General features: G+C 42.7%; 52 protein-coding genes, 2 pseudogenes and 2 other annotated features (1 of these 56 running past the window's edge). Of the genes and pseudogenes, 46 read left to right on the top strand and 8 right to left on the bottom strand.

Annotation, left to right across the window (positions count from 1 at the left end; all coding sequences use genetic code 11):
- From JOC78_RS03390 to trpA, 8 genes are all read left to right on the top strand, one after another.
- A protein-coding gene (locus JOC78_RS03390) for a carbon-nitrogen hydrolase family protein (RefSeq protein WP_204553012.1) crosses the window boundary here: on the top strand, positions 1-439 show its 3' portion. The gene continues 419 nt to the left of window position 1, outside the view; the window shows 439 of its 858 coding nt (coding positions 420-858); its start codon lies off the left edge, out of view; the stop codon is at positions 437-439.
- Between the two features lie 22 nt (positions 440-461).
- The gene (locus JOC78_RS03385) at positions 462-1121 is read left to right on the top strand and encodes a GNAT family N-acetyltransferase (RefSeq protein ID WP_204553010.1); all 660 of its coding nucleotides are present in this window, start codon (positions 462-464) and stop codon (positions 1119-1121) included.
- 88 nt (positions 1122-1209) lie between these two features.
- Positions 1210-1457 (top strand) — a binding site (T-box leader).
- A gap of 34 nt (positions 1458-1491) precedes the next feature.
- Positions 1492-1729, top strand: a binding site (T-box leader).
- Between the two features lie 43 nt (positions 1730-1772).
- Positions 1773-3191 carry an anthranilate synthase component I gene (gene trpE, locus JOC78_RS03380; RefSeq protein ID WP_239586993.1) on the top strand — a complete coding sequence of 473 codons (1419 nt, stop codon included), beginning with the start codon at positions 1773-1775 and terminating at the stop codon, positions 3189-3191.
- On the top strand, positions 3188-4801 hold the full coding sequence (locus JOC78_RS03375) for a bifunctional anthranilate synthase component II/anthranilate phosphoribosyltransferase (RefSeq protein WP_204553008.1): 1614 nt from the start codon (positions 3188-3190) through the stop codon (positions 4799-4801). The genes trpE and JOC78_RS03375 overlap by 4 nt, the downstream gene beginning before the upstream one ends.
- Complete coding sequence (trpC, locus tag JOC78_RS03370; RefSeq protein WP_204553006.1) at positions 4798-5577, top strand: indole-3-glycerol phosphate synthase TrpC; 780 nt, start codon at positions 4798-4800, stop codon at positions 5575-5577. The genes JOC78_RS03375 and trpC overlap by 4 nt, the downstream gene beginning before the upstream one ends.
- 10 nt (positions 5578-5587) lie before the next feature.
- Positions 5588-6199: a phosphoribosylanthranilate isomerase gene (locus JOC78_RS03365; RefSeq protein WP_204553004.1), complete on the top strand. Its 612-nt coding sequence runs from the start codon at positions 5588-5590 to the stop codon at positions 6197-6199.
- A complete protein-coding gene (trpB, locus tag JOC78_RS03360; RefSeq protein ID WP_204553429.1) occupies positions 6199-7392 on the top strand; it encodes a tryptophan synthase subunit beta in 1194 nt (397 codons plus the stop codon). The genes JOC78_RS03365 and trpB overlap by 1 nt, the downstream gene beginning before the upstream one ends.
- 1 nt (position 7393) lies before the next feature.
- Positions 7394-8188, top strand: coding sequence for a tryptophan synthase subunit alpha (trpA, locus tag JOC78_RS03355; RefSeq protein ID WP_204553002.1), 795 nt, complete (start codon positions 7394-7396; stop codon positions 8186-8188).
- Between the two features lie 93 nt (positions 8189-8281).
- On the opposite strand, the gene JOC78_RS03350 is transcribed toward trpA, so the two are convergent.
- Both JOC78_RS03350 and JOC78_RS03345 read right to left on the bottom strand, forming a co-directional pair.
- The gene (locus tag JOC78_RS03350; protein WP_204553000.1) at positions 8282-8878 is read right to left on the bottom strand and encodes an SAM-dependent methyltransferase; all 597 of its coding nucleotides are present in this window, start codon (positions 8876-8878) and stop codon (positions 8282-8284) included.
- Between the two features lie 63 nt (positions 8879-8941).
- Entirely contained in the window at positions 8942-9379 is a 438-nt protein-coding gene (locus JOC78_RS03345; protein ID WP_204552998.1) for a hypothetical protein, read from the bottom strand.
- A gap of 535 nt (positions 9380-9914) precedes the next feature.
- Here JOC78_RS03345 and JOC78_RS03340 point away from each other — a divergent pair.
- The 4 genes and pseudogenes from JOC78_RS03340 to JOC78_RS03325 form a co-directional block, all read left to right on the top strand.
- Positions 9915-12746 carry a 2-oxoglutarate dehydrogenase E1 component gene (locus tag JOC78_RS03340; protein ID WP_204552996.1) on the top strand — a complete coding sequence of 944 codons (2832 nt, stop codon included), beginning with the start codon at positions 9915-9917 and terminating at the stop codon, positions 12744-12746.
- A 120-nt stretch (positions 12747-12866) separates the two neighbouring features.
- Positions 12867-14117: a 2-oxoglutarate dehydrogenase complex dihydrolipoyllysine-residue succinyltransferase gene (gene odhB / locus JOC78_RS03335; protein WP_204552994.1), complete on the top strand. Its 1251-nt coding sequence runs from the start codon at positions 12867-12869 to the stop codon at positions 14115-14117.
- A 110-nt stretch (positions 14118-14227) separates the two neighbouring features.
- The gene (locus tag JOC78_RS03330) at positions 14228-14410 is read left to right on the top strand and encodes a DUF1657 domain-containing protein (protein WP_204552992.1); all 183 of its coding nucleotides are present in this window, start codon (positions 14228-14230) and stop codon (positions 14408-14410) included.
- A gap of 12 nt (positions 14411-14422) precedes the next feature.
- Positions 14423-14662: pseudogene (locus JOC78_RS03325) on the top strand (spore coat protein); the annotation flags it as partial.
- A 122-nt stretch (positions 14663-14784) separates the two neighbouring features.
- Here the strand turns inward: JOC78_RS03325 and sda are convergent.
- Entirely contained in the window at positions 14785-14910 is a 126-nt protein-coding gene (gene sda, locus JOC78_RS03320) for a sporulation histidine kinase inhibitor Sda (protein ID WP_204552989.1), read from the bottom strand.
- 354 nt (positions 14911-15264) lie between these two features.
- On the opposite strand from sda, the gene JOC78_RS03315 reads away from it, so the two are divergent.
- From JOC78_RS03315 to JOC78_RS03290, 6 genes are all read left to right on the top strand, one after another.
- A complete protein-coding gene (locus JOC78_RS03315; RefSeq protein WP_204552988.1) occupies positions 15265-15465 on the top strand; it encodes a DUF6501 family protein in 201 nt (66 codons plus the stop codon).
- 193 nt (positions 15466-15658) lie between these two features.
- Positions 15659-16090: a Rok-like winged helix domain-containing protein gene (locus JOC78_RS03310; RefSeq protein ID WP_204552987.1), complete on the top strand. Its 432-nt coding sequence runs from the start codon at positions 15659-15661 to the stop codon at positions 16088-16090.
- Between the two features lie 116 nt (positions 16091-16206).
- Positions 16207-17112, top strand: a complete 906-nt coding sequence (locus tag JOC78_RS03305) for an AAA family ATPase (RefSeq protein WP_420829900.1) — start codon at positions 16207-16209, stop codon at positions 17110-17112.
- A gap of 10 nt (positions 17113-17122) precedes the next feature.
- On the top strand, positions 17123-19042 hold the full coding sequence (locus JOC78_RS03300) for a nitric oxide reductase activation protein NorD (RefSeq protein WP_204552986.1): 1920 nt from the start codon (positions 17123-17125) through the stop codon (positions 19040-19042).
- 252 nt (positions 19043-19294) lie between these two features.
- Complete coding sequence (gene brnQ, locus JOC78_RS03295) at positions 19295-20620, top strand: branched-chain amino acid transport system II carrier protein (RefSeq protein ID WP_204552985.1); 1326 nt, start codon at positions 19295-19297, stop codon at positions 20618-20620.
- A 105-nt stretch (positions 20621-20725) separates the two neighbouring features.
- Positions 20726-21115: a thiol-disulfide oxidoreductase DCC family protein gene (locus JOC78_RS03290; protein WP_204552984.1), complete on the top strand. Its 390-nt coding sequence runs from the start codon at positions 20726-20728 to the stop codon at positions 21113-21115.
- Positions 21116-21161: 46 nt separating this feature from the next.
- Here JOC78_RS03290 and JOC78_RS03285 read toward each other — a convergent pair whose 3' ends face one another.
- The 4 genes from JOC78_RS03285 to JOC78_RS03270 all read right to left on the bottom strand — a co-directional run bounded on the left by JOC78_RS03285 (position 21162) and on the right by JOC78_RS03270 (position 25142).
- Entirely contained in the window at positions 21162-22250 is a 1089-nt protein-coding gene (locus tag JOC78_RS03285) for a toxic anion resistance protein (protein WP_420829899.1), read from the bottom strand.
- An 88-nt stretch (positions 22251-22338) separates the two neighbouring features.
- Positions 22339-22992: a 5-bromo-4-chloroindolyl phosphate hydrolysis family protein gene (locus JOC78_RS03280; RefSeq protein ID WP_204552981.1), complete on the bottom strand. Its 654-nt coding sequence runs from the start codon at positions 22990-22992 to the stop codon at positions 22339-22341.
- Positions 22993-23067: 75 nt separating this feature from the next.
- Entirely contained in the window at positions 23068-23343 is a 276-nt protein-coding gene (locus JOC78_RS03275) for an acylphosphatase (RefSeq protein WP_204552979.1), read from the bottom strand.
- Between the two features lie 83 nt (positions 23344-23426).
- Positions 23427-25142 carry a globin-coupled sensor protein gene (locus tag JOC78_RS03270; RefSeq protein ID WP_204552977.1) on the bottom strand — a complete coding sequence of 572 codons (1716 nt, stop codon included), beginning with the start codon at positions 25140-25142 and terminating at the stop codon, positions 23427-23429.
- Between the two features lie 209 nt (positions 25143-25351).
- Here JOC78_RS03270 and JOC78_RS03265 point away from each other — a divergent pair, with 209 nt between their 5' ends.
- A complete protein-coding gene (locus JOC78_RS03265) occupies positions 25352-27439 on the top strand; it encodes an ATP-dependent helicase (RefSeq protein WP_239586975.1) in 2088 nt (695 codons plus the stop codon).
- A gap of 19 nt (positions 27440-27458) precedes the next feature.
- Here JOC78_RS03265 and yidC read toward each other — a convergent pair whose 3' ends face one another.
- On the bottom strand, positions 27459-28220 hold the full coding sequence (gene yidC, locus JOC78_RS03260) for a membrane protein insertase YidC (RefSeq protein ID WP_204552973.1): 762 nt from the start codon (positions 28218-28220) through the stop codon (positions 27459-27461).
- A 189-nt stretch (positions 28221-28409) separates the two neighbouring features.
- Here yidC and JOC78_RS03255 point away from each other — a divergent pair, with 189 nt between their 5' ends.
- The 27 genes and pseudogenes from JOC78_RS03255 (at position 28410) to JOC78_RS03125 (ending at position 57540) form a co-directional block, all read left to right on the top strand.
- Positions 28410-29231, top strand: coding sequence for a GNAT family N-acetyltransferase (locus JOC78_RS03255; protein ID WP_239586974.1), 822 nt, complete (start codon positions 28410-28412; stop codon positions 29229-29231).
- 99 nt (positions 29232-29330) lie between these two features.
- Positions 29331-30329 (top strand): biotin synthase BioB, encoded by a 999-nt coding sequence (gene bioB / locus JOC78_RS03250; RefSeq protein ID WP_204552971.1) that lies wholly within the window; start codon positions 29331-29333, stop codon positions 30327-30329.
- A 232-nt stretch (positions 30330-30561) separates the two neighbouring features.
- Positions 30562-32154, top strand: coding sequence for a long-chain-fatty-acid--CoA ligase (locus JOC78_RS03245; protein WP_204552969.1), 1593 nt, complete (start codon positions 30562-30564; stop codon positions 32152-32154).
- 82 nt (positions 32155-32236) lie between these two features.
- On the top strand, positions 32237-34333 hold the full coding sequence (locus JOC78_RS03240) for a sigma 54-interacting transcriptional regulator (protein ID WP_239586973.1): 2097 nt from the start codon (positions 32237-32239) through the stop codon (positions 34331-34333).
- Between the two features lie 161 nt (positions 34334-34494).
- A complete protein-coding gene (locus JOC78_RS03235) occupies positions 34495-36015 on the top strand; it encodes a class I adenylate-forming enzyme family protein (RefSeq protein WP_204552967.1) in 1521 nt (506 codons plus the stop codon).
- Between the two features lie 11 nt (positions 36016-36026).
- Positions 36027-37448, top strand: coding sequence for an OB-fold domain-containing protein (locus JOC78_RS03230; protein ID WP_204552965.1), 1422 nt, complete (start codon positions 36027-36029; stop codon positions 37446-37448).
- Complete coding sequence (locus JOC78_RS03225) at positions 37441-38625, top strand: acetyl-CoA acetyltransferase (protein ID WP_204552963.1); 1185 nt, start codon at positions 37441-37443, stop codon at positions 38623-38625. Before JOC78_RS03230 ends, JOC78_RS03225 begins: the two co-directional genes overlap by 8 nt.
- Before the next feature lie 15 nt (positions 38626-38640).
- Positions 38641-39786 (top strand): acyl-CoA dehydrogenase family protein, encoded by a 1146-nt coding sequence (locus JOC78_RS03220; RefSeq protein ID WP_204552961.1) that lies wholly within the window; start codon positions 38641-38643, stop codon positions 39784-39786.
- A 10-nt stretch (positions 39787-39796) separates the two neighbouring features.
- Entirely contained in the window at positions 39797-40231 is a 435-nt protein-coding gene (locus JOC78_RS03215; RefSeq protein ID WP_204552959.1) for an FAS1-like dehydratase domain-containing protein, read from the top strand.
- Between the two features lie 16 nt (positions 40232-40247).
- On the top strand, positions 40248-40622 hold the full coding sequence (locus JOC78_RS03210) for a MaoC/PaaZ C-terminal domain-containing protein (protein WP_204552957.1): 375 nt from the start codon (positions 40248-40250) through the stop codon (positions 40620-40622).
- Positions 40619-41425, top strand: a complete 807-nt coding sequence (locus JOC78_RS03205) for an SDR family NAD(P)-dependent oxidoreductase (protein WP_204552955.1) — start codon at positions 40619-40621, stop codon at positions 41423-41425. The genes JOC78_RS03210 and JOC78_RS03205 overlap by 4 nt, the downstream gene beginning before the upstream one ends.
- Positions 41422-42489: a CaiB/BaiF CoA transferase family protein gene (locus JOC78_RS03200; protein ID WP_239586972.1), complete on the top strand. Its 1068-nt coding sequence runs from the start codon at positions 41422-41424 to the stop codon at positions 42487-42489. Before JOC78_RS03205 ends, JOC78_RS03200 begins: the two co-directional genes overlap by 4 nt.
- An 18-nt stretch (positions 42490-42507) precedes the next feature.
- Positions 42508-44126: pseudogene (locus JOC78_RS03195) on the top strand (long-chain fatty acid--CoA ligase).
- Positions 44127-44281: 155 nt separating this feature from the next.
- The gene (locus tag JOC78_RS03190; RefSeq protein WP_204552953.1) at positions 44282-44686 is read left to right on the top strand and encodes a CidA/LrgA family protein; all 405 of its coding nucleotides are present in this window, start codon (positions 44282-44284) and stop codon (positions 44684-44686) included.
- The gene (locus tag JOC78_RS03185; RefSeq protein WP_204552951.1) at positions 44664-45347 is read left to right on the top strand and encodes an LrgB family protein; all 684 of its coding nucleotides are present in this window, start codon (positions 44664-44666) and stop codon (positions 45345-45347) included. The genes JOC78_RS03190 and JOC78_RS03185 overlap by 23 nt, the downstream gene beginning before the upstream one ends.
- Before the next feature lie 63 nt (positions 45348-45410).
- On the top strand, positions 45411-46025 hold the full coding sequence (locus JOC78_RS03180) for a PH domain-containing protein (protein WP_204552949.1): 615 nt from the start codon (positions 45411-45413) through the stop codon (positions 46023-46025).
- A gap of 345 nt (positions 46026-46370) precedes the next feature.
- The gene (locus tag JOC78_RS03175) at positions 46371-47612 is read left to right on the top strand and encodes an acyl-CoA dehydrogenase family protein (RefSeq protein ID WP_204552948.1); all 1242 of its coding nucleotides are present in this window, start codon (positions 46371-46373) and stop codon (positions 47610-47612) included.
- On the top strand, positions 47603-48376 hold the full coding sequence (locus JOC78_RS03170; RefSeq protein ID WP_204552947.1) for an SDR family oxidoreductase: 774 nt from the start codon (positions 47603-47605) through the stop codon (positions 48374-48376). The genes JOC78_RS03175 and JOC78_RS03170 overlap by 10 nt, the downstream gene beginning before the upstream one ends.
- Positions 48377-48426: 50 nt before the next feature.
- On the top strand, positions 48427-50043 hold the full coding sequence (locus tag JOC78_RS03165) for a long-chain-fatty-acid--CoA ligase (RefSeq protein ID WP_204552946.1): 1617 nt from the start codon (positions 48427-48429) through the stop codon (positions 50041-50043).
- A 74-nt stretch (positions 50044-50117) separates the two neighbouring features.
- A complete protein-coding gene (locus JOC78_RS03160; protein ID WP_204552945.1) occupies positions 50118-50687 on the top strand; it encodes a TetR/AcrR family transcriptional regulator in 570 nt (189 codons plus the stop codon).
- A 71-nt stretch (positions 50688-50758) separates the two neighbouring features.
- On the top strand, positions 50759-51643 hold the full coding sequence (locus JOC78_RS03155) for a 3-hydroxyacyl-CoA dehydrogenase family protein (RefSeq protein WP_204552944.1): 885 nt from the start codon (positions 50759-50761) through the stop codon (positions 51641-51643).
- A complete protein-coding gene (locus JOC78_RS03150) occupies positions 51640-52416 on the top strand; it encodes an enoyl-CoA hydratase (RefSeq protein ID WP_204552943.1) in 777 nt (258 codons plus the stop codon). The genes JOC78_RS03155 and JOC78_RS03150 overlap by 4 nt, the downstream gene beginning before the upstream one ends.
- 12 nt (positions 52417-52428) lie before the next feature.
- The gene (locus JOC78_RS03145; RefSeq protein WP_204552942.1) at positions 52429-52836 is read left to right on the top strand and encodes an acyl-CoA thioesterase; all 408 of its coding nucleotides are present in this window, start codon (positions 52429-52431) and stop codon (positions 52834-52836) included.
- Between the two features lie 19 nt (positions 52837-52855).
- A complete protein-coding gene (locus tag JOC78_RS03140; RefSeq protein ID WP_204552941.1) occupies positions 52856-53917 on the top strand; it encodes a phosphotransferase family protein in 1062 nt (353 codons plus the stop codon).
- Positions 53918-55684, top strand: coding sequence for an acyl-CoA dehydrogenase family protein (locus JOC78_RS03135; protein WP_204552940.1), 1767 nt, complete (start codon positions 53918-53920; stop codon positions 55682-55684).
- Between the two features lie 84 nt (positions 55685-55768).
- The gene (locus JOC78_RS03130; protein WP_204552939.1) at positions 55769-56542 is read left to right on the top strand and encodes an enoyl-CoA hydratase/isomerase family protein; all 774 of its coding nucleotides are present in this window, start codon (positions 55769-55771) and stop codon (positions 56540-56542) included.
- Between the two features lie 14 nt (positions 56543-56556).
- A complete protein-coding gene (locus tag JOC78_RS03125; protein WP_204552938.1) occupies positions 56557-57540 on the top strand; it encodes a zinc-binding dehydrogenase in 984 nt (327 codons plus the stop codon).
- The last annotated feature ends 131 nt before the right edge of the window (positions 57541-57671 follow it).

Below are 57671 nucleotides of genomic sequence, written 5' to 3'. Positions count from 1 at the left end.
TTTTGATACAGAAAAAGGGAAAATCGCGATTCTCACCTGCTATGATATTGAGTTCCCTGAAATTGTCCGGATGGCAAAAGCGCAGGGAGCGGATGTCATTTTCTGTCCAACTTGCACAGATGACCGTCACGGCTTTCACCGGATCAGATATACTAGTCATGCGCGCGCGGTAGAAAACCAAGTGTATGTAGTAGTGACGGGAACTGTGGGCTCACTGCCCACTGTGGATTTAATGCGGGTAAACTTTGGCCAAGCGGCCATTATTACGCCAAATGATGTGCCATTTCCGCCTGCGGGCATTTTAGCAGAAGGCATGATTAACGATGACATGATCATTACGGCGGATTTAGATTTGGAGCTTTTATATAAAGTGCGTGAAAAAGGGTCCGTCACGACATGGCGCGATCGCCGCACGGATCTTTATCCCGATTGGAAGTGAGCACTTTCTAAGGAGTGATTAAATGTACTTAAGTGAATGTTATTGTTTTGATGGTGACAAGCCTTTAAAGACTGTAATTAGAAACTATACGAAAGCTGACATCCACGATTTAATCGACATCCAAAGAGAATGCTTTCCGCCTCCATTTCCTGAGGAGCTGTGGTGGAACGAAGAGCAGCTTCTTAATCATGTGACGATCTTCCCGGAAGGGGCTTTTTGTGTGGAAGTAGAAGGAAAGATCGTTGGCTCGATGACAGGCCTTCTTGTGAACTATTCACCAGGAGATACTCATACGTGGGAAGAAATCACAGATAATGGTTATATAAAGAATCATGATCCCAAAGGAAACACATTATATATAGTGGACATCAGTGTTCGGCCAGGCAGCCGAAAATTAGGGCTGGCCCAAAAGATGATGCAGGCCATGTATCAAACGGTGATTTACAAAAAACTGGACCGTCTGCTTGGCGGAGGCAGGATGCCGAGGTATCATCAATATGCCGATCACTTAACGGCTGAAGAATATGTCAATCAAGTAATAACAGGGACGATTCAAGACCCTGTCCTTACTTTTTTGCTGCGAAGCGCACGTATGCCTGTTGGACTATTGAAAGATTACCTTGAAGATGAAGAATCCCATCATTATGCTCTTTTAATGGAATGGAGAAATCCATTTAAATAAGAAAATTGGCTCAAAAATAAATAGTTTGAAAAATGTGTTGACTTTCAAGTTGATATTCTTTAACATTGAAAACAACAAATTGAACGAATCATAAGTGTTGACGAAGAAGAGTAGCTTTCAGAAAAGCTTCAGAGAGCCGGTGGGTGGTGCGAACCGGTGCGGATCTTTAAGTGAATGGCCTTCCGAGCTTCCAAACCGAACCCCGATGAGGCAGTAGGCTTTGGCGATTGTCTTATCGTTATCTAAGACCTGTATTCAAGCTATGTGCTTCGATACAGACTAAGCGGATTGTGAAAACAATCAATAAAGGTGGCACCACGGGTCCTCGTCCTTTGCGATGAGGGTCTTTTTGTGTTTTTTAAATGAATATTTTAACTCAATGATCAAGAGTAGTAGCTTTGCCTGATGCGTAACAGAGAGCCGGAAATGGTGAGACCCGGTGCGATAAGGCTTCGTGAATGGACTTGTGAGAGGCAGCTTGAAATCATAGTAGGGCGCCCGGTTTCCCCCGTTACAGGGATAGAGCATCGGAGACAATCCTGTGCTTGAATAAGTGGAAGCGTAATGCTTCAACGTGAGGTGGCACCGCGGCTAAAACCGTCCTCCATAGTTGTGATTAATCACAGCTATGGAGGTTTTTTTATGCGAAAAATGATAAAGAGGTGGAGCAAAGTGGAAATGACAAAAACGATGAATTATAAAACGAAAGAGCTTGAAGGCGATATGTTAACACCGATCATGCTGTATCATCAGCTGACAGGAAAGAAAAGATTTTTACTTGAAAGCTCCTATAAACATGAACAAAGCGGACGTTACTCCTTTCTTGGGATGAATCCTGTTCAAGAGTTTCTCGCTAAAGGAAAGGAAATCGAGCATCGGAACCTTCAGACAGGCGAATCAGCTCAGACAGAAGGGCATAGCCTTGAAGCACTAAAAGCGATGATACCTCATGATTCATCCATGACCTTTCCATTCCCGTTTTTCGGCGGAGCTGTCGGCTATATGGGATATGATGTCATGTTTCTCGATGAAGTCATTGGTGAGCCGCTGACGGATGAACTCGGCATGCCGGATATTCACTTCATGTTTTATGATACGTTCATTGTCTATGATCACTTATTGCAGAAGGTAACGATTGCAGCGGTTGATTTATTTGAAAACAGAACGGACTCAGAAATGGAAGCGACGCTCGAAGAAATGGCCCAAATGATCAGCAGAGAGCAAAAAGCAAAAGCGCCTGAACCGCTGGAAGCTCTTACTTTCACAGGAAGTACAGATAAAGACAAATATAGTGAAATGGTTCTTAAGGCCAAAGACCATATTGTTCGCGGAGACATCTTTCAAGTCGTTTTGTCCCAGCGGTTAAAAGCGGAATTTAAAGGTGACCCATTTACATTGTACAGACGGCTTCGGACATCCAACCCATCTCCTTACATGTTTTATATCGACTTTGCTGACTATACCGTTCTTGGTGCGTCGCCTGAAAGCTTGATCACCGTCTCCGAGCAGCATGTAATGACAAATCCTATAGCCGGCACCCGTCCTCGAGGCAAGACGGAGGAGGAAGATGCGAATCTTGCGGCAGAACTGCTCGCAGATGAGAAGGAAATTGCGGAACATATGATGCTCGTTGACTTAAGCCGCAATGATATTGGCAAAGTGAGTGAGATTGGATCAGTGCATCTGACCAAGTATAAACAAATAGAAAAATATAAACATGTCATGCACATCGTATCTGAAGTAAGCGGTACGTTGAAAGAAGGCATTCATCCTATTGATGCGCTTGCCTCTTGCCTCCCGGCTGGAACTGTATCAGGCGCACCGAAAATACGGGCGATGCAAATTATAAACGAACTGGAATCAATGAAACGCGGCCTTTATTCAGGGGCAGTCGGCTATATAACAGCCAATGGAAATCTGGATTTTGCACTGGCGATCCGGACAATGATCGTAAAAGATGACGTGGCGTATGTTCAAGCCGGAGCCGGTGTCGTCTATGATTCAGTGCCGGAAAAAGAATATGAAGAAACAATGCATAAAGCCAAAGCGCTATTGGAGGTCAAATCATGATTCTATTAATTGATAACTACGATTCTTTTACGTATAACTTATATCAACAAATCGCCTCGCTCGGAAAAAACGTCCGAGTCGTGCGAAACGATGAACTGACTTTAGAAGAAATTGAATCACTTGAACCGGAAGCAATTGTTCTTTCACCAGGACCAGGAACACCAGAAGAAGCAGGGATATGTGTCGATGTCGTTAGAAGCTTCTATCATCGCATTCCGATACTAGGCATCTGTCTTGGTCATCAGGCGATCGCTGCAGCGTTTGGCACAAAGATCATTCAAGCCTCACAAATTAAACATGGGAAGATCTCATTAATCAAGCACGCTGGCAAAGGTATTTTTGCAGACTTTAACGGGGCCATTCCTGTGATGCGTTATCACTCGCTTGTGGTGGATCAAGATACATTGTCTCAAAAGCTTGAAGTGCTGGCTCATTCCGTTGATGACGAGGAAATTATGGCAATTCGCCACAAAGAGTACCCAGTGTATGGACTTCAATTTCACCCTGAATCGATTGGGACGAAAACAGGGACACCGATTGTGAAGCAATTTTTCCAGCAATATAAAAAGGAGAAAAATATGAAAACATATCTGCTGAAGCTATCTAATCACCAGCCCCTTGAAGAGCAGGAAATGGCCAGTGCCATAGAAGAAATCCTTCAAGAAGATGCAACGGATAGTGAAATTGCCGCCTTTTTAATGGCTTTAAAATCAAAAGGAGAAACCGTGGATGAAATTGCTTCACTTGTTGATGTACTTCGAAAAAATGCGTTAGGCTCGAAAAAAAATTTGACAGGCATCATGGATAACTGCGGAACGGGCGGAGATGGCTCCCAAAGCTTTAATATCAGCACGACAGCCGCCTTTGTGTTAGCGGGAGCCGGAGTCAAAGTCGCAAAGCATGGGAACCGAAGCGTTTCAAGCAAAACAGGAAGCGCCGATGTGCTTGAGCATCTCGGACTGTCGTTAAATTATTCAGAGGAAGAGACAGATCAGCTGCTAGAGGAGAACGGAATTGCTTTTTTGTTTGCCCCGCAGGTTCATCCGAAATTGAAACGGATCATGAAAGTGCGGCGGGATTTAAGGATTCCAACCATTTTTAACTTAATTGGCCCGTTAACCAATCCAGTTCAGCTAGAGACACAGCTGCTAGGCATCTATCGCCGCGATATGCTGGAGATGATGGCGAAGGTGCTTGACCGGTTGGGAAGAAAGCGGGCAGTAGTGGTCAACGGGGCAGGCTTTATGGATGAGGCATCGCTCGCAGGAGAAAATCACTTAATGCTCCTTGAAAACGGCAAAACGAAAAAAATCATTCTGACCCCGGAGGATGCAGGGATGCCTAGTTATGAATTAGAAGCCATTCGAGGCGGTGAGGCAAAGGAGAATGCGGAGATTCTGAAACGAATTCTTGAAGGGGAAAAGGGAGCGCCGCGTGACACGGTTCTTTTAAATGCTGGAATTGGCTTATTTGCCAATGGAAAAGCAAAGACGATTCCTGAGGGGATTCAGCTGGCAAAAGAAAGCATTGATTCCGGCGCCGCTTTATCAAAGCTTCACTATTTAATTGACCACTCTAAACTACAGCAGAAAGCAGTGATCTCGGTATGACAGAAACTATATTAGACAGAATATTGAAAAAGAAAGTGGAGGAAGTGGCACTGTTAAAAGAAAGCTTCCATGAACAGACAGATCTTTATGAGAGGCCATCAAGGTCTATGTATCAATCTTTTATGGAATCAAAGGAAATGAACATCATTTCCGAGTTTAAAAGAGCTTCTCCTTCAAAAGGGGATATAAATATCGGCTTAGATCCGAAAGAACAATCGAAGATGTACGAAAGAAGCGGTGCAGGCGCCATTTCTGTATTGACGGACGAAACGTTTTTTAAAGGCAGTATGGAAGATTTAGAGAACGTGAAACAAGTGGTAAATGTACCGGTGCTCTGCAAAGATTTTATCATCGATGAAATTCAAATGAAGCGAGCAAAACTTGCCGGTGCGGATGTCGTTTTACTGATTGCCGCTGCACTGGATCAGCCAGCGTTGACCCAGTTACATCAGGCGGCAAAATCTCTGAATCTCGAAGTACTTCTCGAAGTTCATAATGAGGAAGAAATGGAGCGGGCATTGAAACTAGAAGCCAATATTATTGGAATTAATAATCGTAATTTAAAAACGTTTGAAGTGGATCTAACATTAAGTGAGCGGCTGATTCAGACCTATAGCCGTCCGGATATCGTCTTTATTTCAGAAAGCGGCATTCGGACGAAAGAAGAGGTAGAAAGGGTAGCGAGAGCCGGTGCAAGAGGAATTCTTGTCGGGGAGACCTTTATGAAAAGCACGGACGTAGCTCACACCTTCAGTGAATTGAAAATTCGTTTATGAGGTGAACACGATGAAAGTCAAAATTTGCGGAATTCAAGATCAGGAAACAGCGATTTATGCCCAGGAAGCTGGAGCGGATGCGCTTGGATTCGTATTTGCTGAAAGTAAAAGGAAGGTCACTGCAGAGGAAGCGGCTAGAATAAATCAGGATCTAACAGGTGTCTTAAAGGTCGGTGTGTTTGTTAATGAAGACCTTGACCTTGTCAGATCCATTGCTCAAGAAGCACAGCTTGATTTCGTGCAGCTTCATGGAGAAGAGTCAGCAGATTACGCCAAAAAGTTAAAGCTGCCGACGATCAAAGCTTTTAATCATAAAGAAGGTTTATCTCTTCAAGAGATTTTGCAATTTCCTGCCGATTATATTTTAATCGACAGCGCGGCCGGTCCTTATAAAGGAGGAAACGGCACTACATTTGACTGGAAGAGTTTATCTAAAGAAAGATTTGACCGATCCCGCCTCATTTTAGCTGGAGGTCTTGATCCAGAAAATATTGCTGAAGCCATACATATTGTCCGCCCGTATGCGGTCGATGTATCAAGCGGAGTAGAGACGAATGGAAAGAAAGATTTGAAAAAAATCCAATCATTTATAAATGCAGCGAAAGGAGTTAATCAATTATGATAACTTATTCTCAACCAGACCACAAAGGACATTTTGGTTCATTTGGAGGACGGTATGTACCGGAAACATTGATGCAGGCGGTTCTTGAATTAGAAACAGCTTACGATGAAGCGATGAAAGATCCTGCATTTTTAGAGGAGCTGAATGAATATTTAACGGATTATGTCGGCAGGGAAAATCCGCTTTATTTTGCCCGTAATTTAACGAAGCAGCTGGGCGGGGCGAATATTTACTTAAAGCGGGAAGATTTAAACCATACAGGTGCCCACAAAATTAACAATACGATCGGGCAGGCTCTTCTTGCTGTTCGAATGGGCAAAGAAAAAGTAGTCGCTGAAACAGGCGCCGGTCAGCATGGTGTGGCAACAGCGACGGTTTGCGCTCTCTTAAATCTGGAGTGTGTCATTTTTATGGGTGAAGAGGACATGAGACGCCAAAAGCTGAATGTATTCCGAATGGAACTATTAGGGGCCAAAGTTTATGGCGTGAGCCAGGGCAGCGGCACGTTAAAAGATGCGGTGAATGAAGCGCTGCGCTACTGGGTGTCAAATGTGGAAGACACTCACTATATTATGGGGTCTGTCCTTGGTCCGCATCCTTTTCCTAAAATGGTGCGCGACTTTCAAAGTGTGATCGGCTATGAAACGAAAAAACAGCTGTTTGATAAAACTGGAAATCTTCCCGATGCGCTAGTTGCGTGCATTGGCGGGGGCAGCAACGCTATGGGCATGTTTTATCCATTTATTGAAGATGAAAGCGTGAAAATGTACGGGGTAGAAGCTGCCGGAAGCGGAATCGACACCGATCAGCATGCGGCTTCATTGACAAAAGGAAGTGTCGGAGTGATTCACGGCAGCAAGATGTATCTGCTGCAGGATGAAGTGGGACAAATACAGGAAGCCCATTCGATTTCTGCGGGTCTTGATTATCCGGGCGTTGGTCCTGAACATAGCTTGTTAAAAGAAATCGGTCGGGTGAATTACGTGGCGATTTCAGATGAAGAAGCACTTGATGGCTTTAAACTGTTAACGAAAACAGAAGGCATCATTCCTGCTCTTGAAAGTTCGCATGCGATTGCTTATGCGGCGAAACTGGCAGGTGAAATGAGTAAAGATGAAACGATCGTGATTTGTTTATCAGGACGCGGAGATAAAGATGTAGAAACGATTAGAGAAAAGTTAGGGGGAGAATAAGATGACGAAAGAAAAATTAGCGTCTGCATTTGCCGCTGTTGCAGAAAAAGACGAAAAAGCATTTGTTGCTTATATTATGGCAGGAGACGGAGGGCTTTCCTCTCTTAAAGAAAAAATTCTTCACCTCCAAGAAATCGGTGTGACCGTGGTTGAAATCGGGATTCCCTTTTCAGATCCAGTGGCGGACGGCCCTGTCATTCAGGAAGCAGGCCAGCGTGCATTGGCTCAGGGAGTTACTTTAGACAAAGTATTAAAGGAATTAGCAAGTTTTCAGAATGAGGTATCGATTCCATTAGTCGTTATGACATATTTAAACCCTGTTTATCGCTATGGTCTTGAAAGGTTTGCCGAAGATTGTGTAAAAGCCGGTATCTCAGGAGCCATCATTCCCGATGTCCCACTCGAAGAAGAGGATGAGATACGCGATCCCATGAAGAGGCACAGTTTAGCGCTCATTCGATTAGTAACGCTGACCAGTCCCGAGAGCCGGATTAAAAACATTGCACAAGACGCAGAAGGCTTTATTTATGCAGTAACTGTCAATGGCATTACCGGAGCACGAACCACATTTAAAGAGAATGTGCCATCCTATTTGAAAAAAATTAAAGAGCTAAGCCCGGTACCTGTTTTAGCCGGATTCGGTGTGTCGTCAAGCGAACAAGCAGCAGAGCTTGGGAAACATTGCGACGGAGTCATAGTTGGCAGCAAGATCGTAGAATTATTTCATACGGGCAATCAAGAAGCAATTCGAGAGATCATCCCAAAGAAAGCCGGACAAACCGTGCAAGCAGAATAAATGCATCAGATTGAAAAATTTTAAGTTGAAAAAAGATGATAAGAAAGCCCGTCCCAATTCTAGAAGCAATAAGGGAACGGGCTTTCTCTCCAATTATTTAACCGCTGTGACACAGACAGTTAATTCAGGGCGTACATCTTTATAATAAGTGGCGCAGCCGCTAAAGCCGCATTCTTCAAGATCCTGACGAATCATCAGACCGATTTCCTTGGTTTTTTGCTCGTCCGCATCTTCTTCGCGCGGCTGGACAGTAATGGCGATTTTGCCGCCGGGTTTAAGCATATGAAATAAGTTCTGAAGCCCTTTTTTTCGGTCGGACCATAAAGGGTAATTGTTGACGGTGAATATTTTATCATATTGATTTTCTGTGTGGAAATCAGCTATATCATCAACAAATAAATGAAGACGGTCATTCGCAATCAGTTCTTTATTATGGCTTTCTGCTTCATTTTTCATGGTCTCTGAAATATCCACGCCATCTATTTGAAGATGTTCAAAGCGGCTGCTGAGCAGCTCAATGGCATAGCCGGGGCCATAGCCGACTTCTAACAGCCGGTCGCCATCTTGCACGGATAAAAGGTCGAGTGTCCACTCATTGATCTTGCGGTTTTCATAGAACATGATTTTTCCGGCGATTTTTCCTAACGTGCCTTCTGGATCGATAAATTGTTTTGAAAATGACGAGAACATATTCTGGCCTCCAAATGGTTTTAGTTATTATTTCACCGTTTGTCAATTAGTAAACCTGAATCATTATGATTGATCTTCCCACGAGATCTCCGTTTCTTCCAGATCATCTGCGACGGGAAGCGCAATTTCTAATAGGTGATTTCGGTAAATGGTTTGCACACCTTTTCGTTTAACAGCTACAGGCAGCAGAAACTCTTGCCGGCCATTTTCATGATTGCTCATTTCCAAAACGATTTTATGGCTCGTATGCCTCACTTTTAACTCTTTTAAGTCAGCAGGCGAGATAGAGAGCCGGATATATACATAATGAAAGGTCTCAATGATCTGCACTGGCTGGTGATTGGCAGGTTCCATCTTTGGATGATTGGCTTCAAAGGGAGTTTCGTTTTTAGCAGAATGAGCCATCACTTTCTTTATATATTGTTCTATATCTTCAGGTTTAATAGGTTTTTGAAAGTCAAAAGAAGGGAATGAAGATGAAAACAAGTTCCATGGAAACATGAAGCCACCGCCTTTGCAGATTATTACTGTTATTCTATGCATGCAGGGAGGCAATGTTTAATAAACTTACCCGTCTCCTAAAGAGGAATAAAGCAGAAGAAATCGGTCGTAAAGCATGAAAAAAAGCGGTTAATGGAAACAGCCGGATAAAATTGATGAAAAATAAAAAAAAACATTGGTTTTTCCAGTTAACAGTAGTAAGATGGTACATGAAAAAAGTACCTTCCAAAAATCATTCATAAAAACTACAATTTTTGTTTTGATATATCAGAATAATTTTTTTAGTAAGAATGATTTGTTTACCAGAAACTTTTTTCAACTTAAAAAAATGTCACAAAAATTTAATAAATTAAGCTTTAAACCTTTTACTTGCTGCTTTACAGTGATAAAATATCAGTGTAAGCGGTTTATTTTCAACATCCTATTTCTATTCTACATATTATTTAAAATTTCTTTATGTTGGGAATAATTAATCAAAGCAACTTAATCAGAAAGTAAAAAATTAATGGGCGAAATTAGTTGGAGGTTTTTCAGAATGAAGATGCAGACAGGCCAAGGAAATCCATGGAGTAAATTCTTTGGGCCAAACCTTGGATATGTGATGGAAGTGTATGAACAATATGTACAAGATCCTGAACAAGTGGACCCTGAACTGAAACAAATGTTTGATCAATGGGGAGCACCGATTGTTGAGGGGCAATCTGAAACAGGCGTTCAAGCGGCTGCAGCTGCTTCGCCAGACGATCTTAGAAAGTTATTTTCCGCAGTGAAGCTTGCAGACAGCATCCGTATTTTTGGACATTTAGCTGCTGACATTAATCCGCTTCATGACCGCAATAAAGATTCACGGAGAATTGAATTAAGCTCATACGATTTGACAGAAGAAGATTTAAAAGGGATCCCGGTTGAGTACATTTGTCCGGATGCTCCTTCATATGTGAAAAACGGATTTGATGCAATCCAACATTTAAAAAAGGTTTACACTGATAAACTGGCTTTTGAATTAGCCCAAGTACACGATCTTGAAGAAAAGAAATGGCTGAGAAGCCAAATTGAATCGACTAATTACTATCCGACCTTCTCTAATGAAGAAAAAGTCCAGCTTCTAAAACGTTTATGTGAAGTAGAAGGGTTTGAAAAATTCATTCACAAAACATTTGTCGGTCAAAAACGTTTTTCTATAGAAGGATTGGATACGCTAGTTCCATTACTAGATGAATTAATTCATTACTCTGCCATGAACGGTGCTGAAACAATTAATATTGGAATGGCTCACCGTGGACGTTTAAATGTTTTAACTCATGTATTAGGAAAACCATATGAAATGATCTTTGCCGAGTTCCAGCATTCTCCAAGCAAAAAAGTGCTGCCGCAAGGGTCAATGAAAATGACGACTTACGGCTGGACAGGAGATGTGAAATATCACCTGGGCGGAGACCGTAATTATAAAGATGAAGATGCATCAAATACAACACGCATTACACTGGCTAATAATCCAAGTCACTTGGAAGTGGTCAGCCCAATTGTAACTGGATACACAAGAGCAGCTCAAGAAAATCGTCAAAAGGCAGGGGTTCCAGAGCAGGATAATGCTTCTGCAATCGCTTTCCTTATCCATGGAGATGCAGCTTTCCCTGGACAAGGTGTAGTCAGTGAAACATTTAACTTCAGCAGAATCAAAGGCTATCAGACCGGCGGATCCATCCATATTATCGCTAATAATATGATTGGTTTCACGACTGAAAGCTATGACTCTCGCTCTACTCGCTATGCTTCGGATTTGGCTAAAGGATTTGAAGTGCCAATTGTACATGTCAATGCCGACGATCCAGAAGCATGTTTAGCAGCTGCTAAAATGGCGATCGAATACAGAAGCAAGTTTGGGAAGGATTTCGTTATTGATTTAATCGGCTACCGCCGTTTCGGCCATAATGAAATGGACGAGCCAATGACGACAAATCCAACGATGTACCAAATGGTCAAGAAGCATCCAACGGTTCGTGAACTGTACGCAGATAAACTTGATTCACGCGGTGTATTGCCGAAAGATGAAGCGAATAAACTATATGATGAGAACCAAAAGAAACTAAAGGATCTATACGAAACGGTGCCGAAAAAGGATGATAACCCAGATATCGTTATGAATCCTCCTAAGGTTGTTGAAAATGAACTTCCTGCATCAGGCACAGCTATGGATGCGAATGTTTTATCAAAAATCAATAGTGAATTACTTCAATGGCCTGAAGGCTTTAATGCTTTTAAAAAGCTTGAAAAAATCCTTAAGCGCCGTGAGACAATCTTTGAAAATGACGGAGCGGTTGATTGGGGCCATGCAGAAACGCTTGCCTTTGCTTCCATTCTGAAAGAAGGCACACCAATTCGTCTGACTGGCCAAGATTCACAGCGTGGAACGTTTGCTCACCGAAACCTTGTTCTTCATGATGAAAAATCAGGGGAAGAGTATATTCCATTGCATAACTTAGATGGAGTAACGGCTTCATTTGATGTCATTAACAGTCCGCTCACGGAGACTGCTGTTGTCGGGTATGAATATGGATACAACGTATTCTCTCCAGAAACATTAGTACTTTGGGAAGCTCAATTCGGAGACTTCGCCAACATGGCACAAGTGATGTTTGATCAATTTGTATCATCCGGACGTGCAAAATGGGGGCAAAAATCTGGTTTAGTTATGCTTCTTCCACACGGGTATGAAGGACAAGGCCCTGAACATTCCAGTGCCCGCATGGAGAGATTCTTGCAAAGTGCGGCTGAAAACAACTGGACAGTGGCCAACTTGTCTTCAACGGCGCAATACTTCCATATTTTACGTCGTCAGGCTTCTGTGTTAAAGAAAGAAGAGGTACGCCCGCTTGTCATCATGACACCGAAGAGCTTGCTTCGTCATCCGCTCGCTTCTTCAAAAGCTTCCGAGTTTACTACTGGCGGATTTAACTCAGTTGTGCAAGAAACTCGTACAGGCAGCGAAAAAGAAAAAGTGGAACGCATTGTAATGTGCAGCGGAAAAGTTTCCATTGATTTAGCAGAACAAATTGATAAGCAAGAGGAAAGTTTAGACTGGCTGCATGTACTTCGTGTAGAAGAACTGTATCCATTCCCTAAACAGGATATCACTTCGATCTTATCAGAATATCCGAATGTCAATGAAGTAGTGTGGCTGCAAGAAGAACCGCAAAATATGGGCGCATGGACTTACATTGCACCGCGTTTGCGCGATGTGGCACCTGAAGGGGCGAATGTCCGTTATGTCGGCCGCCGCCGCCGCTCAAGCCCGTCTGAGGGAGACGCGATTGTTCATAAAAAAGAACAAGCAAGAATTCTAAATGCAGTATTAACACGCAGCTAAAGTTTGGCTATAAGCAGAAGGCCGTCATGAACGGCGGCTCCCTGCTTGTACATATAGAATCAACTAATTTATAATAAATACGTAAAAATGAGACGGAAGAATATAGAGGAGGATTCAACAGTGGCTGAAATTAAAGTACCAGAGTTGGCAGAATCGATTACAGAAGGAACCATTGCACAATGGTTAAAACAACCGGGAGATTATGTTGAAAAAGGGGAATACATCGTTGAGCTTGAAACGGATAAAGTAAACGTTGAAGTTATTTCCGAAGAAGCCGGTACGATCAAAGAATTAAAAGCTGGCGAAGGTGATACGGTTGAAGTTGGACAAGTAATCGCAGTTGTTGAAGAAGGTGCTGGAAACGGAAGCACTGAAGCTCCTGCAGAACCGAAAGCAGAAGCGCCAAAAGAAGAACCGAAGAAAGAAGAGCCTAAACAAGAAGCACCGGCACCAAAAGAAGAAGAAAGCAAACAGCGCCCAATCGCTTCCCCTGCAGCGCGTAAATTAGCTCGTGAAAAAGGCATCGATTTAACTGAAGTTCCGACTGTAGATCCAATGGGACGCGTTCGTAAACAAGATGTTGAATCTTTCTCAAGCCAGCCTAAACAAGAGGCAGCACCTAAACAAGAACAGCAGGCAAAACCAGCTGCTCCTAAGCAAGACGATGGAAAGCCAGTTGTACGCGAGCGCATGAGCCGCCGTCGTCAAACTATTGCTAAGCGCCTAGTCGAAGTTCAACAAACGGCAGCGATGCTGACAACTTTCAATGAAATTGACATGACAGCCATTATGGAACTGCGTAAACGCAAAAAAGACAAGTTCTATGAAGATCATGATGTTCGTCTTGGTTTCATGTCATTCTTCACTAAAGCTGTTGTGGCAGCACTGAAGAAGTATCCGTACGTGAATTCTGAAATCGACGGAAACGAAGTAATCTTAAAGAAATTCTATGACATCGGTGTAGCTGTATCTACTGAAGATGGATTAGTCGTCCCTGTTGTACGTGATTGCGACCGCAAAAACTTCGCTGAAATTGAAGGAGATATTTTAGGTCTTGCTCTTAAAGCCCGTGACAATAAATTAGCACTGGGTGATCTGCAAGGCGGTTCTTTCACAATCACTAACGGCGGTGTATTCGGTTCACTTCTATCCACTCCAATTTTGAATGGACCGCAAAGCGGGATACTTGGTATGCATACGATCCAAACTCGTCCAGTGGCCATTGATAAAGATCGTATGGAAAACCGTCCGATGATGTATGTAGCTTTATCTTATGATCACCGTATCATCGATGGTAAAGAAGCGGTTGGCTTCTTGAAAATGGTCAAAGAATTAATCGAGAATCCAGAAGATTTATTGCTTGAAGGTTAATAACTGATGAAAAATCCAGTCCGATGAGGGCTGGATTTTTTTGTCTGGATACGATTGAAGTAACTAGGCAATAGTAAGTTTGATGCTTCAACTCGAAAGGAGAGACGTACATGTCATTAAATCAGCTTGAACTTCAAAACCTTCGCCACTTGATTGGTGGTCATCAAACGACAGCAGCAAAATTGGAAACATATGCTGCTCAGACACAAAATCCTCAATTGAAACAAATGCTGCAACAAGATGCACAGGCGTCCATTCAATCATGCCAAAAATTATTAACATTTTTACAATAAGGAGGGTTCAGCATGTTTCAGGAAAAAGAAATGGTTAATGATTACTTATCATCACTCAACGCATCTTTAAGCGGCTATGGGTCCATTATTTCTCAAACGGACAATGAACAGCTGCGTCAAGCATTGATTCAGATGCGTAATGCAGACGAAGCAAGACAAAAACGGTTGTATGATTTCGCTTCCCAGCAAGGATACTATCAGCCGGCTGCTGCAGCTCAAATGCAAGAAATCCAGCAAGTAAAGGCATCTTTACAGCAAATCCCTGCACAGCAGCAGATATTATCTCAGCAGCCGCCTAGAATGAATGGTATCAATCCTGTCAATTAATAAACAACATAATAAAAAGGTGCGCAGCTGCGCACCTTTTATGACGTTTATGTCGTTTTTAATCCTCTTTTTTGAACTTCATCTTTTAACATCCGAATCCAATCTCGATCTTGACCTTGTTTTTTGGCATCCCGGTAAGCAGCAACAAGCATTTCATTACTCATAATTTTCATGAAAATACCTCCTCTTTGAGATTCGTTCGTGTTAACAAAATAAAAATAGAGAATTATCTTTATTTTCTGTTATTATACAGGGTAATCTAATATATGAAAAGAGGTAAACAGCAAACTCCATCTAAAGTATGAGGAATAATCATTTTAATAAACTAAACTATATATTTTATTCCGTTTATATAAATATATTATGTAAATTGTATCTTCCAAGCAACTGTTGAACAGCAGACAGACATACTTTCACACTTAAACCAGGTGTGGTATGATTATGGAAAGTAATGATTGTCTAAGTAGGAATGCTCTTGTAATGATCGTTCCTATTTATAAATTATTTATCTGATAAGGAGAATACATATGATTCATTTAACTTGGGCAGACCAGCCAACTGTTAAAAAGGTGACATGCGTACATACCAATGCTAAAAAATACATGGTCAATAATGCGCTAACAGCCGGAAAAGAGTATGAAGTGAAGAACGAAACAGAAGAATTTTATTTCGTCGTAGATAATAAGGGGAAAGTATCTGGTTTTTATAAAGAATATTTTCAAAGCTAAAAAGCAAGGATCTCCTTGCTTTTTTTATATATATTTATTTCCATTTTTATAAAAATTTTTTAAAACTCACCTAGTAATTTTATCCTATCTTTGATATTATTATCAACAAGTGATAGAGGTTAGGTCACAATGTATATTTAAAAGCGCGTGTTTATACATATTACTTTGTGATGGATTTATAGGGGGAGTAGAAGTGTTTGATGAAAGAGCCGCTTTAAAGGTACGGCTAGAGCAGCTGGCTGATTCCGAAATGAAAGTTATGCAAGAGTTTCGCCGCGAAAGAGAAGAGATTTTTCGCCGTATTAAAGAATTAGATGAAAAAGAATCTATGAAAAAAGATACATCCAAAGAAATTGTATCGCTGACAAAGATCGGAGACTTTCCTGGGAAACGAAAACGGAGAGGACGCCGCAGTGAAAGCTTAAATGGATTAAGAGATATCGCCGTTTCTATCTTGAAAGAACAGAACATACCGATTCGCGGAGTGGATCTGCAACGTCAAATTGAAGAAAAAAGTGAAAAGAAAATTGCGAATATGACGACATTTATGGTTGGATTAGAGCGTGAAAATCACAAGGTTCGAAAATTAGGCAGAGGATTGTACATATACGATTACGAAAGCTGATTGCACAGGCAGTCAGTTTTTTTATGCTTAACATTAGAAAGGCAGTGAATTAAGCTGGCGAACCGTCCTTTTCATTGCCATTCCTCTACTCGTGTGTTTAAATATTCTACGAAACAATTTATATAGAGAGAGGAACGATCCATTTGAATATAAATGAACTCCCAGAATCCATCCAAGAATTAATAGAAAATAGAAAGGGATTATTTACAAACGATCCTTTAGACTGGCTAATTGGAAAAGCTGGATATAAACCATCTGATCAAACGATTCTTACAGATGCAATAATCGCGCTTTCGCTCGGTAAAAACGTCCTTTTAAAAGGGCCAACCGGTTCAGGAAAAACGAAGCTGGCAGAAACATTATCTTCCATATTTAATCAGCCGATGCACAGCATTAACTGCTCAGTAGATCTTGATGCAGAGGCGATGCTCGGCTATAAAACCATCAGCGAACAGAATGGAAAAAATGTGATTGAATTCATACCAGGTCCAGTGATGAAAGCCATGAAATCCGGACATTTACTTTATATAGATGAAATTAATATGGCGAAGCCTGAGACACTGCCTATATTAAATGGAGTACTCGACTATCGCCGGATGATTACCAATCCTTTTACTGGAGAAGTGGTGAAAGCAGAATCTTCATTCGGAACGATTGCGGCAATTAATGAAGGCTATGTTGGAACGGTGCCATTAAATGAAGCGCTGAAAAACCGATTCGTGGTCATTGAAGTGCCGTACATCAGCGGAAATGCGCTCATGGAAGTATTGGCCGAGCAAAGCTTGCTGACAGATAAAAAGGTAATGGAACGGTTTGTCCAGTTATCTCATGATTTAATTACACAAGTAAGAAATGGGCAAATTTCTGAAGAAGCAGGATCGATCCGTGCACTGATTGATACTTGTGATTTAGCTGTCCATATGCCTGCAAAACGCGCCATACAGCGAGCGATCATTGATAAGTTAGAAGATGAAAGAGAACAGGCAGCTGTCAGAAATATAGCTGAAACTTTATTTGAATGAGGGATCATCCATGAAACGTTTTATACAATTTAACGATGAAACCGTCAATTCCTTTTTATTAATGGAACTGAATGACTTGGCAAAAACGTTAACAAGGAATTCAGAAATAGAAGTGCTGTACGGTCCGCATTCTTATTTAGATCAATTAAATGAGCAAATTTTTGTCAGTCACTTTTGGGATCACCGTCCCTTCGAAGTAGAGAGAGCCGGATTAAAAACGGATATCTATCTTCGTGCGGTTGGGAATTATGATCATACAGATTTAAACGCGGTTGGTGAGTATGTAAAAAAAGCCAATAAGAGTGCTATTCCCTCTTTTGCCAGACAGTTATTAACACTTGCGGAAGATATCAGAATTGAAGAGCTTTGCAAAGAGAGGCGGCCTGGGACGAAGCGAATGTTTGCGATTCGCCGCGAGACTTACAGAAAGTATTTTGATACGCAGCTGAATGTTAATCAAATGAAAAGTTTGCCGGCGGATTCTTTATTCAACGCGATTTATTTGCTTCTGAACGCCGATTACTTAATGGATGCGCCTTCGATTAACGAACCGGTTGATGCGGCCATGCCATTTATTCGCCAGACACTAATGAGATTCTATGAAACGAAGTCGACGCAAGAAACCATTACCTGTTGTTTGGAATTAATTGATGTCTTAGAAGAACTCTTGGCGCGGGATATGCTCAATACTTATTTTCACCTGCCTGATCTATCTGCACCATTAGAAGATAGCGGAGATACGTTTGACGATATGCGCAGAAAAGACCCTTTAGCTAATCAAGATGTCCTCGATCAGGAAAAAACCGGAGAAGAAGAAATACTTGAGGAAGAATTTCGGACTTGGCACAGAGAAACGAGTGAATTATCTCAGTCCTTTTTACAGTTTGATTTGGATCAAGGGTCTCAAACCGATCTTTTTGGTGAAGGAGTCAGAGAAGGAGAAGCGGGAGATCAGGCATTAGCTATGGTTCAAGGGGCGGCGCAGAAAACTGACCGTAAAGATTTCGAACAGCTTCTCGCTGAACAGATGCAAAAAGACACAGGAAAGACCGGGGAAAAAGAATCGGTCTACGGGAAGGAAAACCGATATGCAGTACCTGTCTACCGGAAAGCTGATCCGCAGAAACAGGAAGAGCGGGACAAATACAGAGAATACCATGCCATAGTGGCTCCTCTACAAAAGAAGTTAAAGAACATGATTGAGAAAACGCTTGAGCATAAAAAAATTCAGCCGAGACAAGATTTAAAAGCTGGCAGACTTAATAAGAAGTTATTGCGTTTCTTTTTGGATGAACAGCCGCGGCTTTTTTATAAAAAACAAGAGCCTTCGCCAGAAATTGATGCAGCTTTTACGCTGCTGGTCGATTGTTCTGCGTCTATGTTCGATAAGATGGATCAGACCAAACTCGGGATCACTCTTTTTCATGAGGCATTAAAGTCTGTGAGAGTACCGCATGAGATCATCGGGTTCTGGGAGGACACGAATGAGGCTTCAGAAACGAATCAGCCCAATTATCTGCAGACGGTTATTGACTATCGTTCGTCTGTTCAGCAAGCCAGCGGCCCTGAGATCATGCAGCTAGAGCCGGAAGAAGATAATCGGGACGGCTTTGCCATCAGATTGGTGACAGAAAGAATCATAGCGAGAGCGGAAAAACAGAAGTTTCTGTTAGTGTTTTCTGACGGGGAGCCCGCCGCCTTTGATTATGACAGAAACGGGATTGTCGATACCCATGAAGCCGTACTTGCTGCAAGGAAATGGGGAATAGAAGTCATTAATGTCTTTTTAGCCAATGGCGAAATTGATGAAGCTCAGAGGTCAATTATTCAAAACATCTATGGAAAATACAGCATCTTTGTGTCGGATATTAATGAACTGTCGGATGTCTTGTTTCCGTTATTGAGAAAGTTATTGTATAAAAGTTTATGATGTGTTTTGAATAATTAATATTTTTAAAAAAGTCTGAAATTTTACTGTTTTACCGGAAAAATATTATATTTTAAAATAATATTTTATTATCTTTCTATATTAAAAATTCTAAAAATTCTATTGACACTTATATAGTAAATGAGTAGAATGAAATTCGGAGATAGGGCAACTGCGAGTAAAATAGGTACTCGTCCCTAAATGGGACGAGTATCTTTATGTCTGTGGCAACAAGATGAAAAAGGAGAATTTTTAATGAAGAAAAGAGATACCGTATTTATTGGTTTAATGTTATTTGCTTTATTTTTTGGTGCTGGAAACCTTATATTCCCGCCGTATTTAGGAATGGAAGCAGGAACGAGTTTCTGGCCTGCGATTATAGGTTTTGTCATTACAGGTGTGAGTTTGCCGATTCTAGCTGTCGTGGCGATTGCTCTGGCGTCGAATGGAGTGACATCCATTGGCAGCCGAGTACACCCACTGTTTGGGATGATTTTCGCTGCGACCATTTACTTAGCAATTGGGCCATTTTTTGGTATTCCAAGGGGGGCCAGTGTAGCCTATGAAATGGGTGTAAAGCCGTTTTTAACTGCAAATGCCGGTTCAATGTCACTCTTTGTCTTTATGACAGTATTTTTTGCTTTGGTGTTTGTCTTAAGTTTAAATCCGACAAAATTAGTGGACCGTATTGGTCAATGGCTGACGCCAGCCCTTCTTCTAGCGATTGCTGGACTATGTATAGCGGCCTTTTTAAAGTTTGACGCTCCGCTCGCTGCTCCGACGGAAAAGTACGCAGAAGCTCCGTTCATCAAAGGTTTTATTGAAGGTTACTTAACAATGGATACAATCGCGGCACTCGCATTCGGGATTATTGTCGTTAAAGCTTTCGCTGATCGCGGAGTTACTGATAAAGCTACGATCGTTAAGTCCACAATTACAACTGGTATTATTGCCGGCGCTGGATTAGCTGCGGTATATGTAGCCATTGCCTGGATCGGGGCAAAGATTGTTCATACAGGCCAGTTTGAGAATGGCGGCGCGATCTTGACAGAAGCTTCACAGATGCTGTTTGGTTCTGCAGGAAAAGGGCTCCTTGGCTCAATCGTGGCACTAGCTTGCTTAACGACATGTATTGGACTGACATCGGCTACTGCGCAATATTTCACGGAACGCTGGCCAGCTGTTTCTTATAAACGTTTTGTTGCTTTGTTGACGATTGTCAGTTTTATGATTGCAAATTTAGGGTTGACTCAAATCATTTCAGTATCTGTTCCGGTGCTTGTCATGATTTATCCTTTTGCCATCGTATTGGTATTGCTGGCATTTATTCACCCGCTTGTTGAAAACTCAAAGTTTATGTATGTGGGAGCTGTTCTTATGACAGCGATATTCAGCATTAATGATGGGATGCAGGCTTTTGGCTATCCAATCGAAGCACTGCAGCAAGCTATTTCATGGGTTCCTTTATATTCTTCTGGTTTAGGCTGGCTGTTGCCAGCGATGGTTGGCGGTTTGGCTGGATTTGCCGTTGATCGAGTAACGAAGCCTTATTCTAAAACCGTCCATTCGATGGATTCTTAATATCTACTAACAAGTGCGGCTATCATAGCCGTGCTTTTTAGTATGATCTAAAGATGAGAAAGTGGTAGTCTTAAGAGAGAATCATGTTGAGGGGAGGAGGTATTCATGAACATTATATTATTCGACGGCACCTGTCTTTTTTGTCAGAGAAGCGTTCAATTCATTTTGAAGAGAGATCCGGAGGGGTACTTTAAATTTGGCTCGCTGCAGAGTGAAAAAGGACAAAAGCTGCTTCATCAATACAACGTTAAACGTGACCTTGATAGTGTCGTTTTGATAAAAAATGATCAAGTGTTTATGAAATCAAGTGCAGCTCTTGAAATAGGCAAGCATTTAAAAGGGGGCTATAGAATTCTCTCTGTTTTAAAAGTCATTCCGGCTCCTATAAGAGATGCTGTCTATGATTGGTTTGCTAAACATCGCTATCAATGGTTTGGAAAATCAGAAAGCTGCATGATGCCATCTCCGGAATTTAAAAAACGGTTTATTGATTAACTAACGAAAAAGCTGCCAGCATCAAGGTATGGCAGCTTTTTTTTCATTATTTCAAATGCAGGAGCTTTTGTTTTAATTCATTTTCCATCGTAGATAATTCTTGCTCAGCCTGCTTTCGTTTCATGCGGCCTTCTTGCTGAATGCGAAGCGTTTCTTCCAATGTGGTAATTAAGTTGGACTGGGTTTTCTTTAATGTTTCAACATCGACTAAGCCCCGTTCATTTTCTTTAGCGGTTTCAATCGTGTTCGTTTTTAATAGCTCCGCATTTTTTAACAGCAGATCGTTTGTCGTCTGTGACACTTGTTTTTGTGATTCCATTGCTTTTTTCTGACGCACAAGTGTCAAGGCAATCGCAACTTGGTTTTTCCAAAGCGGAATCGCTGTCAAAATAGAGGATTGAATTTTTTCTGCTAAGGCCTGGTTCATGTTTTGAATCATACGAATTTGCGGTGCGCTTTGGATTGTAATTTGTCTGCTGAGTTTTAAATCATGCAGCCGCTTTTCTAGACGATCCGCAAATTGAACCATGTCATTGACGTCTTGATAATCCATCTGATCGCCTGACTGCTCCGCTTTTTGACGCAGGGAAGGGATGGTCACTGTTTGAATTTCTTCTAATTTCAGTTCGCCTGCCGCTATAAATATATTTAAGGCTTGAAAGTATTCTTTATTTTTTTCATATAGCTGTTCAAGCATTTGAATGTCACCGATCAGTGTCTTCTTTGAATGATCGAGTTTCAGGCTGATCCGGTCTATTTGCGAGCCGACTTTCTGGTATTTCGAAAGAACTTCCTGTATGGAATCCGACACTTTGCTGAACATGCGGCTGAACATATTTTTCTTTTCTGCCTGCAATTCGTCTGGATTCACTTGCTGAAGCTTTTTCATTAAATCACTTAAGATATCGCCAATCTCACCAATGTCTTTTTGCTGCACGTGATCAAGCATCGAGTGCGAGAAAGTAGAGAGTTTAGACTGGGCTGCTGTACCGTAAGTAATAATGGATTGATGATTAGCAGGATCTATTTGCTTAGCTAAATCCCGAGCCTTTTGCTGATGTTCTGCAGGGAGGACATCAATTAATTGTTTTGGCTTGGTCGTTGATTGTTCGGTTGTGTTTATGCTGGTTTCCATCAATTGTTGATCGAAAGGGTTAGATAATAAATCATCAAGTCCAGCCAAGTCATCATTTAAAACAGTCGTTCGTTTTTCTTCGTTCATGTTATTTTAATCTCCTTTCGTCCTCATCAATAGGCATGTCCAATTTTTTCATAGAATGTTTTGCTACATCCAATTCAAATGTGAGATGTTCAATATCTTTTGCCAGCACTTTATTTAAATCTTTTTCAAGAGTCTTTGTGAGGTCGCCCAGTGTTTCTTTCGTTTCTATTAAAGATTTTTTGACATCCTGATCTTTTATTTTTTGGCTGTTGAGCCAGGCATACTTTTCTGACAATTCAACGACAGAATCCAAATGGGAATAAAAGAAGCTTTCCGCTTCGTAGAATCGCTTTGGTTCTTTTTTGACAATGGAATAGATCCGTTTGACTAAACGATTTAATTCCAGCATTTGCTTAAGTGAGCTAATGCTTCTGAGGCGGATAAAAACGCTTTGGAGCCGGTTGAGCTTTTGCTTCGCCTCTTTCATATTGTCTTGAATAAAGTAATATTCTTTTCGGGTCAATCCGAATTTCTTATATAGACGAACATCTGCCCATTTGCCGAGCCCCATAAATATCGCTGCTGTACTTACGGCAAAAAGCAGAATACCGGCAGCTAAAGGAAGGTTTAACTGGCTGTATCCAATGGTACTGATAATGCCGCTAAGCGGAAGAGCTACAAACAAGCGAAGCAGAATTGAAAAAGCATGTTTCATGGTATCCACTCCAATGATCAGTTTCTTTCTTATACGCAAAAAGCGCCAAATAGTTTCATTTCTTTTATTGAATAATTAAGATCGAACGGAGAAACGCTGTTCGTTTTCTTTCACATCGATTTCATAATGAACGAGCTCATCCGTACGGGAAGAGGGGCTTGGCCCATTTTCTAGAAAGGCAAGAAATTGGTGCAGCGTGTCTTTTTCACCTTGGGCTTCGAGTTCAACCGTACCATCTGGTTTGTTTTGCACCCAGCCGGTTAACCCCCATTGATTTGCCTGATTGGAGGCGAAAAATCGAAAGGCGACTCCTTGAACTTTGCCTGCAGCAATAATTTTTAACCGTTTCATTTTGCACACCCTTCCTATAATTCTACTTTAGCTTTAACTGGAAAAAAGTCAATAAAAAAGCAGAAGCCTTAGCTTCCGCTTGTTTAACGCGCTTGTCTAATCTGAGAAAGAATGTCTTCAATATATCCGACCACTTGCAATGAAGCCTGATCGAGTTTTTTAAGGGAAGCTTCGGCCTCGTTTCGATTGCCATTCTGGAAATGAGCCGCTGCTTCTTTCGCTTCTCGGTGAACAATTTTATGTTCTTCTTCCAGCCGAATAAAGCTGTCATAATGACCGAACCGTTCTTTCGTTTCTGGTGCATAATACCATTTGCCAAGGCGGCAATCCATGTGAGAGGAGACTTCTTCAGGCTTAACTTTTTCTAACCCGAGAAACATATTGTAGATCCGCCATTTCCAAATATAGTGATCTGTTTTAGACAGCATCAATAAAGCAGGAGTAGATAAAACGATAGAGTTGTTATCAATCACATTCATTCTAAACTGATTGATTCGTTTACCTAAGCTGTGTATGGCTGAGCCTGTGTCATCTCCAAGTTCACGTATATAATCAGTTAGGGTGGCAATTTGATGCATTTGGCTGGAGATATCATCCATCGTTGCTGCTTGCTCTTCTGAGATCGCGGCCGTACCGTTGACATCATCATGAATGTCGCTAATCGTTTCGACGATTTTTGTGAGAAGCGGAAGGGAATCTTTTGCTTCCTTTGCAGCGTTTTGAATGACGCCAGCTGTGCCGCCGATTGAATCAGACACATCGTTGGACACTTCTTTCAGGTTTGAGACATTTTCTTGTACCATTTTCAATGATTCAACTGTATTTTCCGCTAACTTACGGACTTCCTGGGCTACAACAGCAAAACCTTTCCCATGTTCGCCAGCGCGTGCCGCTTCAATGGAAGCATTTAATGCTAAGAGGTTGGTTTGATCTGCGATGCCTGTAATCAGGCGAACGACATCTTCAATGGTCGAAACATTCGATTGCAGCCGCGAGAACTTTTTCACAATGTCTGAGAAAGTCGCTTCTGTTCGAAAGATCTCATCGAGCGCATCAGAAATGACTTGGCGGCTTTCTTGTGCTTGCTTGACTGATTCATTTGTTTTATCTGCTACTTTTGAAGCGGAACGGGCTACTTCATTCACAGAGGCAGTCATCTCTTCTGTAGCAGCTGAAGAATTCTGTACCTCGGCATTTTGTTTATCTAACAGATGCACCAAATCTTTAATGAACATGATCTTAGTTGTTTCATCCATTAATGTGCCAATTTCTTCAATGACTTGTTCGAGCATTCGTTCCGAAAAACTTTCGACCAGCAGTTCCTGATCAATATTGATCGCCTTTTGAACAGAGTGCATATAGGAAATGCATTTGGCTGGCTTTAATCCATGGAAATAAAGGGTGTTGGTAATCACATAAAAATTAAACTGATTGAACATCACAATTAACTTGCCTAAGTTATAATGGCTGTTTCTAAGCAGGTAGAAAAAGGATAGTGCATCTTTTACGTAGGCAAGATCACGTTCTTTAGTAAAGAATCCTTTAATATAGTTTGAGATGACTTGATCAGCAATGGGAAGAGATCGAGGTTCACTGCACTGCTGCAGATAACTTTGGAACAATGAAATCATATCGGTTTCACAATCAGCTATTTTTTCATATAACGATTCCAGCTGATGAAAATCATTTTTGTTAAAATAATTATATTCTAATGTATGTAAAAATCGGCCTTTAAATTGGTAATCGGTTCCAAAGTTAACCAGTAATGGTGCTGTCGCTCGCGGTCTCAAGTTAAGCATGTTGTTCCTCCTAAATTACATAGTTTAATAGAAAATTTAATTTTCTGTGTCATTTCTCCTATTTTTATATTTATTTCTACTTTACGAAGTAAGAGTGCAAAAAACAAGTGAAACAAGTAGAGATTTAATGACAAATTTCGTGTCATTGCGCATTGATTCTCTTCATGTTAATTTTATATAGGTATTTTCTTAAAGAAAGAGGGAGGCCTTTGCAGACAAAACACCCCCTGACTAGTCAGCCAGTCGTTTCGGAAAAGGTTCCGAAGGCAAAATTAGCAGAGCCAAAGTCGACAAAAGAATTAGTGAAAGAGAGTGATGCGGATGCCTTTTACTTTCGCGCTCTCGAAAACAAACATATATATTTAAATGAACAGCAAGTAAAAGCCGTTCGGCAAACAGATGGCCCCTTGCTCGTGCTAGCAGGTGCTGGCAGCGGAAAAACATCGGTATTGACTGCTAGAGCCGGATATTTGCTATCGGTTCAAAAAGTGCGCGCTGAGAGGATCTTACTTTTAACTTTTACAAAAAAAGCAGCAGGAGAATTAAAAGATCGATTAGGCTTATTGCCCGGGGTATCGAAACATTCGCTAAGAAGCATGGCAGTCGGCACATTCCATTCCATATTTCTTAAACTTTTATATCAGCATGGTTATGAGCATATGAAGCTATTAACCAGTGAAAAACAAAAACAAGTCGCTGTCAAAATGATATTAAAAGATATGGCACTTAAAGAAGAATACGATGTGGAAACGCTGCTTGCCCAATTTTCTTATTATAAAAATATGATGAAAAGCCCGGAGGATCTGCCGGCCGCATCCAGCGTTGAGAAGGAAGTAAAGACGATTTATCAAAGATACGAAGAGTATAAACAAAGCAGAAATCTATTGGATTTTGACGATATTTTATATGAAGTGTACAAGCTATTGAAGGAAAATGAAGAGATTCGCAGCAAGCTTCAAGAACGATTTCAATATATACTCGTAGATGAGTTTCAAGACAGCAACCTTGTGCAGTATGAAGTATTAAAGATGCTAGCCCCGCCTTCACAACACATTATGGCTGTTGGGGATGATGATCAGACGATTTATCAATTTCGGGGATCTCATCACCGACTGATACTAGATTTTCCAAAGGAATTTCCTGGGACAAAAATCGTTACTTTAATAACGAATTATCGATCCAATCCTTATATTGTCGGATTGGGCAATGACATCATTAAGCATAACCAGCAAAGACATGACAAAACACTGTTAGCGGTACATACAAGAGGAGTGGCCCCGCGTTTTTTCAGACCTGACACCACTGTAGAAGAAGCTACGTGCATTCTTGACGTGATACAGAGTCAGGTTGCAAGCGGTAAGAGAAAGTATCGGGATTTTGCCGTGATTTACCGGACTCATGCGGTCTCCCGGGCATTGATGGATCAACTCGTTTGGAAGGACATACCTTTTATTCTCCACAGTCAGAAACAAGTTTTCTACGAGAACGGATTAGTCAAACCGATATTGGATTGCTTGCGCTTGGCTTTTTACCCAGATGACTTAGACGCGCTTGCTGGAATCTTGCCTACTTTGTACTTATCAAAAGAAAAGGTGCTAAATGAAGTGATTGATCAGCGCTTTACCGATCGAATGAGAGGCGTGGAAAAACCGGCACTCGCTTATTTATTAGATTTGTCTAAGCTGCCATCCTATCAAAAGGAGCGGATCGCTGAGAAGGTTTCCGCTATTCAATCTTTGAAACACTTGTCGCCTGCTGAAGCTATTCGGAAGATCCGTGAAGGAAACGACGGGTATGACAAGTATTTGCAGGATAATCACCGAAAAACATTTACGCTGCAAAAGGAACTGGTGCAAGAAACGCTGGATGAATTATATGATTCTGCCAAACCATTTAAAGATTCTGCGAAATACTTAGCATTTATTGACCGGATCATCAAAAAGCAACAGGAAAATGGCCTGAAAAACCATATTGACCAAGAGGATGCGATCCGATTAACTACCGTTCATGGTGCGAAAGGGCTTGAGTTTCCTTGTGTATTCCTCATTGGAACAAGTGACGGCATCATTCCTCATAACTCTTCACTTGAAGCGGCTGAAGATCGAATGAGTGATCAACAAAACAAAAAAGCGAAAATCGCTGAGGCTATCGAAGAAGAAAGAAGGCTTCTTTATGTAGGGGTGTCTCGCGCGATGGAAGAATTATATGTTTCATCTCCGCGATTCTTCAGAAGCAAACCGCTGCCTATGACGAGATTTTTAAAAGAAGTATATGAATCAAAAAAGACCTCTGATTAAATCAGAGGTCTTAGTCACGTTATTTTCCATTTTCTGTTACGGGGTGGCTAGAATAATATTTCTTGCTTAACCAGGTTTGTCCTATGAGGAACAAACCGCTGACGCCCCAGTACAATGGCAGCGCGGCAGGAGCCGTTAATGAAAAGATAAGAATCATTACTGGTGAAAGCAATCCGAGAATTTTCATTTGCTGTTGCTGCTGTTCCGACACATTCATCATAGAGACTTTAAATTGGAAGTAATACATGATGCCAGCGATGATCGCCATGGCGATGTCTGGCTGTCCAAGTTTAAACCAAAGAAATTCATGTGTTTGGATGTCTTCAGAAATACGGATCGCATAGTACAAGCCCATCCAAATCGGCATTTGCAAAAGAATAGGGAGACAGCCCATGGCAAGAGGATTAATATTATGCTGCTGATACAGCATCATCATTTCCTGCTGAATCTTTTGTTTATCTTCAGCCGTCTTCGCTTCTTTCAAACGCTTTTGAATTTTTTCCATTTCGGGCTTTACGACTTCCATTTTTTCACGCATGACCTGCTGTTTTTTCATCGTGTTCAGCATGAAAGGCAATAAAAGCAAACGCACAACTAATGTAATAGCAATAATAGCAAACCCATAGTTTCCGAACAGTTCGCCTAGTGAATGAATTAATTCCACGAACGGATTGACAAGATAGTCATGGAAAAAGCGGCCTTCCTGTTCAGCACTTTGACACCCTGACAGCGTAAAAACTGCCAAAAGCAGTAAAGAGAATAATACATGTGTTTTCTTCAACGTAACGTCCTCCTATTGTCCCGGTTGAGACAAACAACTTCCTAGTAAAAACTAAAATGAGTATACCTTAAAAACATAAGGAGTTCAAACTTTCACAACCAAATGATACGTGTGAGAACTAGAGACTTTTTAATCTGCCGGTCAACGAATATAATAGATAAGAATTCTAAAAGAAACGAGGAATTGTGCATGTCCATTTCATATGATATTCGACTGTTTCAAACATATGATGATTTTAAAAAAATGGCTGACTTGGAAAGGCTGATCTGGGGAATTGAGCCTGTTCCTGAGAACCAGACGATGATTGCCCATCAAAACGGCGGATTGGCTTTCGGAGCCTTTCACGGCAGCGATTTGATCGGCCTAAGCTATAGCTTTCCCGGGTTTGCAAACGGCCGGTCTTACCTTTGCTCTCATAACTTAGGCATTCATCCTGACTATCAAAAGCAAGGCATTGGTGATGCACTCAAAAAGACCCAAAGAGAAGAAGCGGCATCCCTCGGCTATGATTTAGTCACCTGGACTTATGATCCGTTAGAAAGTGTGAATGGCTATTTAAATCTAACAAAATTAAAAGGCATTTGCCGCCATTATATTCCGGATTGTTATGGGGATATGCCTGATAGTTTCAGTGAAGGCATGCCTACCGACCGCTTCAAAATTGAGTGGTATATTCTTGAAGACTATTTAGACGAACCCAACACGTGGAACGAAGAAGGAGCGAAAATGGCCGCAAAATATCAATTAACTGCGGAAGGTCTGCCAATGATGACAAATGTGAATGTTGAAGGATATCCAGATAAATGGCTAGTCCCAGTGCCGAAGAATTTTCAGGAAATTAGACAGGCTGACACTGCCGCCGCACTAGACTGGAAACATAACTTTAGACATATTTTTACTCATTTATTTAGCGAGGGATATGCCGCTGTAAAGCTGATTAAACAGGCAGATGAACCTGTCAATTATTACTTGCTGGCAAAACAATGCAATCTGCCTTTTAGGTTAACTTAAATAAAAATTAAGTTGACTTAAAAACCCTTTTTCTTTTATTCTTAAATAGAGAGTTAATTTATAGCAATTATGATGAATGAGGAAAAAGGGGAGATAGAGATGCAACAGTGGAATGATTACGCAGAAAAAGTATTAAATGGACAAGAGTTAACAGATGCGGAAGCATTAGCCGTTTTAGAGTGTCCGGATTCTGAGCTGCTCGAACTTTTAAACTCGGCGTACAAAGTAAGAAGCCATTATTACGGGAACAAAGTAAAGTTAAATATGATCATCAACACAAAATCAGGGATTTGTCCGGAGAACTGCGGTTATTGTTCACAATCCACTCGCTCATCGGCACCGATTGAAAAGTACCGCATGATGGACAAGGATTCAATCGTTAAAGGCGCTAAACAAGCGCATGACCTGCAAGCTGGTACATACTGTATCGTGGCAAGCGGCCGCGGACCAAGCAATAAAGAAGTGGAAAACGTAACGGAAGCTGTAAAAGAAATTAAAGAGAAATATAATTTAAAAGTATGTGCCTGCCTAGGGCTATTAAAGCCAGAACAAGCAGAGAAATTAAAAGAAGCAGGCGTAGACCGCTACAATCATAATATCAATACATCCGCCAGCCACCATAAGGAAATTACCACGTCTCATACATATGATGACCGCGTTGAAACAGTAAAATTAGCGAAAACACAAGGGATGTCCCCATGTTCAGGTGTCATTATCGGCATGAGAGAACAAAAAGAAGACGTAGTGGCAATGGCAAGAAGCCTTAAAGCGCTAGATGCTGATTCGATCCCAGTGAACTTCCTGCATGCGATTGACGGAACACCGCTTGAAGGCACAGACGAATTGAATCCTAGATATTGCCTGAAAGTGCTTAGCTTATTCCGTTTCATCAACCCGACGAAAGAAATCCGTATTTCAGGAGGCCGGGAAGTCAACCTAGGTTCCTTGCAGCCATTAGGCCTTTATGCGGCAAACTCTATTTTCGTAGGAGATTATTTAACAACAGCTGGACAAGAAACAACAGCCGATCACCGCATGATAGAAGAAATGGGCTTTGAAGTCGAGTTTGCTAAAGAAGAAAAAGAACAATTAGTCTGAAATAGCGACTTCTTTAAGTAATAGATTCATATTTTTAACATCAAGGGAACCGCTTTTACAATGAAAGGTAAGTATTGTAAAATAGCGGTTCTTTTTTATTTTTAAAGGCAAACTTTGCTAACAAGAAATAACTGTAATATTTTGAAAATATTATTGAACGTTTGCTGACAAGCATGATACTATTAATTTGTTAGAATTTTTTAAACATTTTATACATCTAGGGGGATGGATTATGAATGTGCCATTAGTATTAACACAATTTCTAGACCGAGCAGTGACGTATTACGGGGATAAAACAGGAGTCATTGCCGAAGACCGATCGTATACATATAAAGAGTTAAATGGACGAGTGAATCAGCTATCAAGGGGACTGGCTGATTTAGGCGTGCAAAAAGGAGACCGTATTGCTTACTTAGCGCCGAATACACTAGAGATGCTGGAGGGCTTCTACGGGGTATATCAAGTAGGCGCAGTGATGGTTCCACTCAATATCCGTTTAAAACCGGATGATTATTTATTCATTTTAAATCACAGCGAGTCTAAAATACTGTTTGTTGATCAAGAATTGTACCCGCTAGTTGAAGCGGTGAAGGATCAGCTGACGACGATAGAGCAAATAATCGTTCATTATAAAGAGTCTAACACGCAGGAGCTAGATTATGATGCTTGGCTAAGCCGTTATGATGAAACCGCTTTCGATCGAACAGAACTCGATGAAAACGATGTAGCCAGTCTTTTATACACAAGTGGAACGACGGGCAATCCGAAAGGCGTTATGCTGACGCACCGCAATAATTACATTCATGCCTTATCCACGATGCATTCCTTAAGAGTATCTGACAGAGATACGTATATTCATGTATTGCCAATGTTTCATGTCAACGGATGGGGTGCGCCTTTTTACTACACAGCTAATGGCGCAACGCATGTATGCCTGCGAAAAGCGGATGCGGCTTCAATTTTTGCGGCAGTCAATAAATATAAAGGCACTGTCATGCACATGGCTCCGACTGTGCTAAACTGCCTGCTGCAATATTATGAGGAAGCGGTTCCGGAACTCGAAAAAAATATGCGGGTGGTCATTGCGGGATCTGCTCCGCCGCCATCATTCGTCGCGCGCGTGGAAAAAGAACTCGGCTGGGAATTCATTCAAGTTTATGGCATGACGGAATCTTCACCACTGAGCTTATATTCTCCTGTACGGTCACAGTTCTTAAATGAACCGCTTAAAGACCAATATCGTATGAAAGCGAAAGCAGGTCATGCGATGATCGGCTGCGAAGTGAAAGTGGTCAATGAGCATGGCGAGGAAATACCGCATGATGGCCAGGCGATCGGGGAAGTTGTGACCCGAAGCAATGGAGTCATGAAAGGCTATTGGAAAAATGAAGAGGCAACCATGCAGGCGATTCAAAACGGCTGGCTGCATACAGGAGATATGGCGACAGTTGATATTCACGGCAACATAGATATTGTCGACCGCAAAAAAGACATCATTATCAGTGGAGGAGAAAATATTTCTTCTATTGAAGTAGAGGGCGTTCTTTATGATCATCCTGCAGTGTTAGAAGCAGCGGTCATCGCCGTTCCTCATGAAAAATGGGGAGAAACACCTCATGCCTTTATCGTGAAACGGTCAAATGCTGAACTGACAGAACAGGAATTAATCGCTTTTTCAAGAGAAAATCTTGCGCATTTTAAAGCTGTGACAGGTGTGACTTTCGTTGAGGAATTGCCAAAGACAGCATCAGGAAAAATTCAAAAGATTCATCTGCGCAATGATTATTGGGAAGCGAAAGGGAAAGCAGGTAAGTTTGTTAACTAATCCCTTTTGAAGTTCGTCTAATTAAAAAAAGACGATATTAGCTTCGTGTGAATTGAATAACAGATGATAAGGAACCTGGTTTTTGACAGGTTCCTTTTTAAATAACCGGCCGAAGGGAATGATGGATTTGGAATTAAAGAACGTCATGACTTCATTACAAGAGCGGCTCACCGACCAGTCAACTTTCAAACAGGCAGCCTCTATCATGCTTAAATATAAATGGAATGCAGTTCCTGTTACGGATCGAGAGAATAAACTTATCGGTGTGTTTACCCGAACGTCACTCTATCACATGATTCAAAAGGAATTATCTCTTGATTCGAATATCATGCCCTATATTAAGACAGCGCCGGTCTCTTTGCCGTTAGATACTCCATATGAGAAGGTTATTGACCTCGTGCGCTGCAGTGAAGTCGGCACAGGGGTTGTCACTAATGACGGAAATGAACCAGTTGGCCTCATTACAAAAGCAGATGTCGTCACTGCCTTGTTTAGTGAAACGTATTCACTAAAAGACCAGCTGGATACAATTCTAGATACATCGAAACTCGGTGCTGTCTTAGCAGATGATCAAGGAAACATTCATTTTGCGAACAGCCGCTTTCTGCAGATGTTTGGTTTAACAAATGACGATCTGACAGCCGTCTCATTTTATGATCTCTTTCCAGATGCAGATGATGGCTCGTGGAAGCGTATGCCAACGAACTTAGGGGAAATGTTTGTCCGTTATTCAACCTATCATACCAGAAGTGGAGGGATGGGGTTTATTGCCATTTTGCAGGAAGTATCAGAAGGGGAACGTGTGGCTGAAGAGCTGCAGGTGGTAAAGCGCCTAAAACGTCAGCTCGAAACTGCCATCAACCATGCGTACGATGGTATTGTGATGACGGATGAAAAAGGCCGCATATTAATTGCCAGTCCATCGCTCTGTGATTTATTTTCTGTCTCGAACGATGAAGTGATTGGCCGTTTTGTTCATGACATCTTCCCAGAGCTGCAGCTGATGTCTGTACTAGAAGGCGGAATCGCTGAATTTAGTGAGTTTGCCGAATTAAAGGGAATCAAGTTTGCGGTTAATCGAATACCAGTGATAGAGAATAACCGGATCATTGGTGCTATTGGCAAAGTAATTTTTAGACAGCTGTATGAAGTTCGGCAGGTATTCAAAAAGCTAGAAGCGACAGAAAATCAAATGAACTATTATAAAAACCAGCTCAAAAAAACGGAGTCAGCCAGGTACACCTGGGATCATATCATTTCAGAAGATGAAAAGATTATCCGTATGAAGCGCAGTGCTCAAAAAGCCGCGAAAGGTTTATCGACGGTTCTGATCAGAGGCGAAAGCGGAACGGGGAAAGAGCTATTTGCCCATGCCATTCATTCGAGCAGTGCCAGAAAAGACAAGCCATTTATTACTGTAAACTGCGCGGCTATCCCTGAACACTTGTTAGAGTCCGAGTTTTTCGGATATGAAGAAGGCGCATTTACAGGTGCAAACCAAAAAGGGAAAATCGGTAAATTTGATTTAGCGAACGGAGGCACGCTGTTTTTAGACGAGATTGGAGACATGTCGCTGCCGCTCCAGGCAAAAATGCTTCGAGTGCTGCAGGATAAAGAATTTTACCGGATCGGCGGCACAAAAAGGATTCATGTGGACGTTCGGTTTATAGCGGCTACCAATCAGCCATTAGAGAAATTAGTATCCGAAGGGAAGTTTCGGGAAGACCTTTATTACCGTTTAAATGTGATTTCATTTCAAATTCCGTCGCTTAGAGAAAGGGTCAATGATATTTTGCTGCTAAGCCGGCATTTTATGGAAGAGTTAAATGGGATTCTTGGAACGAGTATTACTGGGATTGAACCTGACGCCTTATCTCATATGATCGCTTTTCACTGGCCTGGAAATATTCGCGAGCTTCGCAATGTGATTGAGCGGGCCATGACGTTTGCTGAGCATGGGATGATCCAAAAAGAAGATTTGCCTGAATATATGATTCAGTCGCTGAGAAACGAAACCAGAGCGGATTCTAAGCAGTCAGGAGATTTAATGGAGACTGCTGAAAAGCAAGCGATTGCGGAAGCCCTAGTTCAAACCAATGGAAATAAGTCCAAAGCTGCTGAATTATTAGGGATCAGCCGGTCCTCATTGTACGAAAAAATGAAAAAACTGAATGTGTAAGGCAAAAAGTGTCCGGTATATGGACACTTTTTTTAAATTTATTTTTAAATAGTCTACTCGTGCAAGGCTTTTAAAATGGCATGGTTCTTGCAATGTATACTGCATAAAGGTTAGCAAGTTTCATCGTGCGTTTATCATGCCAAGCAAAAGGAGAGGATCATATGAATATTGGATACTACCTGTCTCTTAATTCCCGTCGGATTGGAGAAAAGCCCGCCATCTATTGCGATCAAAAAATGTATACGTATAAAGAGCTGAATGATGAAGTTAATAGCTTAGCGAATGGGTTATTGCAGCTTGGCATTAGTAAAGGCGAAAAAGTAGCCTTGCTTATGAAAAACTCTGATCAGTTCGTTATCGCTTTTTATGCCGCAGCGAAAATAGGCGCCGTGATCGTTCCTATTAATTTTCGTCTGGTCGCCTCTGAAGTCCATTATATCTTAGGGCAGTCAGACAGTTCAGCCGTTATCTATGATGAAGAGTTTAGAGAGATAGCGAAAGAAGCTAGTGTGGGAATTGATTCCGTCCGTTATTTGATTGTTAATGGCTGGGAAAGCGAGGGAGAGCGGTCGATCACCAGTTTATTAAGCGGACAATTGAAAGAGCCGAAAGTGACGGTTACTTGGGAAGATGATCTAGAAATATTATACACATCAGGCACGACTGGCCGGCCAAAAGGGGCGCTGTTTGATCACAGGCGAATTCTGAATGTGAATATGGCGATAGCTGTCGGACTTCGGATGCATGCCGAGGATCGTCTCCTTCACCTGGCTCCGCTGTTTCATTCTGCTCAGCTGAATTTGTTCTTAATTACAGGGATCTATCTTGGGGCGACCCATGTGATTCACCGGGAATTTGAGCCCGTTACCACGCTAGAAGCGATTGAAAAGCATCGGATCACTTTGTTTTTTGGTGTTCCGGCGATGTATAATTTCCTGCTGCAAGTTCCGAAAAATTACGAATTATCCTCGGTTGAGCGCTGTGCTTACGGAGCTGCCCCAATGGCTCCAGAACTTATTAGAAAAAGCATGGAAATGTTTCAGACTGACAAGTTTTACAATTTGTGCGGACTCACTGAAGCAGGTCCTGGAGGCATTCTTCTGCTGCCTCATGAGCATCAAACGAAAATGGGGAGCGGGGGGAAAGCCTTTGCTTTAACAGAGGCCCGAGTAATAAACGAACTGATGGAAGATGCACCGGATCATGCCGTTGGGGAATTAGTGCTGCGCGGCGAAACCATTATGAAAGAGTACTATAAAAAACCTGACGAAACGAAAAAAGCATTGCAAGGAGGCTGGCTCCATACAGGGGATTTAGCGACAAGAGATGAAGATGGCTATATTACTTTAGTGGACCGGAAGAAAGACATGATCATTTCCGGAGGTGAAAACGTCTATTCCATTGAAGTGGAACAGGTCCTATACGAACATCCGGCAGTACTTGAAGCGGCGGCTATAGGTGTGCCAGATGAAACATGGGGTGAAATGGTAGCTGCCGTGGTGGTGCTTAAACAAGGGGAACAAGTAATGGAAGATGAGCTTCAATCTTTTTGCAGGAAGCACCTGGCTGGCTATAAAATTCCAAGAGTCTTCTTTTTTACAGAAGCTCTGCCGCGCAATGCTTCAGGAAAAGTATTGAAATATCATTTAAGAGATAAATTCTCTCAAAAAACGATCATGTAGGAGGCTAAACGATGATTGGCATCAAAACATATGGTGTGCATATTCCGCTTTTTCGTCTATCGTCCAAGGAAGCTGCCGGTTTCTATGGAAAAAAAGCAACATCAAGTGAAAAGGCGGTAGCTGGGTTTGATGAAGACAGTCTATCCATGGCTGTCAACGCCTCTTTAAAAGCAGTTAAATCTTCAGTCGAATCGATTGGTCTTATTCAATGGGCGACAACGACTCCGGCCTATTTCGAAAAAAGCGGAGCAGTAACGATGGCACAAGTACTTAATATGAAAGATTCGGTAAGGACGAATATCTCAGGAGGGAGCATGAGAGCTTCAACTGAATCATTCCTTCTTGCAAAGAATTTTGCTGAGGCAGAAAGAAAAGACGCGCTAGTTGCTTTTTCTGACACGAGGGCTGGCAAAGGAAACAGCCTGATCGAAGCAGAGTCCGGAGACGGAGCCGTATCTTTTGTGATTGGAGAAGGAGAAGAGGTTCTCGCTGAACTTGTCGGAAGTGTCAGTTATTCGGACGAACAGCTGACTCAATGGAGGTCAGTGAATCATCCATTTACAGAAGCATGGGAAGACCGATTCCAGCAAACAGTTTTTCTAGAACGGATCGAACATACAGTGACAAGACTACTGAATGAACACAAGCTGGAACCCAATGATATTCACCATGTCGTCATTGCAGGTCCGACGATGAGAATGCAGACGCTTGCGGCCAAAACACTAAAGCTGTCGAGCGAACAGCTCACAGGCCAAGCCGCTCAAACGATGATTGGGCATACAGGCGTCGCTCATCCGTTTATGATGTTTGCCTCTTGTTTAGAAAACGCCGCCTCTAACGAATGGATTCTAGTGGTGAATGAAGGGGATGGCTGTGATGCCTTGCTGTTCAAAACGACGAAAGAGCTAGACAAGATGACAGCAGCTCCTGTCAAAGAAGCGCTGAGCGAAAAAAGACTGATAAGCTACAGTGACTATGTGAATTGGAAACAGCTGCTTCCAATTGAAGAAGGGCGTAGGCCACAGCAGCCTCGGTTGTCAGCACCTGCATATAGGAGAGCGAATGATCAAAGTTTGCCGTTTGTCGGAAGCAAATGCCTTTCATGCGAGACACCGTATCTGCCAGCCCAAAGAGTTTGTATAACTTGTCACTCCTTAGATGGAATGGAGCCTTATTCTTTCAGAGGGAAGCGCGGTTATATTGCGACATTCACAATAGACTATTTGGCTTTTTCAAAAGCATCTCCGACCATTTTATGTGTGATTGATTTTGAGGGAGGCGGGCGGATTCTAGCCGAATTGGCGGATGCCGATCAGGAGAAAGTCGAAATAGGCAGCGAAGTCACTTGGAGCTTTAGGAGAATGTACGAAAGAGATGGCGTACAGAATTATTATTGGAAAGCCATACTGAAAAGGGGGCAGGGTCATGTCTAAAAGCATATCAGATCAGGTCGCTGTGATTGGCATGGGATGCACCAGGTTTGGAGAACATTGGGATAAATCAACCGATGACCTCGTCATTGAAGCCGCTTATGAAGCGCTGAAGGATGCTGGCATTGAACAATCTGATGTTGATGCGGCATGGATAGGCACGATGGATTCTGGTTATGCCGGATTCACACTGTCCAGTCCGCTGAAAACAAACTATATTCCCGTCACACGTGTGGAAAATATGTGTGCGACAGGTTCAGAAGCCTTTCGTCAGGCTTGTTACGCGGTAGCGGCGGGCGCTTATGATGTCGCGCTGGTCGTTGGGGTAGAAAAGTTAAAGGATTCCGGTTACAGCGGACTAGTGATTGATGAAGGAGCAAATGATGGAACAGATCCGAATTTAACGGCTCCTGCTGCCTTTTCCTTCATCGCTCCTGCCTATTTTAAAAAATATGGGCTCGATGCAGAGACAGGAAAAAAAGTGCTCGCCCGCATCGCTTGGAAGAACCATGTAAACGGAGCGAAAAATAAAAAAGCGCAGTATCAAAAAGAGATTCCAATGGAGGCAATTATGCAGTCACCAATGGTCGCATCTCCTTTAGGTGTGCTCGATTGTTCAGGAGTAGCAGACGGCGCGGCGGCCGCCATCATCGTCCGTTCCGAAGATGCGCCTAAATATCAGGCACAGCCGATGTATGTGAAGGCTTTATCTGTCGCGGTCGGGCCGGGAGAAGGCATGCTTACGCAAGATTTTGACTTTACCTCGATTCGGGAAAATGCTGTGGCAGCTGAGGAAGCCTATCGTCAAGCGGGGATTAAAAACCCGGCACAGGAAATTGATATGGCGGAAGTCCACGATTGCTTTACACCTACCGAATTGATTATCTATGAAGATTTAGGTTTCTCAGAACGGGGAGAAGGCTGGAAGGATGTCATGAGCGGAAAGTTTGATATAAATGGAGATCTGCCGGTCAATCCTGATGGAGGATTAAAATCGTTTGGTCATCCGATCGGAGCTAGCGGTCTCCGCATGCTGTATGAAATGTATCTGCAATTTCAAGGACGGGCGGGAGAGCGGCAATTAAACGACCCTAAAATCGGGCTGACGCATAACCTAGGCGGCTTTCCTTGGCAGTGTGTCTCGTTTATTTCAATAATTGGAAAAGAGAAAGCACAATAGATAGGGGGATAACAAATGTCACATCCATACTTAACTGATGAACATGAGATCTTTCGGACCTCGTTTCGCAAATTTTTGCAAAAAGAAGCAGAGCCGAATTTTGAACAATGGGAAGAAAACCGCTTGATTCCGAGAGAGTTTTGGAAGAAGCTTGGAGAGCAAGGGTTTCTGTGTCCGCAAGTGGAAGAAAAATATGGTGGCATGGAAACAGATTTCGGCTATGCGGTGGTGATCAATGAAGAATTAGAGCGTATAGGCAGCGGTTTAGTGGGAGTCGGGCTGCATAATGACATTGTCGTTCCGTATATTGAAGCCTATGGAACAGCTGATCAAAAACAGCGCTGGCTTCCGGGGTGCACGACAGGAGACACCATCACGGCGATCGCTATGACAGAACCAGGTGCAGGCTCAGACCTTGCCGGGATCAAAACGACGGCTATTAAAGACGGTAATGAATATATCTTAAACGGCCAAAAAACATTTATCACAAACGGCATTCAATCCGACTTAATTTTGGTCGCCGTAAAAACAGATCCAAACGCCCAGCCAAAATATAAAGGTGTCAGTTTAATCATGGTGGAAAGAGATACACCTGGATTTACGCGCGGAAGAAAACTAAACAAAGTCGGTCTGCACTCTCAAGACACCGCTGAACTGTATTTTGAAGACTGCCGGGTGCCTGCAGAAAATTTAATTGGCGGAGAAGGGCAGGGATTTCGCTTCTTAATGGAGAAACTTCAACAAGAGAGATTAATGGTGGCGATTGCTGCCCAGACCGCTGCTGAAGATATGCTTGATATGACCATTAATTATGTGAAAGAAAGAAAAGCTTTCGGCCAGCCGATCTCAAAATTTCAGAATACTCAGTTTAAACTAGCGGAGATGGCGACAGAAATCGAGATGGGTCGGGCATTTTTAGATTCTCTCATTGTCGATCATATGGCAGGAAAAGATGTGGTCACAAAGGTTTCTATGGCGAAATGGAAGCTGACCGATATAGCGAAAAATGTAGCAGCTGAATGCCTGCAGCTTTATGGCGGTTATGGCTACATGGAAGAATATAAGATTGCAAGAAGATACAGGGATATACCTGTTGCAGCTATATACGCAGGAACAAACGAAATTATGAAAACGATCATTGCGAAAAATATGGGATTATGAGGAGGCAACTATGAAAACAGCGAATGAAAAGCGGGTGTTATCCCGTTTTCACTACCACGTGGAACCGGCAAAAATCCGGGAACTAGCGGATGCGATAGGAGATCCTAATCCGGTGTATAGGAGTCTTGAAGCGGCGCGCTCACAAGGCTTTCAAGCGATTCCTGTTCCGCCAACCTTTGCGACAGTGATTGACTTTTGGGGCGGGTTTGATTTTGACACACTGGTTTCAAAGCTTGAATTAAACGCGCTGCAAGTCCTTCACGGAGAACAGGAGTATGAATACATTGAGCAGGTGTATGTGGGAGATCACTTAGAGGCAGAAGTCAAAGTGCTGAAACAAAATGAACGGAAAAACATGAAATTTATCGTGCTGGAAACCACCTATCAGCGAGAGGGAAAAACGGTGCTTATCTCGCGTTCAACAGTAATTGAAAGAAAAGGATAGGATAGGAGGAGTCAAGATGCTGACGGAGATTAAAAAAGAAAAAATCACTCATACGCAGCTGGTGAAATATGCCGGAGCAAGCGGCGACTTTAACCCGATTCATACAGTCGTTCCATTAGCGCAAAAAGCAGGATTAAAAGACTGTATTGCCCACGGCATGCTGGTGATGGGCATGGCCGGAGAAGCGCTTGGAAAGTGGGGGGTTCAAAAAGACCTGCAATTATTTAATGTGCGGTTCTCTGCGATGACTTATCCCGGCGAAGAACTGGTCATTCAGGGGAACTGGACGGATGAAGAGAAATTAAAAGGCGATTTGACGGTCTCAAATACGGAAGGCGAAGTAAAACTGAAAGGGAAATTTCAGCTTAGACAGGAGGAGAAGGCAGAATGATGAAAGATCAAGTAGCGATTATCACTGGGTCCGGAAGAGGAGTGGGAAAGGCAGCCGCTCTCATGATGGCAGAACAGGGAGCCAAACTGGTGATCTCAGATAAAGATGAAGTGCCAGCTCATGAAACAGTGGAAGAAATCAAACAAATGGGCGGCGAAGCGGTTTCCTATTGCGGTGATGTCACTAGTGACGGATTCGCTGAAGGCATTATGCAAAAAGCCGCCGAGTCTTTTGGCGGTGTTGACATTTTAGTGAATAATGCAGGTTATACATGGGATTCGATGATTCATAAGATGACAGATGAACAATTTCAAGCGATGCTTGATATTCATTTAGTCGCCCCATTTAAACTAATTCGCGCGGCAAGTCCTTATATGCGTGATGCAGCGAAACAGGAAATGGAAAATGGGATCGTGAAATACAGAAAGATTGTCAACGTTTCGTCTGTAGCTGGTGTGATGGGGAACGTTGGTCAAGCGAATTATGCATCAGCGAAAGCCGGCCTGATTGGTTTAACGAAAACGATCGCGCGTGAATGGGGAAGCTTTAACGTGAACTGCAATGCGGTCGCCTTCGGGTTAATCGATACAAGACTAACCCAATCAAAAGAAAAAGGCGAAACCGTCAATGGTGTATCTGTCGGGATCCCAGAAAAAGTGAGAAAAATGTTTGAGCATTCCATTCCTCAACAGCGTGGAGGCACAGCAGAGGAAGCCGCATCAGGCATTTATTATTTAGCGTCCCCGCTCTCGAATTATACAAATGGCCAGGTGCTGCATATTAACGGAGGCTGGTATACATGATGCTAGAAGGAATCAAAGTCATTGATTTCACACAATACTTGCCGGGACCGTTTGCGACGCTCCGCCTCGGTGATTTAGGGGCGGAAGTCATTAAAATAGAACGGCCGGAGGGAGACCCTGCCCGTCAGTTATCGGGCGGAAAAGTATTTCAGGCGAATAATAGAAACAAACAAAGTGTCGCACTCAACATCAAAGATCCATCAGATAGAGAGACGGCCAAACGAATGATCCAGCAAGCGGATGTGGTGATTGAAAGCTTTCGGCCAGGTGTCTTAGAAAGCCTGGGACTCGGCTATGAAGAGATTCAAAAGCTGCATCCAGGTATTGTGTATTGCTCGTTAACAGGCTATGGCCAAACGGGCGCATTATCGAAGCTCGGAAGCCATGACATCAACTACATGGCACTGAGCGGTCTACTTTCACAAATGAAAGATGAGAACAATCGCCCTGTTCACCCTTCGCTTACCTTTGCTGATTTAATAGGAGGCATGGCTGCATCAGAAGCGATATTAGCGGCACTTGTGAAAAAAGCAAAAACAGGAACAGGAAGCTACATAGATTTAGCGATCACAGATGCAGCGATTTCCTTATTAACGACTCACCTGCAATATCCGGAAGGCCGCGGAGTGAAAGGGCTTGAAGGAGGTACCATCTCCTATCGGCTGTACGAAACAAAAGATGGCCGGTTTATGAGTTTAGGCGCGCTGGAACCGAAGTTTTGGCAGAATTTTTGTCAAGCAGCGGGTCATGAGGAATGGGGGCGCTGGCATCTCGAACGTGCGATTCCAGGAAACGAAGCGTTTGAAGCAGTGACCCAATTATTTTTATCCAGAACATTCGCGGAATGGATGGAGTTCAGTGAACGAGTGGACTGCTGCCTCGCTCCTGTTCTTGAAACCTATGAGGTGGAGTCATCTACTTATAACCAAAGCCGCGGTTTAATCACACAGTCACCTTGGAATGATATGCAAGTGCAAACCACAGCTCGGCCAAGAGCCATGAATCCGCCGCCAAAGCTTAACGAACATCATGATCTTCACACGCCTCTTCCAAACCAACCATAAAAAAGGGGATGATTGTTTATGATGAACACACCGTTACTACTAACTTCCATGATTGAGCGAGCAGAAAAGTATTTTCCGGAAAAGGAAGTCGTTTCTCGGACATTATCAGGCATTCATCGGTATACGTATAAAGAAATTGGTGAGCGTACGCGCCGTCTTGCCCATGCGCTAGAAAAGCTCGGTATGAGCCGAGGTGAAAAAATCGGCACATTCGCTTGGAATCATCACCGGCATTTAGAAGCTTACTTTGCCATTCCGTGCCGCGGAGCGATTATTCATATGATTAACATCCGGCTTTCACCAGAGCATATTGCCTATGTGATTAATCATGCGGAAGACAAAATTCTGCTGGTGGACGAAGATTTACTCCCGCTAATTGAAGCGGTAGCGCCACATCTGCAGACGGTGGAAACATACATTATCATGAGCGATTCAAAAGAAATTCCATCAACCTCTTTAAAAAATGTGTATTCATATGAAGCGATCCTTGAAGAAGCTGTCCTGACTATCCGCTCTTAGATGATATCGATGAACATGCGCCTGCTGGCATGTGCTATACATCCGCAACGACGGGGAATCCAAAAGGCGTGGTCTATTCTCATCGCGGCATCTATCTTCATTCCATGTCGATTGGCATGACAGATACGCTTGGAATCTGTGAAAAAGATGTCACGATGGCGATTGTACCGATGTTCCATGCGAATGCGTGGGGACTCCCGTTTGCAAGCGTGTGGTTTGGGGCGACACAAGTGATGCCGGGGCCGCAGTTTACCCCTGGACTGTTAGCCGAGCTCATTGAAAAAGAAAAAGTGACGATGACGGCTGGCGTGCCGACTGTCTGGCTTGGCATGCTGAAGGAACTGGAAGCAAACCCTCGGGATATCAGTTCTCTGCGCGGAGTCGTTTCAGGCGGATCCGCAGCACCTAAAGGCATTATTCAGGCATTTGAGGAAACGTATAAGATTCCATTTATTCAAGGGTACGGGATGACTGAGACAAGTCCAATCGTCAGTCTCTCTAATATGACAACGACACGCGAAAAAGAGCAGCCAGATGAAAAGATCAATATTCGGGCCACACAAGGTCTCGTCGTTCCGGGACTTGAAGTGCGTGTCATCAATGAAAATGGAGACGTCCCGCAAGATGGTAAAACGATGGGTGAACTCATTGTCAGGGGCCCATGGGTGGCAGACGAATATTATAAAGATGAACGTACGAAAGATACATTTAAAGATGGCTGGCTATACACAGGTGATATTGCGACCCTTGATGAATATGGGTACATTAAAATTACTGACCGGACGAAGGATTTAATCAAAAGCGGCGGAGAATGGATTTCTTCTGTTGATCTTGAAAATGCGCTTATGTCTCATGAAGGCGTATTTGAAGCCGCTGTGATCGCCGTGCCGCATGAAAAGTGGCAAGAGCGTCCTGTTGCCTGTGTCGTGTGTAAAGACGCCTATAAAGATTCATTAACGAAAGAACAATTGATGGCGTATTTAGAACCGCAATTTGCGAAATGGTGGATGCCAGATGACATTGTATTTATGAATGAAATCCCTAAAACGTCTGTCGGCAAGTTTTTAAAACGGGCACTAAGAGATCAGATGAAAGATTATTACACGAGTCCTCAATAATGAACTATTTACGAAAAGGCCGTTCGAAAAAACGGTCTTTTTGGTATGATTAGAATAAGTTTGTCGATAAAAAAAGGATTTTGAAGTTTTTTCAAGAATTATAATATTGAAATAATATATCAAGCGATAATAGAAGTGCAGCAAAGGAGGCATCTATGAAAAACGGAATAATTTTTATTGGACAAATTTTTATCTTATGGGTGATTAATGAGATCAGCTACTTCATCGTGAACTTTTTCAGTATCCCAATGCCCGGCAATGTGCTAGGCATGATGATCTTGTTCTTATTATTAATCACGAACGTTATTAAACTATCATGGATTGAACAGGGGGCCGCTTTTTTAAACAAGCATTTAGCGTTTTTCTTTGTACCGATTGCGGTGGGGCTGATGACGTATGGAGGATTAATCGCAGAGTCAGGATGGAGCTTAGCGGCTGTTCTATTTGGCAGCTCGATTCTCGGTTTAGCTGTCACTGGCGGCATTACCCAAATCCTTGCAAAAAAAGCGAACAGTAAAGAGAAAGGAGAATCTAAGCATGAACGGCATCACATTATTTAGTCTCCTGATTACGCTTTCTGTTTACTTATTCTCGCGTGTCATGGCGAAAAGATTTCCATCGCCGCTGACGACACCGGTATTTTTCAGCACAGCTATTATTATCATCATTCTTTTAATGGGAGACATCACTTATGAGGAGTATACACCTGCCAAAGACTTGATGACTTACCTGCTTGGACCGGCAACCGTTGCCTTAGCGGTGCCGCTTTACCATAACCGGGAAGTGCTGTTATCTAAACTGATGCCAGCGTCGCTTGGCTTAATTATCGGGACGGTTTCAACCATTGTTTCTGCTGTTTGGCTAGTTAAACTTTTCGGCTTATCAAAAGTCATTGCGGCTTCAGCAGGCACGAAATCAGTTACAACGCCGGTAGCCATCGAAGCGGCAAAAATTATCGGCGGTGATCCTGCCTTATCTGCTGCGTTTGTCATGGTAGCAGGAATGTTTGGAGCCATGCTGGGACCGGCACTGCTGACACTCTTAAAAGTAACAGACCCATTTTCCCGAGGACTGGCAATCGGTACAGTCGCACATGGAATCGGCACGTCCCAGGCAGCGATGGAAGGTCCTTTGCAAGGAGCCGTATCAGGAGCCGCTATGGGATTTGCAGCAATCATCACTTCATTTATATTGCCTTGGCTGTTCCCGCTTCTATTTTAGCGGCTAGTTATATAGAATTAAAAGAGTACGATAAAGTGATACATAACAAGGAGGAAGAAGGATATGTTTAAAAAGTTTGCTTCTGACGCATTAGGTCTTTCAGATATTGGAACGATTATCAGCCCGGCAGATTATGATAAGACGGATGCTGATGATTATGTGATGCATGAAGATAACGAAAAAATCTATTTCTTAATTAAAACCAAATCCGATGAATACTGTTTTACTAATTTAGCAGTAATCCATGTCGATGGCGTCAATGCCGTTTCTTCGAAAAGAACGTTAATGCGCTATCCGTATTCCCAAAACAAAATTTCAAATGTCGTGCTCGAAACAGCCGGTAAAATTGATATGGATGTAGAAATTAAATTTAGACTCGGTGATATTCCATTTGATATTGATGTCAGAAAAGATCAGATTGAACAATTGAAAGATTTATATAAGTCTTTGCTCAGAATCGCTGAAATCACTCATGACAATGCCATCTATATTGATATGGCGTCGCAAAGCGCAGAGAAAGCAGCCAGTATTTTGCATTATACAAGAACAGAGGAGAAGCAGCTGGCAGCTACTTATAAAGAATTGATGGATACTGGTTTCCAATGGCTCTCATCTGTGCGTGATCAGTACCATACAAAAGATTTTGGAAGCGTATTTGAGAAATATATTAATAATTAATTAGATGAACAGAAGCCCGCTCAAGAAAAGCGGGCTTTTTCGCCCGCATAAACCTGTCAATTTTCTTTCTAACGGCGGCTTCCGGGATTCTAACGGCGGATTCTGAAGTTCTAACGGCGGCTTTCAGGATTCTAACGGCGGATCCTGAAGTTCTATCGGCGCTTTTTAAAGTTCTATCGGCGAGTCGCCAATCTATCAAAAATCTCACAGCGTGTACGGAAACTCAATCAAATCACTCACGAAAAATAAAAATTCAGAAAATTAAATCTAATAGGTTGAATTATTTTTTTGCCTCCTGTAATATTATAACAGTAAACATACCAACCGGTTAGTAGGGGGATAAAAATGAATTTTTCCTATTCTGATAAGGTAGTGGAATACCAGAATCGATTGAATGAGTTTATGGAAGATCACGTCTACCCAAATGAAAGATTATATGAACAGCAGCTGAATGAATCGTCCTCCAGATGGAGTCGCATTCCTCCGATCATGGAAGAGATGAAGGAAAAAGCAAAAAAAGCGGGTCTATGGAATTTATTTTTGCCAGAAAGCGAGTACGGGGCAGGATTGACGAACCTGGAATATGCACCGCTTTGTGAAATGATGGGGAGAAGCATGATTGGTCCTGAAGTGTTTAACTGCGCTGCACCAGATACTGGCAATATGGAAGTGCTCGTGCGCTATGGGACAGAGGAGCAAAAAGAGAAGTGGCTGAAACCGATGCTTGCGGGTGAAATCAGGTCTTGTTTTTCCATGACGGAGCCAGATGTCGCTTCAAGCGATGCCACAAACATTGAAACTAGTATTGTTCTAGAGAATGATGAATATATTGTCAATGGGCGCAAATGGTGGTCATCAGGTGCTGGAGATCCCCGCTGTCAAATTGCGATCGTGATGGGTCAAAGCAATCCAGATGGACCTAAATATGAGAGACAGTCGATGATTTTAGTTCCGCTGGATACCTCAGGAGTCAAGATTGAACGAATGCTTCCGGTATTTGGCTATGATCACGCGCCTCATGGACATGCGGAAATCACGTTTAATCAAGTGCGTGTCCCCAAGGAAAATATGATACTAGGAGAAGGTAAAGGATTTGCAATTGCTCAAGGAAGGCTAGGCCCTGGCAGAATTCATCATTGTATGAGATTAATAGGCGCAGCAGAGCGAGCGCTTGAAGATTTATGTAAGCGTGTTCAAAATCGAGAAGCCTTCGGAAAGCCACTAGCAAAACAAGGAGTCGTTCAAGAATGGATCTCTGAATCGCGAATCGAAATTGAACAGGCTCGACTGCTTACGCTTAAAGCCGCTTATATGATGGATACGGTAGGCAATAAAGAAGCCAAACAAGAAATCGCCATGATTAAAGTCGTTGCCCCACGGATGGCTTTAAGGGTGATTGACCGTGCCATTCAAGCGTACGGGGGAGCCGGAGTCAGCGATGATACGACGCTTGCTGCACATTGGGCGAATGCGCGGACGCTTCGGCTTGCAGATGGACCGGATGAAGTCCACAAAGCGCAGCTGGCTCGCTTGGAGTTAAAACGTCAGCAGATTCGTCAAGAAGGAGGAAAGCAGCCATGCATGTAAAGGAAATATTTGATCTTACAGGTAAAACAGCCATTGTCACTGGAGGCGGAAGAGGATTAGGAGAGCAAATGGCGGAAGCACTGGCTGAAGCTGGTGCTAACATTGCGATTTGTTCTAGGAACGCTGAGAACTGTGAAGCGGTAGCAGAACGGCTGGCGAGTCTCGGGGTAAAGACATTCGCCCTTGCCTGTGATCTGACGAATCCGGAAGACATCGAACAGGCAGTCGAAAAGATTCTTGAGGAGTTTGGCCAGATCGATATTTTAGTCAATAACAGCGGAGCAACATGGGGAGCGCCTGCTGTGGATATGCCTCTATCCGCCTGGCAAAAGGTGATGGATGTCAATGTAACAGGAACGTTTCTTATGTCTCAGGCAGTCGGCAAGCAAATGATTAAACAGCAGTCTGGAAAAATCATTAATATCGCCTCCATTGCTGGACTTGTAGGAACCGATCCCGAATATATGGACACCATTGGATACAATACGAGCAAAGGCGCCGTTCTCACATTTACAAAAGATTTGGCTGTCAAGTGGGGACAGCATAACATTCAAGTGAATGCGGTAGCTCCAGGCTTTTTCCCAACAAAAATGTCCAAAGTTATTATTGAAAAGGGGAAAGATCATTTTCTTAACACGACACCGCTCAAACGCTTCGGATCTAACAGTGATTTAAAAGGGACAGCCGTCTTTCTAGCGTCAAAAGCGTCGGACTTTATCACTGGAGATACGATTATTGTTGATGGCGGCACGCATGCGATGTAATTAAATGATGAGTAAAGCCAGGATTCTGGCATAAAGAAAGGGAGATTAAAATGGAAAATAAACAAACTTATTTTTCTCACTACCCAACTGGCTACTCCCATGATTTAAACATACCTAACCTCTCGCTTCAGGACATGCTTCATGAAACAGTCAAACGGTTTGGCGACCATCCGGCAACCAACTTTTACGGCCATAAAATGACCTATGCCGAACTGCAAAAAGCGGTCTTTGGATTTGCCAGCGGCCTGCAGCAAATAGGCATTGAAAAAGGGGATCGAGTGGCCATCATGCTCCCGAACTGTCCGCAATACGCTATTGTTTATTACGGAATTTTGCAAGCGGGAGCGATCGTTACACAAATTAATCCTATGCTCGTTGAAAGAGAGCTCTCCTATATTTTAAAAGACAGCGGTTCAAAGGCGATGATTATTTTCGATGCACTGTATCCGAAGCTTCAATCGATACGAAAAGAAACGAACATAGAATCAGCGATCACTGTCAGTCTCCAAGCAGAATTCACACCGCAAAATCCAGACTGCACATTTCCGCAATTTCTCACTCTTAGTCAAAGTTACACTCCCATTGAGATACAGCCTAAAGAAGACTTGGCCGTTCTTCAATATACTGGCGGAACCACTGGCCGTTCCAAAGGGGCCATGCTGACGCATTTCAACATTTTAGCCAATGTCGTTCAATCACATGAAATTTTTAAAAATGATATAAAAGATGGACATGAAAAGTGCTTGTCGGTCATCCCGCTTTTCCATGTGTTTGGTATGACTTCCTGCATGAATCTATCCATCTACTCAGGCAATGAAATGATTCTCTTGCCAAGGTTCGACCTCGAGGAAGTATTGGCGGTCATTAAGAAAGAACAGCCGACGATCTTTCCGGGTGTGCCGACGATGTATGTCGCGATCACAAATCACCCCCAAGCTGAAAATTACAACATCAGCTCGATCCGCATCTGCAATAGTGGAAGTGCCCCTATGCCGGTTGAATTAATGAACGAATTTGAACGGAAAACAGGAGCGAAAGTGCTAGAAGGCTATGGATTATCAGAAGCATCGCCCGTGACCCATTGCAATAACCCGTTTACAGAACGGAAAGCCGGAACAGTCGGCATGGCATTGCCTGGGACGGAATGCCGGGTGGTGGATTTAGGTGCTGGAACAGAAGACGTGGAACCTGGGCAGCTTGGTGAGGTGATTATTAGAGGCCCTCAAGTGATGAAAGGATATTGGCATCAGCCTGAAGAAACCGAGGTCACATTAAAAGAAGGCTGGCTTTATACAGGTGACATTGGCAGTTTAGATGAAGACGGCTATTTATCCATCGTCGACCGAAAGAAAGATATGATCATTGCCGGCGGCTTCAATATTTATCCCCGTGATGTGGAAGAAATTCTTTATGAGCACCCGGCCGTTCAGGAAGCAGTCGTCATTGGCATACCGGATGAATATCGGGGAGAAACAGTAAAAGCTGTCCTAGTTTTAAAAGCAGGGAAAGAAGCAGATGAAGAGGAGATTATCACTTATTGCCGCGAGCATATGTCTGCCTATAAAGTGCCGACCGTTGTGGAATTTCGCCAGGAACTCCCGAAAACAAGTGTCGGAAAGATTTTAAGAAGAGCGCTGAGGGAGGAATCAGCTCCGACTGCGAAATAAGATAGTCCGAATGCGCTCCTGTTCGTATGATATAATTTTTTCAGTTGAATGAAGAGACAGAGAGGATTATCGAGATGAAAGAAGCAATCATCGATCAGAGCATCGAGCTATTCGCCGAAAAAGGTTTTAAAGAAACCTCCATTCAAGACATTATGAATGAGTTAAATGTGACGAAAGGAACCTTCTATTATTATTTCAAAAGCAAAGAGCAGCTGTTGATGGAAATTCATCTTCAATATATTGAAAGGCTGCTGGATCAGCAAGAAGCTATCATAAACGACCATGCTTGTTCAAACCATCAGAAACTTAAACAAATCATATTTGGTTTAATTCGTGACATTGATAAAGAAGGGTTTCGAGCAAAAGTGTTTTTTCGAGAAATTCGTCATTTAACAAATGAACATTTAGATCGGATTATGCCGCTGCGTGATCAGTTTCGCTACAACATTCAGAAGGTAGTTGAAGCCGGTATGGAGGCCGGAGAGTTCCGGAGCGACTTACCAGCTGATATAGTGACCTTTGGCATCCTTGGCATGGCGAATTGGAGCTATTTTTGGTTTCAGCCAGAAGGGGAAGTATCTGATCGAGAAGTGGCGGAGATCTTTTCAAGCATGCTGACAGATGGAATGAAGAATCAAACGTAATGAAAGCAGGTTAGTGGAAAATGAGTGCTGTGACATTCATTTTTCACTTCTTTCACAAGGAGGAAATGTAGATGAATATAGACGAGATCAAGAGAATAACGGTCATTGGCGCTGGGCAAATGGGACATCAGATTGCCATGTTATCCGCTTTAGGCGGTTTTCAAACCGTACTTTATGATGTGAATCAAGAATTTCTTGTCAAAGCTAAAGAAAAGCTGACAGCCATTATGAATAAATGGGTAGCAAAAAAGAAAATCAATCAGAAAGCTTATGATGAGGCCTTTTCGAGATTGTCATTTTCTCAAGACTTGAAAGAAGCTGTGAAAGACAGTGACTTTATCATTGAAGCGGTGACAGAAAAGCTAGAAGTGAAGCGCGACGTCTTTGCTAAGCTCGATCAATTAGCGCCTGCGCACGCGATACTCGCATCCAATTCATCAACGATTGTCAATTCGTTGATTGCCTCCGCCACTAACCGTCCGGAGCAAGTCGTGAACATGCACTTTTTCTTCCCTCCGCTAGTGATGGATTGTGTGGAAGTCGTTAAAAGCGATGAAACGAGTGAAGAAACAGCTCAAGTGACGATGGATGTGTGCAAAAAAATGAATCGAACGGCAGTCTTGCTTCATAAAGAAATTTCGGGATTTATTGCCAATCGAATTCTTGGTGCATTGCAAAAAGAAGCGGTCTACTTGTATGAAAATGGCTATGCGGATTTTGCTGATATAGATTTGATCGTAAAAAAAGCGTTGAATCATCCGATCGGTCCATTTGAGTTAATGGATTTATCCGGAATCGACGTCGGCTACTATGTGATGCAGCAGCAATATGAAGAATCCGGTAATCCGGCTGACAAACCTCCTCGCTGCATGGAAGAAAAAATGAATGCCGGACAACTCGGAAGAAAAACTGGACAGGGTTTCTACACGTATGAAAAAGACGGGGTGAAAGCATGAGTGTCGTAACCGTTGAAAGAGAGAACGGCATTGCCATAGTGACCATAAATAATCCGCCACTGAATGTATTTAGCAAACAAGTAGCGAAAGAATTATCGGAAATTTATGAAGAATTAGAAAAAGACTGGCGGATAACGGTCATTATTTTAACTGGGGCAGGTCAAAAAGCATTCATGGCTGGAGCGGACATTAAAGAATTTCCACAAATGATCGGAAATCCCGATATGGAATCTCATATCAAACGGACTCATCGAATCTTTCACCAGCTGTCTGCCATTCCTAAACCGGTGATTGCCGTACTCAACGGAATGACATTTGGCGGCGGCTGCGAACTGGCATTGACTGCTGATATTCGCCTCGCAGAAGAGCATGCCCAAATAGGCTTGCCGGAAATTAAACTAGGATTGTTTCCAGGCGGCGGTGGAACACAAAGGCTGCCGAGACTGATCGGCCCGTCAAAAGCGAAAGAATTAATGTTTCTTGGAGAACCGATAAGCGCTGAGGAAGCGAAAGAGATTCAATTAGTGAATAGAGTCGTCCCTAGTGGAGAAGGTCTCGCTGAGGCTAAAAAGCTTGCCAAAAAAATGAACAGCTATTCACTGCAGTCGTTAAGCCGGATCAAACAGGCGGTTGATGAAGGTTTAAACGAATCCCTTGAAGACGGCATAGAGCTTGAAGCAAAATTGTTTTATGACATTTTTCAAACGGGTGATATTCAGGAAGGGGTTCAAGCATTTATCGAAAAAAGAAAACCCGTATTCAATCATAAATAGGAGGTTTAAAACATGCATGAAACTTTAGTGAGAGTGCGTTTCTGTGAAACAGATGCAATTGGGCACATCAATAATGTCAGCTATTTCATTTACTTAGAGGATGCCCGCATTCAATTTATGGAAGCGATGGGGGCAGGAATGGACATCGGAAACTGGGAATTTATTTTAGCCAATGTAGATTGTGACTTTGTTGCACAAGGCTACTTTAAGCAGGAGTTAACTATTAAAACATTTGTGACCCGGATTGGAAATAAAAGCTTTACCCTTGGCCATGAAATTGTTGATACGAAAACGGATCAATTGATCGCCAAAGGTACGGCAACAATGGTTTATTTTGATTTCGAGAATCAGCAAAGTGTGGCGATTCCAGAAGAAGTAAAGACTCAATTAAAAAGCAATTTTATAGAGACTGCTTCTTAAAAGGAAAGGAGACAAAAAGATGCCGCAGTTAATTCCCGTCAGAAAAGGCGAAGAGCTGAATCTTTCCCGCCTTGAATCCCATCTTCGCCAAACCATACCGAATTTGCCGGAAAGTTCTTTAATGGTGAAGCAGTTTGGAGCCGGTGCATCCAATTTAACCTATGAACTGACGATCGGCAGCTGGGAAGCGGTTTTAAGAAGAGCGCCGCTCGGAAAAGTTGCGGCTAAGGCACATGACATGGAGCGGGAATTTCATGTGCTGGCTTCGCTTTATGACCAGTTTCCTCTAGCTCCGAAGCCGCTGTATTATTGCCCGGATGAATCCATTGCCGGAAAGCCGTTCTTATTAATGGAACGAAAATATGGGGTGTTATTGGAAAGTGAACTTCCGAATGGCATGGAAGTGACGGAGGAAGCTGGAATTCGGTTGTCGGAACAGATGTTGGATACGTTAGTGAAGCTTCATCATGTGGATTACAGAGGGAGTAAGCTGGAAGAAATCTCAAAGCCTGTGGGATTTATGGAAAGGCAAGTGCACGGATGGATTGGGCGCTTTGACAGAGCTCAAACAGATGAAGTCAAAGCTTTTCCTGAGTTGAAAAAATGGCTCATTTCCCATATTCCAATTTCTCAAGACGCGACAGTCATTCACTATGACTATAAATTCAATAATGCCCTTTTTTCAGACGATTTGTCGCATATGACTGGTTTGTTTGACTGGGAGATGGCAACCATTGGTGATCCGCTGGCAGATGTAGGTGCTGCCATGAGTTATTGGGTGGAGGAAAATGATCCTGACATATTAAAGATGGGATTTGGCAAGCCGCCGATCACCACAAAATCCGGTTTTTTTACTAGAAATGAATTTATCCAAAGGTATGCTCAAAAAAGCGGCAGGGATGTTTCTGGCATTCATTATTACTTGACGTTTGCTTACTTTAAATTGGCTGTCATCTGCCAGCAAATTTATTATCGGTATAAAAAAGGACAGACAAATGATTCGCGCTTTAGAAAATTTGGGGAATTTGCGGAAGCTTTAATCGAACATTCGTGGACAACGGCTAAATTAGGAGGGAAATAAATGGCGGGAATTCGAGCAGCGAATAGAGGCGGAGAATTTTTATTGAGAGAAACAGATCCTAAGCTGATTTTTACTCCAGAAGATTTGACCAATGAACATCAGTTAATCGCAAATACAGCCCGGCAATTTATTGAAAAAGAGGTTCGGCCGCTTAGAAAAGAAATCGAAAATCAAGATTTTGAGCTAGTGGCAAAACTTATGCGAAAAGCGGGTGAGCTTGGGTTATTGGCACACAGCATTCCTGAAGAATACGGTGGATTAGGACTCGATAAAGTCACGAAAGGTCTCGTTGGAGAAATGGTAGGACCAACAAGCGGATATGGAGTTGCGCACTCTAACCATACCTGTATCGCAACCCTTCCAATCACTTATTTTGGAACCGAACAGCAAAAACGAACCTACTTGCCAAAACTCGCGTCCGGTGAATATATTGGCGCCTATTGTCTGACTGAGCCAGAAGCGGGTTCTGATGCTTTGAATGCACAAACGACAGCGGTGCTGAATGAAGCCGGCACTCATTATATATTGAATGGGGCCAAACAATATATTACCAATGCTGCTTTTTCTGACACCTTTATTACGTACGCAAAAGTAGATGGCAGGCATTTTACCGCCTTCATCGTAGAGAAAGATTTCTCCGGCTTGCAGATTGGACCTGAAGAGAAAAAGATGGGCATTAAAGGTTCATCTACTTGTCCGGTTTTTTATGAAGACTGTCTTGTACCGGCAGAAAATGTCTTAGGCGAGGTTGGGAAAGGTCATGTGATTGCGTTAAATGTACTCAATCTCGGACGTTTTAATCTTGGCTCTGCTTGCATGGGAGCCGCTAAGTACGCGATGGAGCTAGGTATCAAATATGCGACAGAACGAAAGCAGTTCCAAACGCCGGTCGCACATTTCCCTGCGTCTAAAGAAAAGTTCGCGAATATGGCTGCGAGAATCTATGCTTCTGAATCCATGCAGTATAGGAGTGCAGGACTTTTAGAAGAAACATTGGGAAATCTTTCAACAGGAACCGATCAGAAAGCAGTGGCTGAGAAACTATCAGAATATGCCATCGAATGTTCGGTATGCAAAGTATATGGCTCTGAAACTCTTGATCAAATAGCAGATGATTCGCTGCAACTTCATGGCGGAGCGGGATTTATCTATGATTATGTTATTGAACAAGTGTACCGGGATTCTCGGATTAACCGCATTTTTGAAGGCACGAATGAAATTAACCGATTGCTGCTGCCAACACAGCTATTAAGAAAAATAGCTAAAGGCGAGATGGATTTATCAGCTGTATTAAATGTGGCTCAAGCGGAAATCCGTAAGCTTCCGGCTGATATTTCTTTAGATCATAGAGGTCACTCAGCAGTAAATGCGGCTCGTCAATTTTTCCAGCTGCTGCTCGGTGCCTGCCATCAATTACATGGTGACAAACTGATTCAAGAGCAAGAAATGCTTATGAATCTAGCGAATATAGCCATTGAACTGTACGCGATGGAATCAGCTGTCCTTAGAACAGAAAAAGTGATTCAGCAAAAAGGAAGCAATTTAGATTTGAAAAAGGCTTTAACACAATTAGCCATTGACCGATCTTGGGAACAAGTTCAAAAGCACGCTTTGGCTCTTATTAACGAAATATATAGTGGAAATGAGCGGAAAGAATGGCTTCGTTTAGTCTCTGACTGGACGATTTTGCTGCAATCCGAAAAAGCCAATGAAAGAAATCGAAAAATAGCGGATGCTATGATTAAATCGGCAAAATACGCAATTTAATGGATGGATCGGATAAAGCTATTTGCTGACGCTGGCGGTATAAACCGGATAGGCATAGCATCAATCATATGAGGAGGAAAAGAAATGGGAGATTTATTGATTGAAAGAAAAGACGGACTGCTTATCCTCACACTAAATCGTCCGGAAAGCCTGAACGCATTCAGTGCTGATATGATAACGGGATTGACGGATCAGATCAAACGAGCGAAAACGGATCATGAGGTGAAAGTGATTGTATTAAAAGGAGCCGGACGCGCATTTACAGCTGGAGGCGACGTTAAGTCGATGGGAACAGCTTCTGCAAATGATGTGTACGAACACATCGGGGAACTGAACCAATGTATAGTAGCGATTCAAGAGTCAGAGAAGCCGGTTGTCGCCTGTGTCCATGGATTTGCGGCAGGTGCCGGTTTTAATTTAGCTCTTGCGTGTGACTTTATCGTTGCGGCAGAAGATAGCCAGTTCGTTTTAAGCTTTGCACAAGTCGGATTAATTTCAGACGGAGGGGGACTATACTTCCTGCCGAAACTTCTTGGACTTCAAAAAACAAAAGAGCTGTTATTTTTGGCAAAGCCTTTAACGGCTAAAGAGGCAGAAGAATATGGAATCGTGAACATAATTTGTCCGCTCAACGAATTAGAAATAGAAGTCCAAGCTTTTGCTGAACGCTTAGCGAAAGGTCCTTTAAAGGCGTATGGGAAGATGAAGAAAATTCTTCATGACTCATATTTGCTGTCGCTAGATCAAGTGTTGGAGCGAGAGCGGCTGACGCAAATGCTGATGGTGGAATCGGCCGATCATTCAGAAGGCGTAGCAGCGTTCAAAGAAAAAAGGCAGCCTGTTTTTTCAGGAAAATAAAGGAGGAGTGCAACGTGAAAGCCATTCAGCTTGAACAATACGGAGGTCCGGAAGTGCTTCAAGTCGTTCAGTTAGAAAAACCGGTTGCGAGAAAGAAAGACGTACTGATAAAGATTGAAGCCATTGGTGTGAACTACGCAGATACGGCTAGAAGGGAAGGACAGTACGTGATCCCAACTCCGCTGCCGTTTGTTCCAGGAGCGGAAGTAGCAGGAGAAGTCGTGGAAATTGGTGATGAAGTGGAAGGGATTGAAGTCGGCACAAAAGTGGTCACATTAATTGGCTCGAAGCGTTCGACGGGCTATGCCGAATACACGCTGGCTGATTCGAGGGGGCTGATCCGGCTTCCAAAGGGAATGGATATGCAACAAGCTGTTTCTCTACCGCTTCAAGGGTTGAGCGCGTATCATATTTTAAAAACGATGGGACAACTACAAGCCGGTGAAACGGTGCTTGTCCATGCTGCGGCTGGCGGTGTAGGAACCATCGCCGTTCAATTAGCGAAACTGTTTGGGGCTGGAAAAGTGATTGCAACGGCAAGTACAGAAGAGAAACTGGCACTGGCCCGATCACTGGGAGCGGACGAAACGGTGAACTATACGGAAGAAAACTGGAGCGAACAAGTCATGGATCTAACAGATGGCAGAGGAGCAGACGTGGTATTGGAAATGGCGGGAGGAGCAGTTTTTTATGAGTCTCTAAACGTGCTTGCACCATTTGGAAGAATCATTCTATACGGAAATGCGAGCGGTGAGCAGGTCCGCATCAATCCGGCTCGGCTGATGGCAAAAAATCAAACCATTTCAGGATTTTTCTTGCCTCAGATCATGGAAAAGCCAAAGCTTTTTCAGCAAAGCTTGCAAGAACTGTTAGGGTATGTAAGTGAGGGAAGATTAAAAGTGATTATTGGCGGAACATTTAAACTAGATGAAGCGGCAGATGTTCATCGCATGCTTCAGGATAGGAAAACTAGCGGAAAATTGATTTTACTGCCATGAGAAAACCGGGTGCCAAAGAGCACCCGGTTTTTCTAATTATGGTTTTGAAAACCCCTGGCTATGCCGGGGGTTCTAAAGAGCTTCAAGCGAGGTATAAAAAAATCCTCACTTCATGGTAGGATAAAGTTGGT

This window comes from Bacillus ectoiniformans, from assembly GCF_016908875.1.
Classification (GTDB): Bacteria; Bacillota; Bacilli; order Bacillales; family Domibacillaceae; genus Bacillus_BX; species Bacillus_BX ectoiniformans.
Note: the sequence above shows the minus strand (reverse complement) of the source record. Positions and strands in the feature narration are given on the sequence as shown.

What these genes read in the sequence shown, in the direction of transcription:
- JOC78_RS03375 (WP_204553008.1), top strand. Translation starts at nt 3,188, where the DNA reads ATGATTCTATTAATTGATAACTACGATTCTTTTACGTATAACTTATAT.
- trpC (WP_204553006.1), top strand. Translation starts at nt 4,798, where the DNA reads ATGACAGAAACTATATTAGACAGAATATTGAAAAAGAAAGTGGAGGAA.
- JOC78_RS03130 (WP_204552939.1), top strand. Translation starts at nt 55,769, where the DNA reads ATGGGAGATTTATTGATTGAAAGAAAAGACGGACTGCTTATCCTCACA.
- JOC78_RS03345 (WP_204552998.1), bottom strand. Translation starts at nt 9,379, where the DNA reads ATGTTTCCATGGAACTTGTTTTCATCTTCATTCCCTTCTTTTGACTTT.
- JOC78_RS03160 (WP_204552945.1), top strand. Translation starts at nt 50,118, where the DNA reads ATGAAAGAAGCAATCATCGATCAGAGCATCGAGCTATTCGCCGAAAAA.
- JOC78_RS03145 (WP_204552942.1), top strand. Translation starts at nt 52,429, where the DNA reads ATGCATGAAACTTTAGTGAGAGTGCGTTTCTGTGAAACAGATGCAATT.
- JOC78_RS03210 (WP_204552957.1), top strand. Translation starts at nt 40,248, where the DNA reads ATGCTGACGGAGATTAAAAAAGAAAAAATCACTCATACGCAGCTGGTG.
- JOC78_RS03200 (WP_239586972.1), top strand. Translation starts at nt 41,422, where the DNA reads ATGATGCTAGAAGGAATCAAAGTCATTGATTTCACACAATACTTGCCG.
- JOC78_RS03170 (WP_204552947.1), top strand. Translation starts at nt 47,603, where the DNA reads ATGCATGTAAAGGAAATATTTGATCTTACAGGTAAAACAGCCATTGTC.
- JOC78_RS03225 (WP_204552963.1), top strand. Translation starts at nt 37,441, where the DNA reads ATGTCTAAAAGCATATCAGATCAGGTCGCTGTGATTGGCATGGGATGC.
- JOC78_RS03175 (WP_204552948.1), top strand. Translation starts at nt 46,371, where the DNA reads ATGAATTTTTCCTATTCTGATAAGGTAGTGGAATACCAGAATCGATTG.
- brnQ (WP_204552985.1), top strand. Translation starts at nt 19,295, where the DNA reads ATGAAGAAAAGAGATACCGTATTTATTGGTTTAATGTTATTTGCTTTA.
- JOC78_RS03340 (WP_204552996.1), top strand. Translation starts at nt 9,915, where the DNA reads ATGAAGATGCAGACAGGCCAAGGAAATCCATGGAGTAAATTCTTTGGG.
- JOC78_RS03385 (WP_204553010.1), top strand. Translation starts at nt 462, where the DNA reads ATGTACTTAAGTGAATGTTATTGTTTTGATGGTGACAAGCCTTTAAAG.
- JOC78_RS03235 (WP_204552967.1), top strand. Translation starts at nt 34,495, where the DNA reads ATGAATATTGGATACTACCTGTCTCTTAATTCCCGTCGGATTGGAGAA.
- JOC78_RS03185 (WP_204552951.1), top strand. Translation starts at nt 44,664, where the DNA reads ATGAACGGCATCACATTATTTAGTCTCCTGATTACGCTTTCTGTTTAC.
- JOC78_RS03255 (WP_239586974.1), top strand. Translation starts at nt 28,410, where the DNA reads ATGTCCATTTCATATGATATTCGACTGTTTCAAACATATGATGATTTT.
- JOC78_RS03165 (WP_204552946.1), top strand. Translation starts at nt 48,427, where the DNA reads ATGGAAAATAAACAAACTTATTTTTCTCACTACCCAACTGGCTACTCC.
- JOC78_RS03365 (WP_204553004.1), top strand. Translation starts at nt 5,588, where the DNA reads ATGAAAGTCAAAATTTGCGGAATTCAAGATCAGGAAACAGCGATTTAT.
- JOC78_RS03155 (WP_204552944.1), top strand. Translation starts at nt 50,759, where the DNA reads ATGAATATAGACGAGATCAAGAGAATAACGGTCATTGGCGCTGGGCAA.
- JOC78_RS03190 (WP_204552953.1), top strand. Translation starts at nt 44,282, where the DNA reads ATGAAAAACGGAATAATTTTTATTGGACAAATTTTTATCTTATGGGTG.
- JOC78_RS03280 (WP_204552981.1), bottom strand. Translation starts at nt 22,992, where the DNA reads ATGAAACATGCTTTTTCAATTCTGCTTCGCTTGTTTGTAGCTCTTCCG.
- JOC78_RS03315 (WP_204552988.1), top strand. Translation starts at nt 15,265, where the DNA reads ATGATTCATTTAACTTGGGCAGACCAGCCAACTGTTAAAAAGGTGACA.
- JOC78_RS03300 (WP_204552986.1), top strand. Translation starts at nt 17,123, where the DNA reads ATGAAACGTTTTATACAATTTAACGATGAAACCGTCAATTCCTTTTTA.
- JOC78_RS03215 (WP_204552959.1), top strand. Translation starts at nt 39,797, where the DNA reads ATGAAAACAGCGAATGAAAAGCGGGTGTTATCCCGTTTTCACTACCAC.
- JOC78_RS03275 (WP_204552979.1), bottom strand. Translation starts at nt 23,343, where the DNA reads ATGAAACGGTTAAAAATTATTGCTGCAGGCAAAGTTCAAGGAGTCGCC.
- JOC78_RS03350 (WP_204553000.1), bottom strand. Translation starts at nt 8,878, where the DNA reads ATGTTCTCGTCATTTTCAAAACAATTTATCGATCCAGAAGGCACGTTA.
- trpA (WP_204553002.1), top strand. Translation starts at nt 7,394, where the DNA reads ATGACGAAAGAAAAATTAGCGTCTGCATTTGCCGCTGTTGCAGAAAAA.
- JOC78_RS03140 (WP_204552941.1), top strand. Translation starts at nt 52,856, where the DNA reads ATGCCGCAGTTAATTCCCGTCAGAAAAGGCGAAGAGCTGAATCTTTCC.
- JOC78_RS03180 (WP_204552949.1), top strand. Translation starts at nt 45,411, where the DNA reads ATGTTTAAAAAGTTTGCTTCTGACGCATTAGGTCTTTCAGATATTGGA.
- JOC78_RS03150 (WP_204552943.1), top strand. Translation starts at nt 51,640, where the DNA reads ATGAGTGTCGTAACCGTTGAAAGAGAGAACGGCATTGCCATAGTGACC.
- JOC78_RS03330 (WP_204552992.1), top strand. Translation starts at nt 14,228, where the DNA reads ATGTCATTAAATCAGCTTGAACTTCAAAACCTTCGCCACTTGATTGGT.
- JOC78_RS03290 (WP_204552984.1), top strand. Translation starts at nt 20,726, where the DNA reads ATGAACATTATATTATTCGACGGCACCTGTCTTTTTTGTCAGAGAAGC.
- JOC78_RS03270 (WP_204552977.1), bottom strand. Translation starts at nt 25,142, where the DNA reads ATGCTTAACTTGAGACCGCGAGCGACAGCACCATTACTGGTTAACTTT.
- JOC78_RS03245 (WP_204552969.1), top strand. Translation starts at nt 30,562, where the DNA reads ATGAATGTGCCATTAGTATTAACACAATTTCTAGACCGAGCAGTGACG.
- trpE (WP_239586993.1), top strand. Translation starts at nt 1,773, where the DNA reads ATGATAAAGAGGTGGAGCAAAGTGGAAATGACAAAAACGATGAATTAT.
- JOC78_RS03205 (WP_204552955.1), top strand. Translation starts at nt 40,619, where the DNA reads ATGATGAAAGATCAAGTAGCGATTATCACTGGGTCCGGAAGAGGAGTG.
- bioB (WP_204552971.1), top strand. Translation starts at nt 29,331, where the DNA reads ATGCAACAGTGGAATGATTACGCAGAAAAAGTATTAAATGGACAAGAG.
- JOC78_RS03230 (WP_204552965.1), top strand. Translation starts at nt 36,027, where the DNA reads ATGATTGGCATCAAAACATATGGTGTGCATATTCCGCTTTTTCGTCTA.
- JOC78_RS03285 (WP_420829899.1), bottom strand. Translation starts at nt 22,250, where the DNA reads ATGGAAACCAGCATAAACACAACCGAACAATCAACGACCAAGCCAAAA.
- JOC78_RS03135 (WP_204552940.1), top strand. Translation starts at nt 53,918, where the DNA reads ATGGCGGGAATTCGAGCAGCGAATAGAGGCGGAGAATTTTTATTGAGA.
- sda (WP_204552989.1), bottom strand. Translation starts at nt 14,910, where the DNA reads ATGAAAATTATGAGTAATGAAATGCTTGTTGCTGCTTACCGGGATGCC.
- JOC78_RS03220 (WP_204552961.1), top strand. Translation starts at nt 38,641, where the DNA reads ATGTCACATCCATACTTAACTGATGAACATGAGATCTTTCGGACCTCG.